The organism is Micromonospora sp. NPDC047467 (assembly GCF_040643095.1).
In the GTDB taxonomy this organism is placed as follows: Bacteria; Actinomycetota; Actinomycetes; order Mycobacteriales; family Micromonosporaceae; genus Micromonospora.
Map to the genome: position 1 here is coordinate 1 of NZ_JBEYTO010000009.1, position 56408 is coordinate 56408.

Annotated in this window: 59 protein-coding genes and 1 riboswitch (1 of these 60 running past the window's edge); of the genes, 12 read left to right on the plus strand and 47 right to left on the minus strand. The window is 72.5% G+C overall.

Annotation, left to right across the window (positions count from 1 at the left end; genetic code table 11):
- Window positions 1–648: 648 nt before the first annotated feature.
- Window positions 649–1941, minus strand: a complete 1293-nt coding sequence (gene tyrS / locus ABZ780_RS23750) for a tyrosine--tRNA ligase (protein WP_357487669.1) — start codon at window positions 1939–1941, stop codon at window positions 649–651.
- A 99-nt stretch (window positions 1942–2040) separates the two neighbouring features.
- Here tyrS and ABZ780_RS23755 point away from each other — a divergent pair, with 99 nt between their 5' ends.
- The gene (locus ABZ780_RS23755) at window positions 2041–2430 is read left to right on the plus strand and encodes a PaaI family thioesterase (protein ID WP_357006731.1); all 390 of its coding nucleotides are present in this window, start codon (window positions 2041–2043) and stop codon (window positions 2428–2430) included.
- A gap of 4 nt (window positions 2431–2434) precedes the next feature.
- Here the strand turns inward: ABZ780_RS23755 and ABZ780_RS23760 are convergent, their stop codons facing one another.
- From ABZ780_RS23760 to ABZ780_RS23770, 3 genes are all read right to left on the minus strand, one after another.
- Window positions 2435–3766, minus strand: coding sequence for a hemolysin family protein (locus ABZ780_RS23760; protein WP_357006728.1), 1332 nt, complete (start codon window positions 3764–3766; stop codon window positions 2435–2437).
- Between the two features lie 123 nt (window positions 3767–3889).
- Entirely contained in the window at window positions 3890–4531 is a 642-nt protein-coding gene (locus ABZ780_RS23765) for a hypothetical protein (protein WP_357487540.1), read from the minus strand.
- 9 nt (window positions 4532–4540) lie between these two features.
- On the minus strand, window positions 4541–5041 hold the full coding sequence (locus tag ABZ780_RS23770; protein ID WP_357006723.1) for a GNAT family N-acetyltransferase: 501 nt from the start codon (window positions 5039–5041) through the stop codon (window positions 4541–4543).
- A 207-nt stretch (window positions 5042–5248) separates the two neighbouring features.
- On the opposite strand from ABZ780_RS23770, the gene ABZ780_RS23775 reads away from it, so the two are divergent.
- From ABZ780_RS23775 to ABZ780_RS23785, 3 genes are all read left to right on the plus strand, one after another.
- Entirely contained in the window at window positions 5249–7951 is a 2703-nt protein-coding gene (locus ABZ780_RS23775) for a cation-transporting P-type ATPase (RefSeq protein ID WP_357487541.1), read from the plus strand.
- Between the two features lie 154 nt (window positions 7952–8105).
- Window positions 8106–8987, plus strand: a complete 882-nt coding sequence (locus ABZ780_RS23780) for a universal stress protein (RefSeq protein WP_357006717.1) — start codon at window positions 8106–8108, stop codon at window positions 8985–8987.
- A gap of 158 nt (window positions 8988–9145) precedes the next feature.
- Entirely contained in the window at window positions 9146–10018 is an 873-nt protein-coding gene (locus ABZ780_RS23785) for a universal stress protein (RefSeq protein ID WP_357487542.1), read from the plus strand.
- On the opposite strand, the gene ABZ780_RS23790 is transcribed toward ABZ780_RS23785, so the two are convergent.
- The 4 genes from ABZ780_RS23790 to ABZ780_RS23805 all read right to left on the minus strand — a co-directional run bounded on the left by ABZ780_RS23790 (window position 10011) and on the right by ABZ780_RS23805 (window position 13223).
- The gene (locus ABZ780_RS23790) at window positions 10011–10643 is read right to left on the minus strand and encodes an FMN reductase (protein WP_357006711.1); all 633 of its coding nucleotides are present in this window, start codon (window positions 10641–10643) and stop codon (window positions 10011–10013) included. The genes ABZ780_RS23785 and ABZ780_RS23790 overlap by 8 nt on opposite strands.
- The gene (locus tag ABZ780_RS23795) at window positions 10640–11779 is read right to left on the minus strand and encodes an LLM class flavin-dependent oxidoreductase (RefSeq protein ID WP_357006708.1); all 1140 of its coding nucleotides are present in this window, start codon (window positions 11777–11779) and stop codon (window positions 10640–10642) included. The genes ABZ780_RS23790 and ABZ780_RS23795 overlap by 4 nt, the downstream gene beginning before the upstream one ends.
- A gap of 82 nt (window positions 11780–11861) precedes the next feature.
- Window positions 11862–12137, minus strand: coding sequence for a ubiquitin-like small modifier protein 1 (locus tag ABZ780_RS23800; RefSeq protein WP_357487543.1), 276 nt, complete (start codon window positions 12135–12137; stop codon window positions 11862–11864).
- Window positions 12138–13223 carry an exo-alpha-sialidase gene (locus ABZ780_RS23805; protein ID WP_357487544.1) on the minus strand — a complete coding sequence of 362 codons (1086 nt, stop codon included), beginning with the start codon at window positions 13221–13223 and terminating at the stop codon, window positions 12138–12140.
- A 166-nt stretch (window positions 13224–13389) separates the two neighbouring features.
- On the opposite strand from ABZ780_RS23805, the gene ABZ780_RS23810 reads away from it, so the two are divergent.
- Entirely contained in the window at window positions 13390–14016 is a 627-nt protein-coding gene (locus ABZ780_RS23810; protein WP_357006700.1) for a DNA-3-methyladenine glycosylase, read from the plus strand.
- Between the two features lie 56 nt (window positions 14017–14072).
- On the opposite strand, the gene ABZ780_RS23815 is transcribed toward ABZ780_RS23810, so the two are convergent.
- From ABZ780_RS23815 to ABZ780_RS23830, 4 genes are read right to left on the minus strand one after another with little or no spacing between them, the layout of a single operon-like run.
- On the minus strand, window positions 14073–14444 hold the full coding sequence (locus tag ABZ780_RS23815; RefSeq protein ID WP_357487545.1) for a YbaB/EbfC family nucleoid-associated protein: 372 nt from the start codon (window positions 14442–14444) through the stop codon (window positions 14073–14075).
- A gap of 2 nt (window positions 14445–14446) precedes the next feature.
- On the minus strand, window positions 14447–14824 hold the full coding sequence (locus tag ABZ780_RS23820; RefSeq protein WP_357487546.1) for a YbaB/EbfC family nucleoid-associated protein: 378 nt from the start codon (window positions 14822–14824) through the stop codon (window positions 14447–14449).
- 6 nt (window positions 14825–14830) lie between these two features.
- Complete coding sequence (locus tag ABZ780_RS23825) at window positions 14831–15148, minus strand: hypothetical protein (protein WP_357487547.1); 318 nt, start codon at window positions 15146–15148, stop codon at window positions 14831–14833.
- A complete protein-coding gene (locus ABZ780_RS23830; RefSeq protein ID WP_357487548.1) occupies window positions 15145–16245 on the minus strand; it encodes a hypothetical protein in 1101 nt (366 codons plus the stop codon). The genes ABZ780_RS23825 and ABZ780_RS23830 overlap by 4 nt, the downstream gene beginning before the upstream one ends.
- 116 nt (window positions 16246–16361) lie before the next feature.
- Here ABZ780_RS23830 and ABZ780_RS23835 point away from each other — a divergent pair, with 116 nt between their 5' ends.
- Window positions 16362–16814, plus strand: a complete 453-nt coding sequence (locus ABZ780_RS23835; protein ID WP_357487549.1) for a DNA-binding protein — start codon at window positions 16362–16364, stop codon at window positions 16812–16814.
- Between the two features lie 112 nt (window positions 16815–16926).
- A complete protein-coding gene (locus tag ABZ780_RS23840) occupies window positions 16927–17280 on the plus strand; it encodes an MmcQ/YjbR family DNA-binding protein (protein ID WP_357006681.1) in 354 nt (117 codons plus the stop codon).
- 46 nt (window positions 17281–17326) lie between these two features.
- On the opposite strand, the gene argH is transcribed toward ABZ780_RS23840, so the two are convergent.
- The 17 genes from argH to ABZ780_RS23925 form a co-directional block, all read right to left on the minus strand.
- A complete protein-coding gene (gene argH, locus ABZ780_RS23845; protein WP_357006842.1) occupies window positions 17327–18790 on the minus strand; it encodes an argininosuccinate lyase in 1464 nt (487 codons plus the stop codon).
- A gap of 17 nt (window positions 18791–18807) precedes the next feature.
- Window positions 18808–20010: an argininosuccinate synthase gene (locus ABZ780_RS23850; protein ID WP_357487550.1), complete on the minus strand. Its 1203-nt coding sequence runs from the start codon at window positions 20008–20010 to the stop codon at window positions 18808–18810.
- Window positions 20007–20522: an arginine repressor gene (locus ABZ780_RS23855; RefSeq protein ID WP_357006674.1), complete on the minus strand. Its 516-nt coding sequence runs from the start codon at window positions 20520–20522 to the stop codon at window positions 20007–20009. The genes ABZ780_RS23850 and ABZ780_RS23855 overlap by 4 nt, the downstream gene beginning before the upstream one ends.
- Entirely contained in the window at window positions 20519–21472 is a 954-nt protein-coding gene (gene argF / locus ABZ780_RS23860) for an ornithine carbamoyltransferase (protein ID WP_357006671.1), read from the minus strand. The genes ABZ780_RS23855 and argF overlap by 4 nt, the downstream gene beginning before the upstream one ends.
- Window positions 21469–22728 (minus strand): acetylornithine transaminase, encoded by a 1260-nt coding sequence (locus ABZ780_RS23865; RefSeq protein ID WP_357487551.1) that lies wholly within the window; start codon window positions 22726–22728, stop codon window positions 21469–21471. The genes argF and ABZ780_RS23865 overlap by 4 nt, the downstream gene beginning before the upstream one ends.
- On the minus strand, window positions 22725–23630 hold the full coding sequence (gene argB, locus ABZ780_RS23870) for an acetylglutamate kinase (RefSeq protein ID WP_357006666.1): 906 nt from the start codon (window positions 23628–23630) through the stop codon (window positions 22725–22727). The genes ABZ780_RS23865 and argB overlap by 4 nt, the downstream gene beginning before the upstream one ends.
- Window positions 23631–23744: 114 nt before the next feature.
- Window positions 23745–24917, minus strand: coding sequence for a bifunctional glutamate N-acetyltransferase/amino-acid acetyltransferase ArgJ (gene argJ / locus ABZ780_RS23875; protein ID WP_357006663.1), 1173 nt, complete (start codon window positions 24915–24917; stop codon window positions 23745–23747).
- Between the two features lie 55 nt (window positions 24918–24972).
- Window positions 24973–25974 (minus strand): N-acetyl-gamma-glutamyl-phosphate reductase, encoded by a 1002-nt coding sequence (gene argC / locus ABZ780_RS23880; RefSeq protein ID WP_357487552.1) that lies wholly within the window; start codon window positions 25972–25974, stop codon window positions 24973–24975.
- 192 nt (window positions 25975–26166) lie between these two features.
- On the minus strand, window positions 26167–28746 hold the full coding sequence (gene pheT / locus ABZ780_RS23885) for a phenylalanine--tRNA ligase subunit beta (protein WP_357487553.1): 2580 nt from the start codon (window positions 28744–28746) through the stop codon (window positions 26167–26169).
- Window positions 28747–28786: 40 nt separating this feature from the next.
- Complete coding sequence (gene pheS, locus ABZ780_RS23890) at window positions 28787–29854, minus strand: phenylalanine--tRNA ligase subunit alpha (protein WP_357006654.1); 1068 nt, start codon at window positions 29852–29854, stop codon at window positions 28787–28789.
- A 219-nt stretch (window positions 29855–30073) separates the two neighbouring features.
- Entirely contained in the window at window positions 30074–30925 is an 852-nt protein-coding gene (locus ABZ780_RS23895) for an RNA methyltransferase (RefSeq protein ID WP_357487554.1), read from the minus strand.
- A 29-nt stretch (window positions 30926–30954) separates the two neighbouring features.
- Window positions 30955–31347: a 50S ribosomal protein L20 gene (gene rplT, locus ABZ780_RS23900; protein ID WP_091087503.1), complete on the minus strand. Its 393-nt coding sequence runs from the start codon at window positions 31345–31347 to the stop codon at window positions 30955–30957.
- Between the two features lie 32 nt (window positions 31348–31379).
- Window positions 31380–31574 carry a 50S ribosomal protein L35 gene (rpmI, locus tag ABZ780_RS23905; protein WP_007458415.1) on the minus strand — a complete coding sequence of 65 codons (195 nt, stop codon included), beginning with the start codon at window positions 31572–31574 and terminating at the stop codon, window positions 31380–31382.
- A 19-nt stretch (window positions 31575–31593) separates the two neighbouring features.
- The gene (infC, locus tag ABZ780_RS23910; RefSeq protein WP_357006648.1) at window positions 31594–32241 is read right to left on the minus strand and encodes a translation initiation factor IF-3; all 648 of its coding nucleotides are present in this window, start codon (window positions 32239–32241) and stop codon (window positions 31594–31596) included.
- Window positions 32242–32734: 493 nt separating this feature from the next.
- Window positions 32735–33205, minus strand: coding sequence for a PH domain-containing protein (locus tag ABZ780_RS23915; RefSeq protein ID WP_357006645.1), 471 nt, complete (start codon window positions 33203–33205; stop codon window positions 32735–32737).
- 361 nt (window positions 33206–33566) lie between these two features.
- Entirely contained in the window at window positions 33567–34412 is an 846-nt protein-coding gene (gene hisG, locus ABZ780_RS23920; protein WP_357006642.1) for an ATP phosphoribosyltransferase, read from the minus strand.
- A gap of 47 nt (window positions 34413–34459) precedes the next feature.
- The gene (locus tag ABZ780_RS23925; RefSeq protein WP_030335709.1) at window positions 34460–34723 is read right to left on the minus strand and encodes a phosphoribosyl-ATP diphosphatase; all 264 of its coding nucleotides are present in this window, start codon (window positions 34721–34723) and stop codon (window positions 34460–34462) included.
- A gap of 145 nt (window positions 34724–34868) precedes the next feature.
- Between ABZ780_RS23925 and ABZ780_RS23930 the strand changes: the two genes are divergently transcribed.
- From ABZ780_RS23930 to ABZ780_RS23940, 3 genes are read left to right on the plus strand one after another with little or no spacing between them, the layout of a single operon-like run.
- The gene (locus ABZ780_RS23930) at window positions 34869–35732 is read left to right on the plus strand and encodes an ABC transporter substrate-binding protein (protein ID WP_357006638.1); all 864 of its coding nucleotides are present in this window, start codon (window positions 34869–34871) and stop codon (window positions 35730–35732) included.
- Window positions 35729–36574, plus strand: a complete 846-nt coding sequence (locus ABZ780_RS23935) for an amino acid ABC transporter permease (protein ID WP_357006635.1) — start codon at window positions 35729–35731, stop codon at window positions 36572–36574. Before ABZ780_RS23930 ends, ABZ780_RS23935 begins: the two co-directional genes overlap by 4 nt.
- 2 nt (window positions 36575–36576) lie before the next feature.
- Window positions 36577–37320, plus strand: coding sequence for an amino acid ABC transporter ATP-binding protein (locus tag ABZ780_RS23940; RefSeq protein WP_357006632.1), 744 nt, complete (start codon window positions 36577–36579; stop codon window positions 37318–37320).
- A gap of 19 nt (window positions 37321–37339) precedes the next feature.
- On the opposite strand, the gene ribH is transcribed toward ABZ780_RS23940, so the two are convergent.
- The 7 genes from ribH to rpe all read right to left on the minus strand — a co-directional run bounded on the left by ribH (window position 37340) and on the right by rpe (window position 43547).
- Complete coding sequence (ribH, locus tag ABZ780_RS23945; RefSeq protein WP_357006839.1) at window positions 37340–37840, minus strand: 6,7-dimethyl-8-ribityllumazine synthase; 501 nt, start codon at window positions 37838–37840, stop codon at window positions 37340–37342.
- A gap of 2 nt (window positions 37841–37842) precedes the next feature.
- The gene (locus ABZ780_RS23950; protein ID WP_357006630.1) at window positions 37843–39108 is read right to left on the minus strand and encodes a bifunctional 3,4-dihydroxy-2-butanone-4-phosphate synthase/GTP cyclohydrolase II; all 1266 of its coding nucleotides are present in this window, start codon (window positions 39106–39108) and stop codon (window positions 37843–37845) included.
- Window positions 39105–39794: a nicotinamide riboside transporter PnuC gene (gene pnuC / locus ABZ780_RS23955; protein WP_357006627.1), complete on the minus strand. Its 690-nt coding sequence runs from the start codon at window positions 39792–39794 to the stop codon at window positions 39105–39107. The genes ABZ780_RS23950 and pnuC overlap by 4 nt, the downstream gene beginning before the upstream one ends.
- The gene (locus ABZ780_RS23960; protein ID WP_357006624.1) at window positions 39794–40435 is read right to left on the minus strand and encodes a riboflavin synthase; all 642 of its coding nucleotides are present in this window, start codon (window positions 40433–40435) and stop codon (window positions 39794–39796) included. The genes pnuC and ABZ780_RS23960 overlap by 1 nt, the downstream gene beginning before the upstream one ends.
- A gap of 1 nt (window position 40436) precedes the next feature.
- On the minus strand, window positions 40437–41498 hold the full coding sequence (gene ribD / locus ABZ780_RS23965; RefSeq protein WP_357006621.1) for a bifunctional diaminohydroxyphosphoribosylaminopyrimidine deaminase/5-amino-6-(5-phosphoribosylamino)uracil reductase RibD: 1062 nt from the start codon (window positions 41496–41498) through the stop codon (window positions 40437–40439).
- Between the two features lie 161 nt (window positions 41499–41659).
- A riboswitch (FMN riboswitch) is annotated at window positions 41660–41830 on the minus strand.
- 78 nt (window positions 41831–41908) lie between these two features.
- Window positions 41909–42865, minus strand: coding sequence for a response regulator (locus ABZ780_RS23970; protein ID WP_357006616.1), 957 nt, complete (start codon window positions 42863–42865; stop codon window positions 41909–41911).
- A gap of 1 nt (window position 42866) precedes the next feature.
- Window positions 42867–43547: a ribulose-phosphate 3-epimerase gene (gene rpe / locus ABZ780_RS23975; RefSeq protein WP_357006613.1), complete on the minus strand. Its 681-nt coding sequence runs from the start codon at window positions 43545–43547 to the stop codon at window positions 42867–42869.
- 253 nt (window positions 43548–43800) lie between these two features.
- Here rpe and ABZ780_RS23980 point away from each other — a divergent pair, with 253 nt between their 5' ends.
- Complete coding sequence (locus tag ABZ780_RS23980; RefSeq protein ID WP_357006610.1) at window positions 43801–44691, plus strand: septum formation family protein; 891 nt, start codon at window positions 43801–43803, stop codon at window positions 44689–44691.
- 83 nt (window positions 44692–44774) lie between these two features.
- On the plus strand, window positions 44775–45665 hold the full coding sequence (locus ABZ780_RS23985) for a septum formation family protein (RefSeq protein ID WP_357006836.1): 891 nt from the start codon (window positions 44775–44777) through the stop codon (window positions 45663–45665).
- A 66-nt stretch (window positions 45666–45731) separates the two neighbouring features.
- Here the strand turns inward: ABZ780_RS23985 and ABZ780_RS23990 are convergent, their stop codons facing one another.
- The 11 genes from ABZ780_RS23990 to pyrF all read right to left on the minus strand — a co-directional run.
- A complete protein-coding gene (locus ABZ780_RS23990) occupies window positions 45732–47210 on the minus strand; it encodes a transcription antitermination factor NusB (RefSeq protein ID WP_357006833.1) in 1479 nt (492 codons plus the stop codon).
- Window positions 47165–48091, minus strand: coding sequence for a methionyl-tRNA formyltransferase (gene fmt / locus ABZ780_RS23995; protein ID WP_357006606.1), 927 nt, complete (start codon window positions 48089–48091; stop codon window positions 47165–47167). The genes ABZ780_RS23990 and fmt overlap by 46 nt, the downstream gene beginning before the upstream one ends.
- 5 nt (window positions 48092–48096) lie before the next feature.
- Window positions 48097–48654 carry a peptide deformylase gene (gene def, locus ABZ780_RS24000; protein WP_053655520.1) on the minus strand — a complete coding sequence of 186 codons (558 nt, stop codon included), beginning with the start codon at window positions 48652–48654 and terminating at the stop codon, window positions 48097–48099.
- A gap of 129 nt (window positions 48655–48783) precedes the next feature.
- The gene (locus ABZ780_RS24005) at window positions 48784–49767 is read right to left on the minus strand and encodes an AAA family ATPase (RefSeq protein WP_357006603.1); all 984 of its coding nucleotides are present in this window, start codon (window positions 49765–49767) and stop codon (window positions 48784–48786) included.
- A gap of 242 nt (window positions 49768–50009) precedes the next feature.
- Window positions 50010–52043, minus strand: coding sequence for a primosomal protein N' (locus tag ABZ780_RS24010; RefSeq protein WP_357487555.1), 2034 nt, complete (start codon window positions 52041–52043; stop codon window positions 50010–50012).
- Between the two features lie 59 nt (window positions 52044–52102).
- Window positions 52103–53296 carry a methionine adenosyltransferase gene (metK, locus tag ABZ780_RS24015; RefSeq protein ID WP_357006596.1) on the minus strand — a complete coding sequence of 398 codons (1194 nt, stop codon included), beginning with the start codon at window positions 53294–53296 and terminating at the stop codon, window positions 52103–52105.
- Between the two features lie 87 nt (window positions 53297–53383).
- The gene (gene coaBC, locus ABZ780_RS24020) at window positions 53384–54592 is read right to left on the minus strand and encodes a bifunctional phosphopantothenoylcysteine decarboxylase/phosphopantothenate--cysteine ligase CoaBC (RefSeq protein ID WP_357006593.1); all 1209 of its coding nucleotides are present in this window, start codon (window positions 54590–54592) and stop codon (window positions 53384–53386) included.
- Window positions 54593–54606: 14 nt separating this feature from the next.
- Window positions 54607–54870: a DNA-directed RNA polymerase subunit omega gene (gene rpoZ / locus ABZ780_RS24025; RefSeq protein WP_030335666.1), complete on the minus strand. Its 264-nt coding sequence runs from the start codon at window positions 54868–54870 to the stop codon at window positions 54607–54609.
- A 63-nt stretch (window positions 54871–54933) separates the two neighbouring features.
- On the minus strand, window positions 54934–55467 hold the full coding sequence (locus ABZ780_RS24030; protein WP_357006590.1) for a guanylate kinase: 534 nt from the start codon (window positions 55465–55467) through the stop codon (window positions 54934–54936).
- Between the two features lie 25 nt (window positions 55468–55492).
- Window positions 55493–55810, minus strand: coding sequence for an integration host factor, actinobacterial type (gene mihF, locus ABZ780_RS24035; RefSeq protein WP_053655462.1), 318 nt, complete (start codon window positions 55808–55810; stop codon window positions 55493–55495).
- 178 nt (window positions 55811–55988) lie between these two features.
- Window positions 55989–56408, minus strand: the 3' portion of a protein-coding gene (pyrF, locus tag ABZ780_RS24040; RefSeq protein ID WP_357006587.1) for an orotidine-5'-phosphate decarboxylase. Its footprint extends 417 nt past the window's final position; only the last 420 of its 837 coding nucleotides appear in the window; its start codon lies off the right edge, out of view — the gene reads right to left on this strand; it ends in the stop codon at window positions 55989–55991.

The window sequence follows — 56408 nt, forward strand, 5'->3', positions numbered from 1 at the left end:
AACAAAAAATTAGTTGAACAGCATCCTGACAACAAACAAATGTTGCCAAAGGAATCCCAACCAGCCAAACCATAAAGGCCCGACCAGTCCGGGGTATAAATCATAATTGGCACTGGCTTTACAAGCACCCTGTTGAGTTCTCAAAGAACAACCACACACCGATCAGAAAGCCCCAACCCGGGGCCCCATCACGGGGCTTTTCGTTCGCGTCCCCGGCGCTGTCCAGCGCCAGGCACTTTTACTACGTTACCCGCTGGTTTCCGCCGTGTCAAACCGGTGTTTCGCGGTTCGTCGTGCTTCGTACCGTATTGCGGGCACCATGTCTCGACCGGCTTGCGCCGCTCTCGTCACGGTGTTGGCAGGCCGGCCGTCGCGGTTTCCCGCTCACTCGCCCGTTTCCCTGCCGACTGCCTACCTTACCCGGTCGGTTTCGCCGCGCCAAATCCGCCTCGCGGCGTTTCGTGGGCACCACCCGGTCCGGGGATTCGGTCGGCGTAACCGCCCGACCCCGAGGTCGTCGCCGCGCTCCGGCCTTGCAGACTTTCGCCTGTTTCGTCCGTTCCGCGCTGGCAGAGAGAAAGTTACGCGTCCGGCGGGATGATCGTCAAATCCGCCGGACGCGTCCCCCGTCACACCGTCGACGGCCGACTATCCGCCCAGCTCAACGCCCGCGAAGGAACGCTTGCCGCGGCGCAGCACCAGGTATCGGCCGTGCAGCAGGTCAGCCGGCGACACCGCGGCGTCCACCTCGGTCACCCGGTTGTTGTTGACGTAGGCGCCGCCCTCGGCGATCACCCGCCGGGCCTCCTTGAGGCCGCTGACGAGGCCGGACTCCCGCAACAGACCCGCGACGTCCGGCAGATCGCCGGAGAGCCGCACCAGGCCCGCCTCGGTCAGCGCCGCGTGCAGCGTCTCCGGAGCCAGGTCGTCGAGCGAACCACGGCCGAACAGCGCCTGACTCGCGGCGACCGCCTGTCGGGTCTCCTCGGCGCCGTGCACCAGCATGGTCAACTCCTCGGCGAGCGCCCGCTGGGCCAACCGGGCGGCAGGGCGCTCGGCCGTCGCCTTCGCCAGCTCCTCCAGCTCGTCGCGCGAGCGGAAGCTGAAGTACCGCAGATAGCGGTCCACCTCGCGGTCCTCGACGTTGAGCCAGAACTGGTAGAACGCGTACGGGCTGGTCATCGTGGGGTCGAGCCAGACGGCGCCACCCTCGGTCTTGCCGAACTTCGTGCCGTCGGACTTGGTCACCAACGGCGTCGTGAACGCCTGCACCGGCCCCGCGCCGCGTCGGCGTACGTAGTCGACGCCGGCGGTGATGTTGCCCCACTGGTCGGAGCCACCGAACTGGAGCTGACAGCCGTGCCGGCGGTGCAGCTCGAAGAAGTCGTTGGCCTGCAACAGCTGGTAGCTGAACTCGGTGAAGCTGATGCCGGTCTCCAACCGGGCGCGCACCACCTCCCGCGCCAGCATCTTGTTGACCGGGAAGTGCTTGCCCACGTCGCGGAGGAACTCGACCACCGACATCTCGCCGGTCCAGCCCAGGTTGTTGACCAGCTGCGCCGCGTTGTCCCCCTCGTACGACACGAAGGGTGCGAGCTGCGCACGGATGCGCTCGACCCAGGCGGTGATCACCTCGGGCGGGTTGAGCGTGCGCTCGGCGGTCTCCTTCGGGTCACCGATCTGCCCGGTCGCCCCGCCGACCAGCAGCAACGGGCGGTGCCCGGCGAGTTGCAGCCGGCGGGCCATGGTGACCTGCATGAGGTGGCCGACGTGCAGGCTCGGCGCGGTGGGGTCGAAGCCCACGTAATAGGTGGCGGCGCTCCCACCGTCGAGCAGCTCGCGCAGCTCGTCGAGGCCGGTCGAGTCCTGGATCAGGCCACGCCAGAGCAGGTCATCGGTCAGGGAGGCCCGCCCGGAGGGCGGGAGGCTGCTGTCGGTCACGGTCACCGATTCTCCCCCATCGCCGGCGCCGACCCGTACCGGGTTTCGCGCAACCCGGCGCGGTTACGCTTGCCCCTTGTTGATCGAGGAGGGGTTTCCGTGGAGATACCGGACGTCACGGGTGGGCTCGTCGCCCTGCTCGGCCTGAAGTTCGAGGAGGCGACCGCCGATCAGGTGGTGATCAGTTGGCGGGTCCGGCCGGAGCTGCACCAGCCGTTCGGCATCCAGCACGGCGGCGTGTACTGCTCGGTGGTGGAGACCGCGGCCAGTGTCGGCGGCGCGCTCTGGCTGGCCGACCGGGGCACGGTCGTGGGGGTGTCGAACCAGACCGACTTCCTGCGGGCCGTCCGCGACGGCGAGCTGCGGGCGGTCGGCACTCCGGTGCACCGGGGCCGCAGCCAGCAGCTCTGGCAGGTGGAGATCACCGACGCCGACGAGCGGCTGGTCGCCCGTGGTCAGGTCCGGCTACAGAACCTCTCCAACGACTGAGCAGTCAGCTGCGGGCCTCGTCCAGCACCGGCTCGGCGTCGGTGTCGACGTCGGTGTCGGCCTCGTCGGGGAGCCTGCTCACGCGTACCTCGGTGATGGCCCGGTGGTCGATGCCGGCCACCATGAGCACCCAGCCGTCCAGGGTGACGTCCTCGCCGGCCACGGTGGGGATGTGCCCGAGGCGGGCCAGGACCAGCCCGGCGACCGTGGTGTAGTCGCCGGCCGGCCGCGACGGCAGCTCGACGCCGATGTCCGGCAGGTCGTGCACCGGGAAGGTGCCCGGCAGCAGCAGCGCGCCGTCCGCGTCGCGGCGCACCGAGTAGCCGTCCCGGTCGGTCTCGTCGTAGATCTCCCCGACGATCTCCTCCAGGATGTCCTCCAGCGTCACGATCCCGTCGACGGCGCCGCGCTCGTCCACGACCAGCGCGATGTGCTGCCGCTCGGCCTTGAACTGACGCAGCGCATCCACCACGGGCAGCGAGTCCGGCAACAGCATCGGGGGCCGGGCGATCTCGTCGACCGGGCGGTCGTCGGGCACTCCCACCAGGTCACGCAGGTGGATCACGCCGACCGTGTCGTCCAGGCCGCCGTGGCGCACCACCGGCGCCCGGGAGTGTCCGGTGGCGGCCAGCACCAGCCGCGCGGCCTCCGCGGTGGTCCCGCTGTCGAGCGTGAAGACCTGCAACCGGGGTACGAGGACAGCCCGCAACCGCCGGTCGGCGATCTCCACGGCGCCGGCGATGATGGTGCGCTGCTCCTTGGTGAAGCCGTGGTTGCCGGCGACGATGTCGCGCAGCTCGTCCGGGCCGATCTCCTCCGGCTCGTGCTTCGGGTTGAGCCCGACCAGCCGGACCACCAGGTCGCTGGTCGCGCCGAGCGCCCAGACGGCCGGCCGGGTGAACGTGGCGAGCAGGTCGAGCGGGCGGGCCACCAGCAGCGCCCAGCGCTCGGCGGACTGCATGGCGATCCGCTTGGGGGCCAGCTCGCCGAAGACCAGGGTGACGAAGGTCAGCGCGAGGGTGACCACCACGATCGCCACCGTCTCGGCCGCGCTCCCGAACGCCCCGAGCAGCGGTACGAGGGGCTTGGCCAGCGAGACCGCCGCCGCGGCGGAGGCCAGGAAGCCGGCCAGCGTGATGCCGATCTGGATGGTGGCCAGGAAACGGTTCGGGTCCTTCGCCAGCCGGGCCAGCACCCGCCCGCCCCGGCTGGTGCGTTCCAACCGCTGGATCTGGCTGTCCCGCAGCGACACCAACGCCATCTCACTGCCGGCGAAGAGCGCGTTGATGACGATCAGAATTCCGACCAGGGCCAGTTGGCTCCCGTAGCTCTGCACGCCCGGTTCGCTCCCTCTCCGGTGGTGGCACCGGCCGGTTCGCGCGGTGCCCGCCGGGCGGCCCCGCCCGGCGTACGCGTGTCTGTGCCCCGTCGGACGGCGGACGAATCCTGTTGGGTGGCGCTACGCGGAGCCGGAGGCGGGTGCGGCGGGCAGATCCAGAACGTACGAGTCGCCCTCGCGGCGGAAGCCGAGCCGGTGGTAGTAGGGGGCGAGCATGCCGGGCGGACTGACCACCCGGTGGAAACCCCGTTCGGTGAAGAGGCGGCTGCGCCGGTAGACGAACTCGCCGGGGGTGAAGTCACGGAACTTCGGGGTGACGTAGTCCAGGTCGATCTGGGCGACTCCGTGCGCCTCGGCGTGTGACAGCACCACGCCGACCACCTCGTCGGCGGTGACCACGAGGAAGGCGGAGCGGTTCGCGGCGGTCGGGTCCCAGTGGAAGTCGGGGTTGAAGCGGGCGATGTCCGGCCCGTGCACCCGCAGCGTGTGGGCCAGGAACTGGTCGTCGACGCCGACCTCCACCACCTGGTAGGTCTGCTCGTCGTGGCGGGTGGCGAGCATCGTCCGCAGGTACCAGATGTTGATCACCGCGAGGACGATGTTGAGCCCGACCATGGGCCAGACCTCGATGGCGGCGTTGTAGCCGATCAGCACGAGGCAGCCGACGAGATTGAGCGCCCGCAGCCGCAGGACACGGGACTGCAGCAGCGACCAGACCAGCACCGCGGAGCCGGCCCAGCCGACCAGATCCAACCAGTTCACCCCGCGAGACTAGTGCCCGCCCAGGTCAGGCCCATCGGTGGGCAGTTCGAGCAGCCATTCCTCGACGTCGACGCCGCGGCCGTTGGCGTACCCCGAGTCCTCGCCGACCACGACGAAGCCGCACTTGCGCAGCACCGCGAGGGAGGCGGCGTTGTCCTTGGCGGCGCGGGCGTGCACCGGCCGGGGCAACTCGGGCAGCAGGGCGGCCAGGGCCGCCGTGGCGTGACCCCGGCCCCAACGCGCCGGGTCGATCCAGTAGCTGACCTCGGTGCGGTCGCCCACCGGGAAGGCGGTGACGTGGCCGACGACCTCGCCGTCGACCTCGACGGTGCGGACCAGGTTCGCCGGGTCGGTGAGCACCCGCGCCCAGTGTCGGGCGAACTCGCGGTGGTCGGCCGGGTCGGCCGGGCCGAACGCGGCCATCCGGTTGGCCTCCGGATCCTGCTGGTGCAGGAAGAACTCCACGAGGTCGTCCGCGCCAACCGGGCGCAGCCGCAGGTCGGAAATCATCCGACGAGGGTACGCGGGACCCGTCCCCGGCGTCGCTACCGCGCGGTGACCGGCCTCACCTTCGCCGGCAGGTCCGTTCCACCGTCATAGGGGCCGTTGGTCCCGGGCTGGGCGGGCGCAACGCCCCTGCCGGGTGGGCCCACACGGCGGGAGGGTGGAGAGAGATGGCGTGCCCGAGACACGCCGCGCGAGGTAGGGGAGCTCACGGTGGCGAATACCGGCGTGCAGGGCCGGACGCTGGAGGACACCGTCGACGTGCCCGTCCCGGTCGGGCTTGACTCGGCGGAGGCCGCCGCCCGGTTGCGGGCGAACGGGCCCAACTCGGTGGCGCCGCCACCGCGCCGGCATGTGGCCGTACGGGTCCTGCGTCAGCTGACCGACCCGCTGGTGGCGTTGCTGCTCGCCGCGGCCGTGGTCACGACCGTGCTCGGCGACTACCCGGACACCGCGGTGATCCTCCTGGTCGTGCTGGTGAACACGGTCATCGGGTTGGTGCAGGAGATCCGCGCGGACCGGGCCATCGCGGCGCTGGGCCAACTCGCCGCCCCCGCCGCCCGGGTGGTGCGTGACGGCCGGGATCTGGCCGTTCCGGCCGCCGACCTGGTGCACGGCGATCTGGTCCGGATCGAGGCCGGTGACATCGTGCCGGCCGACCTGCTGCTGGTCGAGGCCAACCGTCTGCAACTGGACGAATCCGCGTTGAGCGGCGAGTCGGTGCCGGTGGGGCGGACCGTCGGCCAGGAGGCGCTGGCCGGGACGGTGGTCACCACCGGACGCGCGGACGGCACCGTGCTCCGGACGGGGCCGGCGAGCGCGTTGGGCCGGATCAGCACGCTGGTGGCGGGCACCCGTCCCTCGGCCACACCGTTGCAGCGCCGGCTCTCCGCTCTGGGCCGCACGCTCGGGCTGGTCGCGGTCGCGCTGTCCGGGCTGGTCTTCGCGATCGGGGTGATCAGCGGCCGACCGGTCGTGGAGATGGCCGTCACAGCGGTGAGCCTGGTCGTCGCGGCCGTGCCCGAGTCGCTGCCGGCGGTGGTGACCCTGGCGTTGGCGCTTGGCGCACGCCGGATGGCCGCATCGAAGGCCATCCCGCGCCGGCTGCACGCGGTGGAAACCCTCGGCTCGGTGACGGTGATCGCCTCCGACAAGACCGGCACCCTCACCGAGGGCCGGATGGCGGTGCAGCAGGTCGTCACCACCGACGGGGCGCGGTACCAGGTCACCGGCAGTGGGTACGCCCCACACGGCGCCGTACATCGGGATGGCGCCGCGGTGGCCGTACCGGAGGAGCTGCGCCGACTGGCGCGGGCCGGGCTGCTCTGCAACGACGCCGCCCTGTCACCCCCGGACGACGAGCGACCCGACTGGGGCGCCGTGGGCGACCCCCTCGAAGCGGCGCTCGTCGCCTTCGCCGCCCGGTCCGGCCTCGACCCGCAGACCACCCGCGGCGCCTGGCCGCGGGTCGCCGAACACCCCTTCGACCAGGCCCAACGCCGGATGGTCACCGCGCACCGGTCCTGCGACCAGCGCTACCTCGTGGTCTGCAAGGGCGCCCCGGAGAGTGTCCTCAACTCGACCCTGCTCGACGCCACCGACGACGAGATCGCCGCGCTGACCCGCAGCGCCCACCAGCTCGCCGCCGAAGGGCTGCGGGTGCTCGCCGTCGCCGCCGCCCTGGTGGAGACACTGCCGGACCTCGCCGCACCGACCGGCCTGCGCCCGCTGGGGCTGACCGCCGTCGGCGACCCGCTGCGCGCCGGCGCCCCCGAGATCGCCGACAGCCTCGACACCGCCGGGGTACGGCTGCTGCTGATCACCGGGGATCACCCGGCCACCGCCGCCGCGATCGGCTCGCAGCTCGGCCTGTGGCGAGACGGTGACCCCCTCGCCCGGGGCGACGACGGATCGACGCCGGCGCACCCCGACACCCGGGTGTTCGCCCGGACCCAGCCGGAACAGAAGCTCGACATCATCGCCGACCTGCAGTCCCGTGGACACGTGGTGGCGATGACCGGTGACGGGGTCAACGACGCGCCAGCGCTGCGCCGCGCCGACATCGGGGTGGCGATGGGCGGCGGCACCGAGGTCGCCCGGCAGGCCGCCGACCTGGTGCTGGTCGACGACGACCTGTCCACCGTCACCGCCGCCATCGGCGAGGGCCGGCGCATCTACGACAACATCCGCCGGTTCCTGCGGTACGCCCTCGCCGGCGGAGTGGCCGAGATCCTGGTGATGCTGGTCGGCCCGCTATTCGGGTTGGCCGTGCCGCTGCAACCCGCGCAGATCCTCTGGGTGAACCTGCTGACCCACGGGGTGCCCGGGGTGGCCCTTGGCGCGGAGCCGGCCGAACCCGGCACGCTGCGTCGAGCACCCCGCTCGCCGCAGGAGTCGGTGCTCGGCGCCGGGCTGGGCCGGGACGTCCTGGTCACCGGCGCGCTGATCGCCGCCGTGGTGCTCGGTGCCGGCGTGGTCGCCGCCGCCCAGGACCTGCCCTGGCAGTCAGTGGTCTTCGTGGTGCTGGGGCTGGCCCAGCTCGGCGTCGCGCTGGCGGTGCGGGCACCCCGCCCCGCCGGTACGCGACGCGGCAACCCCGGCCTCCTCGTCGCCGTCGCGGTGTCGGCGCTGCTCCAGGTCGGCGGGGTGCTGCTCGCCCCGCTGCGCGACCTGCTCGACACCGAACCGCTGACGCCGACCGTGCTGCTGGCCTGCGCGGCCGCCAGCGCCCTGCCCGGCCTGGTGCTGCGGCTGACCCGCCGCCGCCCGACGCCGCCGTCGGCACCGTCCGACGATGCTGTGGACGGCACCGCCGGGCTGCAGTCGCAACGCTCGGACGCCGCCGAAGGGCAGCTGCGGCACGCGGATGCCGGGCCGCAGTCGCGGCGCTCGGACGCCACCGACGGGTCGCGCTAGACGGACACCGGGCCGCCGTCGTCGGCACGCGGACGCCTTCTGGCGGCGGTCGCGGGCCGGCGACGGGACCAATGGCCCCCCGCCTTCTACCCTCCTGCCCTGATCATCGGGCCGACGCCGTAGGAGAATGGAGTTCGAACGAAGGAGGAACGTGATGACCAAGCGATCCGGTGCCCCCGTGGTGGTGGCTGTTGACGGTTCGACATCAGCGCTGGAGGCGGTGCGGGTCGCCGCCCGGGAGGCCTCAACGCGAGGCCGGGCGCTGCGCGTGGTGCACGCGTTCATCTGGCCGCTCTACGAGGTGCCGCTGACCCCGGCACCGGGCGCTCCCGCCGACGCCGGGTTCCGCGCCCAGGCCGAGAAGCTCGTCGCCGAAGCGGTGACCGAGGCCAGCAAGGTCGCTCCGGACCTCACCGTCACCGGCGCCGTGGTCGACGGCGCGGCCACGCCGGTGCTGCTGGCCGAGGCCAGGGACGCGAAGCTGCTGGTGCTCGGCAGCCGGGGCCTGGGCGGGTTCGGCGGGCTGCTGCTCGGCTCGGTGGCGGTGCAGGTCTCCGCCCGCGCCGACTGCCCGGTGCTCGTCGTCAAGGGTGAGGCCCGCGCCGACGGGCCGGTCGTGGTCGGGGTCGACGGCTCGACGCTGTCCGCCGAGGCGCTGGGCTTCGCGTACGAGGCCGCCTCGTTGCGGGGCACCAACCTGGTGGCCGTGCACGGCTGGACCATCCCCGTCCCGCCGAGCGACCTCCTGCCGCTGGGCTACGACGTGCAGGCGCTCGCCGGCGAAGAGGAGCGCGTCCTCGCCCAGGCGCTCGCCGGCTGGTCCGAGCAGTACCCGGACGTGCACGTACGGCAGCGGGTGGCGTACGGCGCGCCCGCCCGGCTGCTTGTGGAGGAGTCGGCCGCGGCGCAGCTCACCGTCGTCGGGGCACGCGGCCGGGGCGCGCTGGCCGGCGTACTGCTCGGCTCGGTGAGCCACGCGGTGCTGCACCACTCGGCGAGCCCGGTGGCGGTCGTCCGGCAGAGCCGCAAGAGCTGACCCCGTCGTTTCGTCCGCGCCGGCCGCTCTCCGGTCGGCGCGGACCCGTGTTCGGTGCTCGCGCCGGCCGGAGCCGTTGGGTTGGTCCGTGCCGGCGCGTTCGGCGGCGCGGCAGCGGCGCGCCCCCGACAATGAGCTGACCGACCCTGGGAGAGCTGATGAATCGACCTGTCGTGGTGGGTGTGGACGGATCGCCGTCCAGCCTCGTCGCCGCGGAGCACGCCGCCCACGCCGCGCAGCTCCGGTCCCGGCCGCTGCTGCTGGTGCACGGCTACCTGCACCCGCTCGGCTACGGCGTGCCGCTCAACCCGTACGACCTCGGGGTTCCGGCGCCCTCCGAGGAGGCGCAGAAGATGTTGGAGCGTACGGCGGCGGACCTCGCCGACCGGTGGCCGGGCCTCACCGTCGAGGTGCGCCAGGTCGCGGGTGGGCCCGGTGCCACCATGGTCGAGGAGTCTCGCCGGGCCGATCTCGTCGTGGTGGGCAGTCGAGGGTTGGGCGGGTTCGTCGGGCTGCTGCTCGGTTCGGTGGGTGCGCAGGTGGCCGCGCACGCGCACTGCCCGGTGCTGGTGGTCCGCCCGGACGAGCAGGCGATCGGTGTGGACGCGCCGGTGCTGGTCGGCGTGGACGGGTCCGAGGCGTCCCGGCTCGCCGTCGGCTACGGCGCCGTCGAGGCGACGCTACGGAAGGTCCCGCTGGTGCTGGTGCACATCAGCCCGCTGGAGGAGGACCGCCCGGTGCCGGAGGAGATCGAGGAGTCGCTGGCCGCGCACCAGGCCGAGGCGGTGCGGCTGCTGGCCGACGCCTCGGCCACGGTGCGCGCCGAGCATCCCGACCTGGTGGTGCGGGAACATCCGGTCCGGGCGGCCGACGCGACCCAGGGGCTCGTCGAGGCCAGCGGCACGGCGTCGCTGCTGGTCGTGGGCACCCGGGGCCGGCACGGGTTGACCGGTCTGCTGCTCGGCTCGGTCAGCCAGGCGGTGATCCAGCACGCACACTGCCCGGTGCTTGTCGCCCACCCGGTCAGTTGACCGGGCCGTCTCCCCGACCGAGCATCTGGAGGAAGTCGGTGGTGAGGGCGAACGGGTCGGCTGGGCCGCTGGCGGGTGGCCGGCGCTCGACCTGGTCGGCCAACTCGCCGCCGGCACGCTGGATCCTGCCCCGCAGGGCGCCGTCCGCGGTGCCACCGGACCAGTCCTCCGGTGCGGCGAAGACCGAGGTGGGGACCACCACCGCCCGCAGGTAGCTGAACATCGGGCGGATGGCGTGCTCCAGGGCCAGCGAGTGCCGGGCGGTGCCGCCGGTGGCGCCGATGAGCACCGGCCGGTCGACCAGTGACTCGCCCTCCAACACGTCGAAGAAGGACTTGAACAGCCCGTTGTACGAGGCGTTGAAGATCGGCGTCACGGCGATGATCCCGTCGGCCCCGGTCACCGCCTCGGTGGCCTCGCGCAGCGCCGCCGGCGGGAACCCGGTGAGCATGTTGTTCACCACGTCGTGGGCGTACTCCCGCAGGTCGACGACGCGTAGTTGCACGGTGGAGCCGCGCCGGACCAGCTCGTCGCGGGTCGCCGCGGCGAGCTGGTCGGCGAGCAGCCGGGTGGACGAGGGCTGGCTCAGCCCCGCCGAGACCACGGCCAGGGTGCGCTGGCTCATCGGGACACCTCGGGCGCCTTGCCCGTGACGTCGTCGACGGCGTGCACGGTGCTGTCCGTGCCGCCGCCCGCCGCGGCGACAAGCGAGGCGTGCGTGGGCGCCTCCGGCACGTGCGCCGGGCGCAGCGAGTCGAACTCCTTGCGCAGCACCGGCACGACCTCCTCGCCGAGCAGGTCGAGCTGCTCCAGCACCGTCTTCAGCGGCAGCCCCGCGTGGTCCATCAGGAACAGCTGGCGCTGGTAGTCACCGACGTACTCGCGGAAGCCCAGTGTGCGGTCGATGACCTGCTGCGGGCTGCCCACGGTCAGCGGGGTCTCCCTGGTGAACTCCTCCATCGACGGCCCGTGGCCGTAGACCGGGGCGTTGTCGAAGTACGGCCGGAACTCCCGGACCGCGTCCTGCGAGTTGCGGCGCATGAACACCTGCCCGCCGAGGCCGACGATGGCCTGGTCGGCGGAGCCGTGGCCGTAGTGCGCAAACCGCTCGCGGTAGAGCCCGACCATCCGCTGGGTGTGCTCCTTGGGCCAGAAGATGTGGTTGGCGAAGAACCCGTCGCCGTAGTAGGCGGCCTGCTCGGCGATCTCCGGGCTGCGGATCGATCCGTGCCAGACGAACGGCGGCACGCCGTCGAGCGGGCGCGGCGTCGAGGTGAACGACTGCAGCGGCGTGCGGTGGCGGCCCTTCCAGTCGACCACGTCCTCGCGCCACAGCCGGCGCAGCAGGTCGTAGTTCTCGATCGCGAGGGGGATGCCGGCGCGGATGTCCTTGCCGAACCACGGGTAGACCGGGCCGGTGTTGCCGCGACCCATCATCAGGTCGACCCGGCCGTCGGCCAGGTGCTGGAGCATCGCGTAGTCCTCGGCGATCTTCACCGGGTCGTTGGTGGTGATCAGCGTGGTCGCGGTGGACAGCAGCAGCCGCTCGGTGCGCGCCGCGATGTGGCCGAGCATGGTGGTCGGTGACGACGGGACGAACGGCGGGTTGTGGTGCTCGCCGGTGGCGAACACGTCCAGCCCGACCTCTTCGGCCTTGAGCGCGATGGCGACCATCGCCTTGATCCGCTCATGCTCGGTCGGCTCCCGACCGGTGGTCGGATCGACCGTGACATCCCCGACGGTGAAGACTCCGAACTGCATGACCAGCTCCTCGCGTGTCGACCGGGCCCTGGTGGATTACCCGGACGCTCCGGTCAACATACTTGACGAGTCAACTATTCCGTCAACCGCCCGCCACCGACGGCAGCACCTGCACCTGGGCGCCCGCACCGACCGGCGTGGCCAGCCCGCCGGAGTGCCGGCAATCTTCCCCGTCGACGTAGACGTTGACGTATCGACGCAGCTCGCCACGCTCGTCGCGGATCCGCCGGGCCAACCGGGGGTGGGCGGCGGCCAACTCGTCGAGGACCGCCCGCAGCGTGCCACAGGCGTCGACGTCGAGCCGGCTGGCGCCGCCGGCCTCGCCGCGCAGCGGACCGGGCAGCAGCACGGTGACCACTCAGATCACCGCGGCCCGGACGCAGAGCACGTCGGGCAGGTGCGCCGCCACCTGTGACCAGGAGTCGCCCTCGTCGCGACTGGCATAGACCTCGCCGGAGCGGGTGCCGAAGTAGACCCCGCCCGGGGTGGAGTCGTCGGCGCACATCGCGTCGCGCAGCACCGCCGGATAGAACGGCCCATCCGGCAACCCCACCGACAGTGGCTCCCACTTGCCCCCGGCGTCGACCGAGCGGTACACCCGGCAGCGGTGGTCGGCCGGGAACCGCACGCTGTCGGCCACCAGCGGGAACGTCCACACCACGCCGGCCCGACCCGGGTGGGCCACCATCGGGAAACCGAAGTCGCTGGGCAGCCCGTCAGCGATGGACGACCAGGTGCGGCCGTCGTCGTCGGAGCGGTAGACGCCGTGGTGATTCTGCGCGTAGAGCCGGTCGGGGTCGCCGGCGTCCCGGGCGACCTTGTGCACGCACTGGCCGAACTCCGGCCACTCGTCGGGCAGGAAGTAGGCGCGGATGCCGGTGTTGGCCGGAGCCCAAGTCGCCCCCGCGTCCTGCGAGCGGTAGACCCCGCCGGTGGACATGGCGACCAGCAGGCGAGCCGGGTCACGCGGGTGGGGCAGCACGGTGTGCACGGCCTGGCCGCCGAACCCTTCGTCCCACTGCGGCCGGTGCGGATGGTCCCAGAGCGAGCGGACCAACTCGAAGCTGCGACCGCCGTCGGCGGAGCGGAACAGCGCCGAGGGCTCGGTGCCTGCCCAGACCACGTCCGGCTCGTCGGGACCGGCCGGCATCAGCTGCCAGACCCGCCCCAGGGCCGCGCCCGTGTCGGACGGGAACGCGATGGGCGCCTGGTCGGGCTCGGCCCAGGAGGCGCCGAGGTCGTCGCTCGTGGCGACGCTGGGGCCGAAGTGTGAGCTGGTCATCCCGACGAGCAGCCGGGGGGCGGAACGCCGGGTGTCGACCGCCACCGCGTAGACACCCGTCATCGGAAAGTGCGGGCCGGTGATCTCCCAACTGTGCCGGTCGTCGGCGCTGGTGGCGAGAAACAGCCCCTTGGCCGTGCCGATCGCGAGCAGCGTTGCCATGACGTCCTCCGAACCGTCCTCGGGTAGGTGCGGTGATTATGGCCACACCCCCCGACACATCCGGTCAGGCACACGCCGACAGTCACGCTCGGCGGCAGGCCCGGCCACACGCCGTCAGCACCGCCGCCGGTTTGCCGATCTCCGCCACCCGGCGTTTCCTTGACCGGTGGACTACTCGTGGCTGCACGCCCCCGCCGCCGAGGTGCCCGAGACGGCGCGGGCGCTGCTGGGATGGGAGATCTCGACCGGCGGCGTCCGGGTCCGGCTGACCGAGGTCGAGGCGTACGCGGGGACCGGCGAGGACCCCGCCTCGCACGCTCACCGGGGGCCAACTCCCCGGACCACTGTCATGTTCGGGCCGGCGGGGCACGCGTACACCTACTTCGTGTTCGGGGTTCACTGGTGCCTGAACATCGTCTGCGGCCGTACGGGAGAGGCGGCGGCGGTCCTGCTGCGGGCGGGTGAGGTCGTCGACGGATTCGACCTCGCCCGCAAACGTCGAGGGGAGGTCGCCGACCGCGACCTGGCGCGTGGGCCAGCCCGGCTGGTGGTCGCGCTGGGAGTCACCGCGGAGGCGAACGGAACCTCCGTGCTCGACGGCAGCGGTCCGCTTCTGTTGCTCCCGCCGACACGCCCGGTTGCCCCGTCGGCGATCTCTGCCGGGCCCCGGGTGGGAGTAGCCGCCGCCCACGACGTCCCCTGGCGCTTCTGGATCACCGACGACCCGACGGTCAGCGCCTACCGCCGTCACGCACCCCGAAACCGCAGGGGTGGCGGACCCGCCCGTCGCTAGAACGGCCACCACGAGCAAACGGCTGACCAGCAGCGCTGCCACGGCACCTGGTCGGGCTACTCGGGGAAGAAGCGGCGGAGGCGGGCCTCGTCGAGGAGAACGCCGAAACGCTGGTGCATGGCGTCCCCGACAACGCGGCTGACCAGGGTGGCGCGGGCGTTGTGCTCGGCGGCAGCGACCGCCTCGGTGACGGCGTCGCCGAGGGTCAGGTTGTCGGTGGCGCGCTTCGCCACGGTGCTGATCTCGATCGACTGGAGGGCGCCGAGGCCGTTGACGGTGGCGGTGACGCCGCCGTCGAGGGCGGTGCCGGTGAAGGTCTCGCCCTGGACGTCGCTGACGAGGCCCTGGACGCGGCGTTGGAGGCCCTCGGGATCGGCCACCAGGTCGCGCAGCGCCTCGACGGTCTCGTACGGGTCCCTCGTCGTCACGTCTACACCCTGCCACTGCGGATGAGCTCGGCCGGATCGAGGTGCGTGAGCCGGTCGGGGAAGTCGCCCACCTGGGCCGTGAACTGTTCGGCGGCGACCAGCCGAGCCGCGGCGATCGCCTCCACACAGACCTCGCCGAGCTCCCCCGCGTCGAGGTCGCGCATGGCGTGCGGGCTGATGTACGTCTTGACGACCGTGCGGCCGAGGGAGACCGTCGCCTCCACGTAGCCGCGCTGGTCCGTCGCCGACGCCGTCTGGCTCATCAGTTCGGTCAGGCCGGCCTGGAAGTCACGCGCCGCGTCGGTGAGCTTCTGCGGTGCGCTGTCGCTGCGGTAGTGGCGCTCACTGGTGTCGAGGAACCGTTCGACGAACTCGTTCACGGGGGATCAGCTCCGGTCCAGGAGGAGGGTCAGCGCGATGAAGGCCGGCCCCTGCGACAGTGCCGCCAGCCACCAGAGGCCGACCCGCGCGAGGCCGAGCTGGCCCGGCGGGTACCGCTTGCGGGTCTCGGCGTCCGGGAAACGGTGAAACAGCACGATCGCGGTGACCGCGATCGCCAGGCCGAGCGCGGCGACGAGCCAGCCGGCGACCTCGGACGGGCCGAGCAGCAGATAGGCCGCGATGCCGGAGACGACGAACGCCAGGGCGAGCAGCGGCAGCACCCGGGCCAGGGCGCGGTTGCGCTGGGCGCGGAGGTCGGTCATGACGGCTGCCGCACCGGGTCGGGGACCTTGGTGTTCGTCCAACCGCCGCCCTCCCAGGTCTGGATCTCGGTCATCCGCTGCGGGGTGAGCGCGGCGGAGTTGACGGTCATCTCGGTGCTCTGCTGCCCGAAGTATCCGTTGAGCTTCTGTGTCTCGGTGACGACCGCGCCGTTGGTCACCGCCACGGCGGCGGCGACGCCGGCGACCTCGACGATCAGGGCACCGACCTCCAGCACGTACTGCGCGGAGAGCGTCCAGCCGAGCGCCTCGCGCGTGATCGGCTCCGGGTCGAGGGCTGCGGCGACGAGCCCGCCGGTGATGATGGCGGTGCCGACGAGGTAGCTCGCGTCGGCGAACGACATCACCACCCCCATCGTCAGGCACTGGTTCTTGAGTTCGCTGACCAGCGTGGAGAGCTGGTTGACGGCCGGATCGAACTGGTTGGCGACGTAGTTGAGGAACGCGTTGGCGCCCTCGCCCTCCCATTTCGCCTCGTTGACGACCCGCTCGGCGAGCGGAAGGACCTGCGCGGCGGCGAGCGACAGGTGCTGCTCCAGCTCACCCCACCCGCCGGCCGCGTCGAAGTAGGGGAACGGGTCCTTGAGCAGGGCCAGCGCGGCGATACCGGCGAAGTGGACAAAGAGCGCCGGGATCGCGGCGGCGGCGACCATCAGGCCGACTGTCGCGGTTTCCAGGGCGATGATGATGCCGGTCTCCGCGGCGACGAACCGGGCCATCTCGCCGACGCTGGGCGACGTCGACATCTCGCGCGGCACGGGGAAGGCCGGCGCCGGGATCGCCGTGCCGCCGAACAGCTTGGCGTTCTCGGCTTCCTGGCCCTCGTAGTGGTTGGCCACCCGGAGCAGGGCACTGCCGATCGCGGTGAACACGTCGGCGCACGCGCGTGCGCCGAGGTCGGCGGCGGTGTAGGCGGCCGAGTACGTCTCGGTGGACCCGCAGTCAGGGGTCGGGATCGCCGTGCTCGGGATCGAGCACCTGGGCAGGGCCCTGCCCACATCGTCGTGCAGCTGCCTGCCGTACTCCAGGTAGGCCTTGGCCGCGCCGCGCAGGGCCTGCGTCTCCACCGACGTCGTCAATCTGCTCTCCCCCGCAGGTCAGCAGTCGGTCGGACGCTACCACCGCGACCGGTCACCCAGGGGCAGGCTTTGAACGTTCTGTTGACAAGGTTACGTTCATAGGGTGTGCTCGGGACATGACGACCACGGATGACCCGTTCACCGCGCCCGACCCGGCGCGGCTCCGCGCCCACCGCACCCACGAGGCGCTACAGCGCATCAGCGAGCGACACGCCGGCACCGGCGCGCGGCGAGGGCGCTGGGCCCACCCGTACGTGCTGGACCCGTGGGAGGCGGTCGCCCTGGTCACCGCACTGGCCGCCGGCGGGGCCGAACGGGAGCCGACGGAGGAACCGGTCGACGCCGCCGACCTCACCGCCGCGCTGACCCTGCTGCCGCACGTCCGCGCCGAACTCGACGCGCTGGAGGCGGGGCTGCTGACCCTGGCCCGCGACCGGGGGCTCACCTGGCAGTCCATCGCGTACGGGCTGGGGCTGGGCAGCGCGCAGGCCGCCCGGCAGCGCTACGAGCGGGTCGCCGCCCGCTCCGCCGAGCAGACCGCCGATCCCGCACCGCGACAGGAGGGCTGACCGGCGCACCGGGCCGGTGAGGGGGCACGCCCCGGGGTCAGGTCGGCTTGTCGCGCGCCGGGTGACGCTCGGGCGGGCACACTGTGCCCACGACGATTCCGGGAGGAGATCCATGGACCGCGCGGAGATGCTGACGTACTGCCTGGCCAAGCCGGGGGCGTGGCTGGACCGGCCGTGGGAGAACGACGAGGTGGTGAAGGTCGGCAGCCGGATCTTCGCCTTCCTCGGCAACGGCGACGGTCAGCCGACGGTCGGCGTGAAGTGCGGCGCGACCCGCGAGATCGCCGACGAGTGGCTGCACCGCCACCCCGACGACGCCCGCCCGATGGCCTACATCGGCCGGTCCGGGTGGAACACGCTGCGCCTCGACGGCGGAATCGACCCCGACGAGCTGACCGAGGCGGTCGACTCGTCGTACGACATGGTGGTGGCCAAGCTCCCGAAGCGCGAGCGCCCGACGGCCTGAACCGGCCGTGGCGCCGGAAGCGGGCAGCTCCGGCGCCACGGTGAGGTCAGCGCGGGACGACCCGCTCGGTGGCCCAGTCCCGCCAGCCGGCCACCCGGTCCGCCGCGGCGGCGAGCTGGTCGGCGACCGGGCCGGGGCCGGTCGAGCCGGGAGTGGTCCGGGCCGCGAGCGCCGAGCGGACCGACAGCACGTCACGCACCGACGGGTCGAGGTGCTCGCTGACCGCGGCCAGGTCGGCGTCGGAGACCTCCTCCAGCTCGCACTCGCGGACCGCGCAGAGCGCCACCAGGCGGCCGGTGATCTCGTGCGCGTCGCGGAACGGCACGTTGCGCCGGACCAGCCAGTCGGCGACCTCCGTGGCGAGCGAGAAACCGACCGGCGCGGCGGCGACGAGGCGGTCCACCCGGACCGTCATCGTCGAGATCATTCCCGCCAGGGCCGGCAGCAGCAGCTCCAGGGTGTCGACCGCGTCGAACGCCGGCTCCTTGTCCTCCTGCATGTCCCGGTCGTAGGTCATCGGCAGACCCTTGAGCATGGTCAGCACCGTCACCAGACCGCCGACCAGCCGACCGGACTTGCCCCGGGCCAGCTCGGCGATGTCCGCGTTCTTCTTCTGCGGCATGATCGACGAACCGGTCGCGAAGGCGTCGTCCAGCTCCACCCACCCGAACTCGTGCGAGGTCCAGAGCACCACCTCCTCGCCGAGACGGGACAGGTGCACCCCGATCATGGCCGTGGTGAAGAGGAACTCCGCGACGAAGTCCCGGTCGGCCACCGCGTCCATCGAGTTGGCGAACGACGTGCGGAACCCCAACTCCTTGGCCACGGCCACCGGGTCCAGCGGAAGCCCGGAACCGGCCAACGCGCCCGCGCCGAGCGGGCTGATCGCCGCCCGGTGGTCCCAGTCGTGCAGCCGCTCCAGGTCACGCAGCAGCGGCTGCACGTGGGCGAGCAGCCAGTGCCCGAACGTGACCGGCTGGGCGTGCTGCAGATGCGTCATGCCCGGCGCGGCCGTGTCGATGTGCCGCTCGGCCTGCTCGATGAGCGCCTCGGCCAGCTCGACCAGCCGACTCGCCACGCCCCGGGCGTGATCACGCAGATAGAGCCGCAGGTCCGTGGCCACCTGGTCGTTGCGGGACCGACCCGCCCGCAGCTTGCCGCCGAGACTGCCCAGCCGCTCCAGCAAGCCCCGCTCCAGCGCGGTGTGCACGTCCTCGTCGTCGACCGTCGGACGGAACGCCCCGGAGGCGCAGGCCGCCTCCAGGTCGTCCAGGGCCGCCAGGATCCGGCCCAACTCCTCCGGGTCGAGCAGGCCGGCGCCGGCCAGCACCCGGGCGTGCGCCCGGGAACCGGCGATGTCGTACGGGGCCAGGCGCCAGTCGAACTGCACGCTCACCGACAGTCGGGCGAGCGCCTCGGCGGGGCCACCGGCGAACCGGCCACCCCACAGGCTTGTCCGGTTGGTGGCGGCGCTGTTCTCGGTCAGGCTCTTGTCGTCCACCCGGCCCATTGTGGTCTCCATGCTCCTCAGCCGCCCAGCCGGGCGTCACGCGCGGCGGCCAGCCCACTCGGCAGGCCCCACAGCTGTACGAAACCCTTCGCCAGGGACTGGTCGAAGGTGTCACCGGTGTCGTAGGTTGCCAGCCCGAAGTCGTAGAGGCTCGCCTCGGAGCGCCGACCGGTGACGGTGGCGCGACCGCCGTGCAGGGTCAACCGCACCTCGCCGCTCACGTGCCGCTGCGCGTCGTCGATGAACGCGTCCAGCGAGTCCTTCAACGGCGAGAACCACAGGCCGTCGTAGACCAGCTCACCCCAGCGCTGGTCGACGCCCTTCTTGAACCGGGCCAGGTCCCGTTCCACGGTGACCGCCTCCAACTCCTGGTGGGCGGTGATCAGCGCGATCGCGCCGGGCGCCTCGTACACCTCACGGCTCTTGATGCCGACGAGGCGGTCCTCGACCATGTCGAGCCGGCCCACGCCCTGGGCGCCGGCGCGGCGGTTCAGCTCCCGGATCGCCTGGTACGGGGTGACGGTCTCACCGTCGATAGCCACCGGCACGCCGCGGTCGAAGGTGATCACGACCTCGTCGGCGTCGCGGGCCTGCGCCGGGTCGTCGGTGTACGAGTAGAGGTCCTCGACGGGGGCGTTCCAGATGTCCTCCAGGAAGCCGGTCTCCACGGCGCGGCCCCACAGGTTCTGGTCGATCGAGTACGGGGACTTGGCCGACACGTCGATCGGCAGCCCCTTCTCCTCGGCGAACGCGATGGCCTTGTCCCGCGTCCAGGCGAAGTCCCGGGCCGGGGCGATGATCTTCAGGTCGGGGGCGAGCGCGTTCAGGCCCACCTCGAACCGGACCTGGTCGTTGCCCTTGCCGGTGCAGCCGTGCGAGACGATCGTGCCGCCGTGCTGGCGTGCCGCCGCCACCAGGTGCTTGACGATCAGTGGCCGGGACAGCGCCGACACCAGCGGGTAGCGGTCCATGTAGAGGGCGTTGGCCCGGATGGCCGGCAGGCAGTAGTCGGCGGCGAACTCGTCGCGCGCGTCGACCACCTCGGCCTCGGCTGCGCCGCAGTCCAGGGCGCGCTGCCGGATGGCGTCGAGGTCCTCGCCGCCCTGCCCGACGTCGACCGCCACCGCGATCACCTCGGCGCCGGTCTGCTCGGCCAGGTAGGGAATGGCGACGGAGGTGTCCAACCCGCCGGAGTACGCGAGAACAACCCGCTCGGTCATGCTGTGGTGTTCCCTTCAACGGTGTCATCCCGACGGGCCCAACCGGAGAGCTTGTCACCGAGTGCGGCTCCGCCGACGGCCTCGCGGGCCACGACGAGAATGGTGTCGTCGCCGGCGATGGTGCCGACGATCTCGGGCAGGCCCGCTCGGTCCAACGCGCTGGCCAGGTACTGGGCCGCGCCCGGCGGCGTACGCAACACGGCGATGTTGCCGCTGGAGTCGACGCCGTTGAGCAGTTCGCGCAGCAGCCGCACCAGCCGGGCCGGCGCGGCCTCGGCGTCGCGCAGCGGTCGGTGGCCGTCCTCGGGGATCAGGTAGACCGCCGGCCCGTCGCCGCCGCGCACCTTGACCGCGCCCAGCTCCTCCAGGTCCCGCGAGAGGGTGGCCTGGGTGACGCCGACCCCGTCGGCGGCGAGCAGGTCGGCCAGCTCGGTCTGCGAGCGGACGGCCCGGTCGCGGATCAGCTCCACGATCCGGGCGTGCCGGGCGGCGCGGGTCAGCGGGGTGGTCACCGCGCCTCCCCCGTCGCCCCGCTCACGGCGTCGGCGTCCAGCAGGAACGTCAGGAGGGCCTTCTGGGCGTGCAGCCTGTTCTCCGCCTGGTCGAAGACCGCGCTCTGCGGCCCGTCGAGCACCTCGTCGGTGATCTCCTCGCCGCGGTGCGCCGGCAGGCAGTGCAGCACGATGGCGTCCGGCGCGGCCTGGCCGAGCAGCTCCTTGTTGACCTGGTAGGGCAGGAACGGGGTGATCCGGTCCAGCCCGTCGGACTCCTGCCCCATCGACGTCCACGTGTCGGTGGCCAGCACGTCGGCGTCGCGTACCGCCTGAACCGGGTCGGTCAGGACCCGTACCGACCCGCCGGTGCCGGCGGCGATCTCCGCCGCCCGCGCCACGACCTCCGGAGCCGGCGCGAAACCCTCCGGCCCGGCGATCCGCACGTGCATCCCGGCCATCGCCCCCGCCAGCAGGTACGACTGCGCCATGTTGTTCGCGCTGTCCCCCACGTAGGTCAGGGTGCGTCCGGCCGTGCCACCGAGCCGTTCGCGGATGGTGAGCAGGTCGGCCAGCAGCTGGCAGGGGTGGAAGCCGTCGGTGAGCGCGTTGATCACCGGTACGCTCGCCCCCGCCGCGACCTCGGCGATCCGGTCGTCGCCGTGGGTACGCAGCACGATGGCCACGACGTAGCGGGACAGCACCCGCCCGGCGTCGGCGAGGGTCTCGCCCCGGCCGAAGTGGGTGACCTGGGTGTCCACGACGAGCGGATGCCCGCCCAACTCGGCGATGCCGACGTCGAACGAGATCCGCGTCCGCAGGCTCTGCTTGTCGAAGAGCACCGCCACCGAACGCGGGCCGGCCAGCGGCCGGTGGCCGAACCGGTCCGTCTTCATCCGCGCCGCCAGGTCCAGCACCGTGGACTGCTCGGCGGGCGAGAGGTCGTCGTCGCGCAGGAAGTGCCGGATCATGCGGTCGTCCCCGTACTGGTGGTGGTGGGCGAGGTCAGCGGTGTCGGGATCCTCTGCGGTGCCGCTCTTCCGTCCGGCTCCGTGCTGGTGGGAGTTGCCTCGGTCAGGGCGGCAGGCAGCGCGGCCAGGAAGGCGTCGGCCTGGGCGGCGGTGAGGATCAGCGGCGGTACGAGCCGGAGCACGCCCGGCTGCACCGGGTTGGTCAGGAAGCCGGCCTCCCGCAGTGACGCGGCGAGCGCCGCCGCCACCGGCGCGGTGAGCACCACGCCGAGCAGCAGCCCAGCGCCGCGTACATCGGAGACCAGCGGGTGGCCCAACGCCTCGATCCCCCGGCGCAGCCGCTCGCCCACCCGCTTGACGTGGTCGAGCAGCCCTTCGTGGGCGATGGTCGACACCACGGCGAGCGCGGCGGCGCAGCTGACCGGGTTGCCGCCGAAGGTGGTGCCGTGCGAGCCGGGGGTGAGCAGGTCGGCGGCCCGCCCGAAGGCCAGCGTGGCGCCGAGCGGCAGCCCACCGCCGAGCCCCTTGGCCAGGGTGATCACGTCCGGCTCCACGCCCTCGGCCTGGTGGGCGAACCAGTGGCCGGTACGGCCGATGCCGGTCTGCACCTCGTCGAGAACCAGCAGCGCGCCGTGCCGGTCGGTGATCCGCCGCGCCGCGGCGAGGTAGCCGGCCGGCGGGACCACCACACCGTTCTCGCCCTGGATCGGCTCCAGGATCACCATGGCGGTGGCGTCGGTGACCGCCGCCTCGAGCGCGGCCACGTCGCCGTAGTCGACGTGGGTCACGTCGCCGGGCAGCGGGCGGAACGGGTCGGCCTTGGCCGGCTGCCCGGTCAACGCGAGGGCGCCCATGGTGCGGCCGTGGAAACCGCCGTTGGTGGCCACCACGTGACTGCGGCCGGTGCGCCGGGACAGCTTGAACGCGGCCTCGTTCGCCTCCGCGCCGGAGTTGGCGAAGAAGACCCGGCCGGGCCGGCCGGCGAGCGCCAGCAGCAGCTCCGCGAGGGCCACCGGCGGCTCGGCGATGTAGAGGTTGGAGACGTGCCCGAGGGTGGCGACCTGCTTCGACACGGCGGCCACCACCGCCGGGTGGGCGTGGCCGAGAGCGTTCACCGCGATCCCGCCGACCAGGTCCAGATACTCCCTGCCCGCGTCGTCGACCACGACGGCGCCTGAGCCGGAGACCAGCGCCAGCGGCGGCGTGCCGTAGTTGTCCATCATCGACTGCGTCCAGCGTTGCGCCAGGCTGCTCATGCTCCGACCGTCCCGTCTCCCGGCACCACCATCGTTCCGAACCCTTCCGAGGTGAAGACCTCCAGCAGCGTGGAGTGCGCCACCCGGCCGTCGACGACGTGCGCCGCGGGCACTCCCCCGCGGACCGCCCGCAGGCAGGCCTCCATCTTCGGCACCATCCCCGACTCCAGGCTGGGCAGCAGCTTGGCCAGGTCGTCCGCGACAATCTCGGAGACCAGACTGGTCGTGTCCGGCCAGTCGGCGTACAGGCCGGCCACGTCGGTGAGCACGACCAGCTTGCGGGCCCGCAGCGCGATCGCGAGGGCCGCGGCGGCGGTGTCCGCGTTGAGGTTGTGCAGCACCCCGTCGACGTCCGGCGCCACCGTGGAGATCACCGGGATCCGACCGGCCTCGATGAGGTCGGTGACCGCCGACACGTCGACCGACTCGACGTCGCCGACCTGACCCACGTCGACCGGCAACCCGTCCACGTACGCCGGGCGGCGAACCGCGGTGAACAGCCTGGCGTCCTCACCGGAGAGGCCGACGGCGAACGGGCCGTGCGAGTTGATCAGCCCGACCAGCTCACGGCCGACCTGCCCGACGAGCACCATCCGGACCACGTCCATCGCCTCGGCGGTGGTCACCCGCAGACCGCCGCGGAACTCGCTGGCGATGCCGAGCCGACCCAGCATGGCGGAGATCTGCGGACCACCGCCGTGCACCACCACCGGCTTGAGGCCGGCGTAGCGCAGGAAGACCATGTCCGCGGCGAACGCCTGCTGCAGAGCCGGGTCGGTCATGGCGTTGCCGCCGTACTTGATGACCACCGTGGAGCCGGAGAGGCGCGCCAGCCAGGGCAGCGCCTCGATCAGCGTCTCCGCCTTGACCTGGGCGCGGGTGAGGTCGGTGCTGAGACTCACCGGGCCAGCCTTTCGTTCGCGACTGCGGGACTCCGCTGCGCTGCGTTCCTCGCGCTCACCGGGCCAGCCTTTCGTTCGCGACTGCGGGACTCCGCTGCGCTGCGTTCCTCGCGCTCACGTGGAGTACGCCGAGTTCTCGTGCACGTACGCGTGGGACAGGTCGTTGGTCCAGATCGTCGCCGCCGACGTCCCGGCGTGCAGGTCGATCCGGATGGTCACGTCCCGACCGGCGAGGTCGACCTTCGAGCGGTCCTCGGCGGCGGCGCCGCCCCGGCACACCCACACACCGTTGACCGCCACGTCCAGCTCGTCCGGCTCGAACGCGGCGGCGGTCGTGCCGACGGCGGCGAGGATCCGGCCCCAGTTCGGGTCGTTGCCGAACAGCGCGGTCTTGACCAGGTTGTTGCGCGCCACCGCGCGACCCACCTCGACCGCCTCGTCCTCGTCGGCGGCGCCGACCACGTCGATGGCGATCTGCTTGGTGGCGCCCTCGGCGTCGGCGACCAGTTGCTGGGCCAGGTCGTGACAGGCCGCGGTGACCGCGGCGGCCAACTCGGCCGGGGTCGGCTCGATGCCGCTCGCGCCGCTGGCCAGCAGCAACACCGTGTCGTTGGTGGACATGCAGCCGTCGGAGTCGACCCGGTCGAAGCTGACCCGGGTGGCCGCCCGCAGCGCCTCGTCCAACACGGCCGGCCCGGCCACCGCGTCGGTGGTCAGCACGCAGAGCATGGTGGCCATGCCCGGTGCGAGCATCCCCGCGCCCTTGGCCATCCCGCCGACCGTCCAGCCGCTGCCCCGAGCCACCGTGGTCTTCGCCCGGGTGTCCGTGGTCATGATGGCCTCGGCGGCGGCCGGGCCGCCGTCGCGGGACAGCCCGCGGATCGCCGAGCGGACGCCGGGCAGCAGCTTCGGCATCGGCAGCCGCTCACCGATCAGGCCGGTGGAGCAGACCGCCACCTCACCCGCGCCGAGGATCAGCCGAGGGCTGACCGAGGTCAGCGCGGCGGCAGTGTGCTCGGCGGTGGCATGGGTGTCCTGGAAGCCGGCCGAGCCGGTGCAGGCGTTGGCGCCACCGGAGTTGAGCACCACCGCGCGGACCACACCGCCCTGCACGACCTGCTGGGTCCAGAGCACCGGCGCGGCCTTGACCCGGTTGGTGGTGAAGACCCCGGCGACCCCGGCGTCCGGGCCGTCGTTGACGACCAGCGCGACGTCCGGGCCGCCGCTGGCCTTCAACCCGGCGGCCACCCCGGCCGCCCGAAACCCACGAGGGGTGGTGACCGTCACGATGCCTGCCTTTCGTTCGCGACTGCGGGGCTCCGCTGCGCTGCACTCCTCGCGCTCACGGGCTGACCCCCCAGACGGACAGGCCCGTCGTCTCCGGCAGGCCGAGCATCAGGTTGGCGTTCTGCACGGCCTGGCCGGCGGCACCCTTGCCCAGGTTGTCCAGGGCGCTGAGCACGATCAGCCGACCCGAGTCGACATCGACGGTGGCCTGCAGGTGGCAGGAGTTGGAGCCCAGCGTGGCGGCGGTGTGCGGCCACCTGCCCTCCGGCAGCACGTGCACGAACGGCGCGTCGGCGTACGCCTGCGCCAGCACCTGCTGCGGGTCGACGCCCCGCGCCGGCACCGCGGTGACCGTGGCCAGGATGCCGCGCGGCATCGGTGCCAGGACCGGGGTGAACGACAAGCTCGTCGCCCCGGTGGCCTGCTTGATCTCCGGCACGTGCTGGTGGGTGCCCACCCGGTACGGCGACAGGTCGCCCATCACCTCGCTGGCCAGCAGGTGCGGCTTCGTCGCCCGGCCCGCCCCGGAGGTGCCGGAGGCGGCGACCACCACCACGTCGGCGGGGTTGGCCGCGCCGTCGGCGATCAGCGGCGCGAGCGCCAGGGTGATCGCGGCGGCGTAGCAGCCGGTATTGGCGACCCGGTTGGAGTTCGCGATCAGCTCCCGTTGGCCGGGCAGCTCGGGCAGGCCGTAGGTCCACTGCCCGGCGTGGGTGCCGCCGTAGTACTGCGCCCAGGCGTACGGGTCGGCGAGCCGGTGGTCAGCGCCCAGGTCGACGATCCGCGCCTCGGGCGGGAGCTGGGCCGCGATGGCCGCCGACTCCCCGTGCGGCAGAGCCAGGAAGACCAGGTCCGCGTCGGCGAGGGTCGTCGGATCGGTCGTGCCGAGCACCAGGTCGAGCCCGGTGAGCTGCGGGTGCACCACGTCGACGCGGTGCCCGGCCTGGCTGTGGGCGGTGGCGGCGACCAGGTCGAACTCCGGGTGCCCGGCGATCAGGCGCAGCAGCTCACCCCCGGCGTAACCACTCGCCCCGGCGACCGCGACTCGAATCCCCATACCCACCTCCGCATGACTATGCACCGAAGGCTAGCAGCGGCGCAGGTCAGCTGCAACTTAATACAGCAGCCTGCATAGTGATATGCAACTAATCAACCCCCCACCCCCGCGATCTTGCAGTTGGTGTCCCCGCATAGCCGACGAAAGGCGCGGATCGGCGACACAAACTGCAAGATCGCGAGGGGTCAGGGCTTAGGCGCCGCGCAGGGTCGCGCCGAAGCGCTCTGCCGCTACGGCGACCGCCGCGTCGCGGGCTGTCAGGGCCTCTTCGACGGTCAGCGTCCGGTCCGGCGCGCGGAACGTGAGCTTGTACGCCAGTGACCGGCGACCCTCGCCGAGCTGCGCGCCCGCGTACACGTCGAACAGCCGGACGTCCTCCAGCAGCTCGCCGGCGCCGGCCTCCAGCGCCCGGCGCACCTGCTCCGCCGGCACCGACTCGTCCACCACCAGGGCCACGTCGATCAGCGCCGGCGGGAAGCCGGAGACCGCCGGGGCGGGCATGACCGGGGCGGGCGGCAGCACGTCCAGGCTCACCTCCATGGCGCAGGTCCGCCGGGGCAGCTCCAGCGCCGCCACCACCGCCGGGTGCAGCTCACCGGCGTGCCCGACGACCGTGCCGTCGACCCGCAGCTCGGCGCAGCGGCCGGGGTGCCACGGGGCGTACTCGGCGGCACGCACCTCGACCCGCTCGTCCGGGATCCCGGCGGCGGCCAGCACGTCGCGGGCCGCCTCGATCGCGTCCGCCCAGCCGGCCGGCCGACCCGGACCCCACCAGCCGGCCGGATCCACGTCACCGGCCAGCACCGCCGCCACGTGCACCGGCTGTGCCGGCACCACCGCGTCGGCGGCCGCGAACTCGGCGTCGGTGGGGCGCCGGTCGACGCCCATCGCCGGCGGGCTCACGGCGTCCAGGCGCGGGTGGAACACCGCACCGATCTCGTAGAGCGCCAGGTCACGGTGGCCCCGGCCGAGGTTGCGCTTGAGGATGCCGAGCAGCGGGCCGAGCAGCGTGGTGCGCAGCAGCGGCTCCTCGTCCGACAGCGGGTTGGCCAGCCGCACCGCCGGCCGGCGCGGGTCGTCGGCCGGCAGGCCGAGCAGGTCCGCCAGCTGCGGCGACACGAACGGGTGCGCGAGCACCTCGACGTACCCCCGCTCGGCCAGCGACCCGGCGACCGCCCGCCGCCGACGCTGCCGCGGGGTCAGGCCGCGACCGGGCGGCGCGGTCGGCAACACCGACGGCACCTTGTCGTACCCGTCGAGGCGGACCACCTCCTCGACCAGGTCGGCCGGGTCGGTCAGGTCGGGCCGCCACGTCGGCGGGGTGACGCTGAGCGCCACCCCGGCCCCGCTGGCCACGCCGACCGCACCCGGGTCCTCGGCCAACCGGTCCGCGCCCTGCGCGACAGTGCAACCGACCCGCTCCAGCAGGGCGATCACCCGCGCTGGCGGGTACTCGACGCCGATCCGCCGGGTCGGCAGGTCCGCCGGCAGGCTGATCGGGGTACGCGGCCGGACGTGGTCGATGTCCAGGATCTCCGCGCTCGGGGTGCCGCCGCCGTGCTCGGTGAGCAGCCGCACGGCCCGCTCCAGCGCGACAAGCGCCACGGCCGGGTCGACGCCCCGCTCCCAGCGCTTCGCGGCCTCGCTGAACAGCTTGTGCCGGCGGGCCGTCCGCCCGACCATCGCCGGGTCCCAGTGCGCCGCCTCGAAGAGCACGGTGGTGGTGCCGGCGACGACCTCGCTGGTCTCACCGCCCATCACCGCCGCCAGGGAGATCGGGACGCCGGCGCCCTCGCCCGCGACGGGGTTGTCCAGCCCAGCGTCGCAGATGACCATGTCGTCGGCGGTGAGCACGCGGTCGACACCGTCGAGGGTGGTCAGCTTCTCCCCCGCCTCGGCGCGGCGGACCACCAGCGACCCGGCGATCCGATCGGCGTCGAAGGCGTGCATCGGCTGGCCCAGCTCCAACATCACGTAGTTGGTGATGTCGACCGGCAGCGAGATGCTGCGGATGCCGGCGGTGACGAGCCGCTGCTGCATCCAGGACGGCGTGGGCGCGGTCGGGTCGACACCGCGGACCAGGCGGGCGGTGAACCGGTCGCAGCCGACCGGGTCGCGCACCTCCACCGGGTACGCCGGTGTCTCGGTGCCACGCGGCGCCGGCACCAGGGCCGGGTCGCGCAGCGGCACGTCGAACGCGTGTGACAACTCCCGGGCCAGGCCGCGCAGGCTCAGCGCGTACCCCCGGTCCGGGGTGATCTCCAGCTCGAGCACGACGTCGTCGAGACCCACGACGGGCCGCGCGTCGTCGCCCGGCTTGGCCGTCACGTCCGGCGGCAGCACGATGATGCCGGAATGGTCCTCGCCCAGGCCCAACTCCTTCGCCGAGCAGATCATGCCGGCGGAGTTGTGCCCGTACGTCTTGCGGGCGCCGATCGCGAAGCCGCCGGGCAGCACGCCGCCGGGCAGGATCACCACCACCCGGTCACCGGGGGCGAAGTTGCGCGCCCCGCAGACGATCTCCTGCGGCTCGCCGGTGCCGTTGGCGTGGCCCACGTCGACGCGGCAGAACCGGATGGGCTTCTTGAAGCCGGTGAGCTCCTCGATCTCGCGCACCTCGCCGACGACGAGTTGACCGCTGACGGTCTCGCGCAGGTCCACCACGGAGTCGACCTCGATGCCGAGGTCGACCAGGGCCTGCTCCAGGTCACCGGTGGGCAGGTCGGCGGGGAGGTCGACGTACTCCCGCAGCCAGCTGACAGAAACTCGCATGACTTCAGACCACCGTTCCCGTGTCTCGTACCCGCATCGCCTACGCCCCGGTCCCGAGCGCGCGGCTGAACCGCACGTCGCCCTCGAAGAGATGGCGGATGTCGCTGACCCCGTGCCGGATCATCAGCGTCCGGTCGATGCCCATGCCGAAGGCGAACCCGGAGTAGACCTCCGGGTCGACGCCGCAGGCGCGCAGCACCCGCGGGTTGACCATCCCGCAACCGCCCCACTCGACCCACTGCGGGCCGTCGCGGTGCTCGGGGAACCACACGTCGAACTCCGCCGACGGCTCGGTGAACGGGAAGTAGTGCGGCCGCCACCGGGTCTTCGCCTCGGGGCCGAACATCGCGCGGGCGAAGTGGTCCAGCGTGCCCCGCAGGTGCGCCATCGTGATGCCCTTGTCGACCACCAGACCCTCGGCCTGGTGGAACACCGGGCTGTGGGTGGCGTCGATCTCGTCGGTGCGGTAGACGCGGCCGGGCACGATCACGTAGATCGGCGGCTTGCGGCTGAGCATCGTACGGGTCTGCACGGTCGACGTGTGCGTACGAAGAACGAGACCGGAACCCTGCGGTGCGATGTGGAAGGTGTCCATCAACCCACGCGACGGATGGTCGGCGGGGATGTTCAGCGCGTCGAAGTTGACCCACTCCAGGTCGACCTCGGGGCCCTCGGCCACCTCGTAGCCCATCCCGACGAAGAGATCACTGATCGACTCCATCAGGGTGCTCAGCGGGTGCCGGGCACCACGCGGGCGCCGGTCGTACGGCAGGGTGACGTCCACCCGCTCCTCGACCAGCACCCGCTCGGCCTGCTCGCGCTCCACCACCTCGGAGCGCTCGGCATACGCGGCCTCGATCGCCCGGCGGGCCTCGTTGACCCGCTTACCGGCGTCGGACTTCGCGGCCGGCGGCAGCGCGCCGATCTCCCGGCGGGCCAGCGACACCGGGGACCGGTCACCGAGATGCGCGGAACGCAGCGCGGTCAACGCGTCCGGGTCGGCGGCGGCCTCGAACGCCTTCGTGGCGTCGGCGACAGCCTCGGCCAGGGCGGCCGGGTCGAGCAGGGCGACCTGCTTCGGGTCGTACGGATCGTTGCGGTAGCTCATGGCGTACGGGCACTCCCTCACGGCGGCGCCAGCCCTCATCGGGGCGGCTAGGCGAGTCTACGGACGCGCGGCTGTGCCGCAGCCCGCCGGTAGGAGTTGTGCAGGGAGCAGGTCAGGCCCGCCGCCCGCCGACACCGGCGGGCTGGCTAAACGAACGCCGTTGCGCGCTCATCGACGGACGCTCTCCCCTGCGGTCAGTCGCGCCGGGTGTGGTCACCATCAGCGCTGTGCTCTCGCTGAAGCGTACAGGCAGACCGCGGCGGCGGCAGCCAGGTTGAGGCTCTCCGCGCGCCCGTACAGCGGCACCCGCACCCGGGCGTCGGCGGCGGCGGTCAACTCCTCGGACAGGCCGTGCGCCTCCGAGCCGAACAGCCAGGCGGTGGGCCCGACGAGCCGACCGTAGTCGGTCAGGTCGTCCAGGTCGCTGTCGCCGTACCCCGTGGTGGCGAAGATCGACAGCCCGGCGGCCCGCAGCGCGTCGACCACCTGGGCCGGGTCGGGGGCGCGCACCACGTCGACGTGGAAGAGGCTGCCGGCCGAGGCCCGCACACACTTGCCGTTGTACGGGTCGACGGCGTCGCCGGCGAAGACCACCGCACCCGCCCCGGCCGCGTCGGCGGTGCGCAGCACCGTGCCGGCGTTGCCCGGATCGCGGATCTCGGCGAGCACCGCCACCAGCCGGGGCGCGCCCGCGAGGGCCTGCTCCAACGACACGTCCAGGTGCCGGCAGACGGCGACCAGCCCCTGCGGGGCGACCGTCTCGGCCAGCGCGGCGAGGGCGTCGTCGGTCACCTCGGAGACCGGCACGTCGGCCCGCGCCGCCGTCGCGGCCAACTCCGGGTAACGGTCGAGGGCGGCGGGCGTACCGAACAGTTCGGTGACCAACCCCGGCCGCGCGAGGGCCTCGCGGACCGCCTGCGGCCCCTCGGCCAGGAAACGCCCGGTGGCGTCGCGGTCCCGGCGGCGCTGCAACCGGCGGGCGGCGACAACCCTGGGTGTACGCGGTGTGAAGGCCATGGTGTGCGCTCCTCCGGCACGATTGAGGCGCCCCCCGGACGGCGGTGCCGACACGGGAGACGCCTCGCTCTGGTGCGTGGGGATCAGGCGGCCTGAGCCGCCGCGCCGCCGGTGCCCTCGGCCGCGACCGCGGCCCGGGCCAGCTCGACGATCGCCGCGAACGAAGCGGCGTCGTTGACAGCCATGTCGGCCAGGATCTTGCGGTCGACCTCGATGCCGGCCAGACGCAGGCCCTGGATCAGGCGGTTGTAGGTCATCCCGTTCGCCCGGGCACCCGCGTTGATCCGCTGAATCCACAGCTGCCGGAAGTCGCCCTTGCGGTCACGACGGTCCCGGTAGGCGTACTGCATCGAGTGCAGCACCTGCTCCTTGGCCTTGCGGTACAGCCGGGAGCGCTGACCGCGGTAACCGCTCGCGGTCTCCAGCAGGGTACGACGCTTCTTCTGGGCGTTCACAGCCCGCTTGACGCGTGCCATCTCAACTCCTTATTACGTAAAGGTGGCGCGCGTCAGCGGCCGAGCAGCTTCTTGATGCGCTTGACGTCGGCCTTGGCCAGCACGACCGTGCCGGTCAGCCGGCGGGTCTGGGTGGAGGGCTTCTTCTCCAGGTTGTGACGGAGGCCGGCCTGCTGGGCAACGATCTTGCCCTTGCCGGTCACCTTGACCCGCTTACCCATACCCGTGTGGCTCTTCATCTTCGGCATGTGGAACGTCTCTCCCCTGTTACTCGCCGCTGGTGTCGGCGGCGATGCCGCTGTCCACGGCTGCTGCGGTCTCGCCGGCCGCTGCGGTCTCATCGGCTGCCGGGGCGGATTCGTCCCCTGCCCGCTCCCGAGGTGCACCACGGGACGCCGTAGCGGCGACCGCGGAGGCCTTGACGGCCCGATGCGGAGCGAGAACCATGATCATGTTTCGGCCGTCCTGCTTCGGAGCGGCCTCGACGTATCCCAGTTCCGTGATCTCGGATTCGAGCCGACGCAGGAGCCGGTAACCCAGCTCCGGGCGGCTCTGCTCGCGACCGCGGAACATGATCGTCACCTTGACCTTGTCGCCCGCCTTGAGGAACCGCACCACGTGACCCTTCTTGGTCTCGTAGTCGTGCGGGTCGATCTTCGGCCGGAGCTTCATTTCCTTGATGACGGTCTGCTGCTGGTTACGCCGCGCTTCGCGCGCCTTGAGTGCGCTCTCGTACTTGAACTTGCCGAAGTCCATGAGCTTGCACACCGGCGGGCGCGCCATCGGCGCAACCTCGACCAGGTCCAGATCGACGTCCGCGGCCAGCTGAAGGGCGCGCTCCAGCGGGACGATGCCCACCTGCTCACCCTCGGGGCCGACCAGTCGGACCTCACGTGCCCGGATCTGCTCGTTCACGCGTGGTTCGACGCTGATGGGGCCTCCTCGAGTCGTTTCTGCTCAGTTGCCGACCCCTGCGGCCCCCGGGTGGGGGTCATCCTGGAAAGCAGAAGGCCCCGGCAGATGCCAGGGCCCGCTCGACCGGTCGGCACGATCACAGGATCGCGCATCCGACGCCGGGACATGCCCGGAATCGGGGACCGGACCCGGCCACCGTAGCGGCGACTCGGGTGGGAGCAGGCGCTCCGCTTTCGTGGCTGCCTGCTCGCATGCGGAGACAGCCTGGTCGACTCGACAACACTACACCGCCGCCCTGGTCACCCTCAAACCGGGCACGCCGTCCCGCTGGTTCCCCCGTCCCGCTGGCGCTGAAGGCGGTCAATGGCGGCGGGCTGGTGGCCGCTAGGGGTGCTGGCTGCCAAGTGCGTGGCCAGCGGCCGGCCAGGCGGCGGGTGGGGGTGCTGGCTGGCGAGTGCGTGGCCAGCGGCCGGCCAGGCGGCGGGCGGGCTGGCTAGCGGTTGGCGCGCTCGGCGAGGCGGGACTGGTGCGCCTCGTGCAGCCGGCGCAGAGCGCGGACCCCATCGACGGCCAACTCCTTGTCGGCGGCCTGCAGGGCGATCAGTGGCAGCAGGTCGTCGTCGTGCAGCTCCAGGCTGGCCCAGGGCGCACCGCGGTCGAAGCGGACACCCCGGATGACCTCCCAGGGCAGCTGGTACGAGCTCATGACGTTGCGCACCCGGACGCCGTGCGTGTCGGCCTCCACCCTCGGGCGGGTGAAGAGCAGGAAGCCGAGCGCGCCGAACACGCCCAGGCCAGCCATGGCGAGCTGGTCGCCACGTTGGAAGGTGCCGTAGCCGCTGCCTGTCGGGCCGCTCAGCGAGGTGGCGATCACGCCGAACACCACCACCAGGGCAATCGCCGCAGACCAGCAGACCACCCGGATGCGGCGCGGCTTCAGGCGGACCAGCTCGGTTTCACTCACCCCACCAGTCTGCCACCCACCCCGGCGCGACAACCGCACCACCCGCCGACCACGACAGCACCGGGGACGGGATCCGCGCAGGATCCTGGAAGTAGTGGCCTCCCGGCGCGACCGAAGCCCCTACTTCCAGGATCCTGCGCGATCTTCCGACGTCAGGGCGTGGTCGTCGCGCGGCCGCTGTCCACGGCAGGCGCTACCGGGGGTAGATCCACACGAGGTCGCCGATATGGGGGTGTCCCACGCGGGCGATACCCCCATATCGGCGACATGGAGTCGATCAAGCCGGCCGCCGACCTCGCCAGCCCGGCGGGCGCGCGCCACTGCGACGGACGCGCCCACGGCGGCGGACGCGCCCACTTCGTCAGAGCCGACAGGCGTGGATGTTGGTGACGAGGATGGCGCGCGCGCCCAACTCGTACAGCTCGTCCATGATCCGGTGGACGTCGTCGCGGAGCACCATCGCCTGCACCGCCACCCAGCCCTCGCGGTGCAGCGGCGAGACGGTGGGTGACTCGATGCCCGGGGTGAGCCCGCTGGCGCGGTCCAGCAGGCCGGCCGGCACGTCGTAGGCGAGCATCACGTATCGGCGGGCCACCAGCACACCGTGCAGGCGTCGCAGCAACTGCTCGGCCTGTGCGTGCGCGGGCGCGCCGGCACGACGGACCAGCACCGCCGAGGAGCGCAGCAGCGGCTCGCCGAACACGACCAGGCCCGCCTGGCGCAGGGTCGCGCCGGTCTCCACGACGTCCGCGATCACGTCGGCGACACCGAGGCGTACGGCGTTCTCCACCGCGCCGTCGAGGCGGATGACGTCGGCCTTGATCCCCACCTCGGCGAGGTGCCGCTCGACCAGCCCCGGGTACGCGGTGGCGATCCGGTGCCCGCCCAGGTCCTGCACGGAGGCGATGTCGTCGGGGCGGGCGGCGAAGCGGAAGGTGGCCCGGCCGAAGGCGAGGTCGACGACCTCTTCCGCCGGCGCCGCCGAGTCGATCAGCAGGTCCCGGCCGGTGATCCCGAGGTCGAGGTCACCGGAGCCGACGTAGGTGGCGATGTCCTTGGGACGCAGGTAGAAGAATTCGACGTCGTTGGCCTCGTCCCGGCAGACGAGGTCCTTGGGGTCGGTGCGCTGGCGGTAGCCCGCCTCGCGCAGCATCTGGGCGGCCGGCTCGGCCAGGGTGCCCTTGTTGGGAATGGCGACACGCAACATGACGGAGTGCTCCTTCGATCCGGATGGCGATCAACGGGTGGGGGCACTCACAGATGTCGGTAGACGTCCTTGAGTTCGAGACCGCTGGCGAGCATCAGCACCTGAACCTGGTAGAGCAGTTGGGAGATCTCCTCGGCGGTGCGCTCCGGCCCCTCGTGCTCGGCGGCCATCCACGACTCGGCCGCCTCCTCGACGACCTTCTTGCCGATGAAATGCACCCCCTTGTCCAGGGCGGCAACGGTGCCCGAGCCCGGGGTGCCGGCGGCGGCCTTGGCCTGCAGCTCGGCGAACAACTCCTCGAACGTCTTCACGGGGAACGATTCTTCCAGCCGGTCGACTCGCACCGCGCGTCCGGGTCCGCCGACACCCAGTCAGCGGGACATCGAGGCGGCAATTCCCTATCGGCATGGTGGGACAATCTTCGATCGATGTCCATGGAGCTCTACGCTGTCGGCCATGGCCAGCAGTTCACGTCTCCTCGCGCTCACCCTCGCCGGTGCCGTCGTCGTCGCCACCGCCGGATGCGCGCCACAGAAGGAGCTTCCCACCCCCACTGTCACCGCGGCGCTGTCCTGCGCCAGGGACAGCCTGCCCACCCGTACGCCGGGCAAGCTGACCATCGCCACCGACCAGCCCGCGTACGAGCCGTGGTTCTCGAAGGACAAGCCGGAGAGCGGCGAGGGCTTCGAGTCCGCGGTCGCGTACGCGGTGGCGGAGAAGCTCGGCTACGCCCGCGGCGACGTCACCTGGACCCGGGTCAAGTTCGACACCGCGATCGCGCCCGGGCCGAAGGACTTCGACTTCGACATCAACCAGTTCTCCATCACCGAGGAGCGCAAGCAGGCTGTCGACTTCTCCGCGCCGTACTACCTGGTGCGGCAGACCGTCGTCGCGTTGAAGTCCTCGAAGATCGCCGGCAGGACGTCGCTGGCCGATCTGCGCGACGCCCGGCTCGGCGCCCAGGTCGGCACCACCAGCTACCAGGCGATCACCGATGTGATCAAGCCCTCCGCCAAACCGCAGGTCTACAACAGCAACGACGACGCCAAGAAGGCCCTGCAGAACGGGCAGCTGGACGGTCTCGTGGTGGACCTGCCGACCGCCTTCTACATCACCGGAGCGGAGATCACCGACGCGACGATCGTCGGGCAGGTGCCGCAGGTCGGTACGCCCGAGGCGTTCGGTTTGCTGCTGGACAAGAACTCCCCGCTGACCAAATGCGTGACCGGCGCGATCGGTCAGCTCACCGCGGCCGGCACGCTCAAGCAGTTGGAGCAGAAGTGGCTCGCGCAGGTGGCGGGGGCGGCCGAGCTGCGGTGACGCTCCTGGATCACGTTCCCTCCGAGGCACAGCGGCGGCGGTCCGCGTACCGGCATCGGCAGACCGTCCGGAGCGTGGTGGTCGCGGCCTGCTCCACGGCGGCGCTCGGCACGCTGCTGGTCGTCGCGGTGACCGGTGCGCCCGGCTGGGACCGGGTGCGGCGGTCGTTCCTGGACCGGGAGATCGCCCGGGACGCGCTGCCGGCGGTGCTGAGCGGGCTCTGGCTCAACGTCCGACTGCTGGTCTGCTGTGCGGTCGGCGCGCTGCTGCTCGGGCTGGTGATCGCGGTGCTGCGGACGTTGCGCGGCCCGGTCTTCTTCCCGGTCCGGGCGCTGGCCGCCGGCTACACCTACACCTTTCGCGGCCTGCCGCTGATCATCGTGCTCTACCTGCTCACCCTCGGCGTGCCCGGCCTGCGATTGCAGGGCATGCCGCCGGTGCTGGTGCTCGGTGGGGCCGCGCTGGTCCTCACCTACGGCGGTTATCTCGCCGAGGTGTTCCGGGCCGGCATCGAGTCGGTGCACCCCAGCCAGCTCGCGGCGGCCCGCTCGCTGGGTCTGACCTACCGGCAGACGATGCGGCACGTGGTGCTGCCACAGGCCGTCCGCCGGGTGGCGCCGCCGCTGCTCAACGACGTGGTGGCCCTGCAGAAGGACGTCGGGCTGGTCTCGCTGGCCGGGCCGATCGACGCGGTGCGGGCCGCCCAGATCGCCACCGCCCAGTCGTTCAACTACACGCCGTACGTCGTGGCCGGGGTGCTCTTCGTGCTGCTGGCGATCCCGCTGATCGCGGTCACCGACTGGGTGACGCTGCGCTCGGCCCGTCGACAGTCGGGAGGCTGACCATGGCTCTGCTGCGCTGCCGGGGCCTGCGCAAGGAGTTCGCCGGCCACGTCGTGCTGGACCGGCTCGACCTGACGGTCGCCGAGCACCGGGTGGTGGCCCTGATCGGCGCCTCCGGTTCGGGCAAGTCGACCCTGCTGCGGTGTGTGAACCTGCTGGAGGAACTCGACGACGGCACCATCGAGCTGGACGGGGAGGACATCTCCGACCCACGGGTGGACCCGGACCGGGTCCGGCGGCGGATCGGCATGGTGTTCCAGGCGTACAACCTCTTCCCGCACCTGAGCGTGCTGGAGAACATCACCCTCGCGCCCCGCCGCGTACACCGGCGGGAACGGGCCGAGGCGGAGGCCCAGGCCCGGGATCTGCTCGACCGGGTGGGGCTGGGCGACAAGGCGGACGCCTACCCGGACCGGCTCTCCGGCGGGCAGCAGCAGCGGGTGGCGATCGTGCGGGCGCTGGCCAACTCGCCCCGGCTGATGCTGCTCGACGAGGTGACCTCGGCGTTGGACCCGGAACTCGTCGGTGAGGTCCTGTCGATGATCCGGGACCTGAAGGCCGACGGGATGACCATGGTGCTGGCCACCCACGAGATGGGCTTCGCCCGGGAGGTCGCCGACGAGGTCTGTTTCCTCGACGCGGGACGGGTCGTGGAGAGCGGCCCGCCGGAGCAGGTGTTCGGGGAGCCGACCCAGCCCCGTACCCGGCAGTTCCTGCACCGGATCATCGAGGCCGGCCGCCTGTGACGGCACCGCGCCCGGCGGGTCAGCCGCCGAAGCCGACGCGCTGGGCGTTGCCCGTGGCCACGTTCCGCACGGCCAGCGCCGCGTCGAGCGCCGCCACGGTCGCCGCCCAGCCCTTGTCCTCCGCCGAGCCGGGCAGCCCGGCCCGGTCCCGGGCCTGCTCGATGGTCTCCACGGTGAGCACACCGTGCGCGACAGGCTTGCCCTCGTCGAGCGCCACCCGGGTCAGACCGTCGGTCACCGAACGGCAGACGTAGTCGAAGTGGGCGGTGGCGCCGCGCACCACCACGCCGAGCGCGACCACCACGTCACAGCGGCGCGCCAGGGCCTGCGCGACGACCGGCAGCTCGACGGAGCCGGCGACCCGGGCCACCACGGACCGCGCCCCGCACGCCTCGGCGGCGGCCACCGCGCGCTCCAGCATGTGGTCGGTCAGCTCGCCGTGCCACCGGGCGGCCACCACCCCGACGGTCAGCCCTGCGGCGTCCACCGCGTCGACTCCCGGCTCACCGAAACCCGCCATCGTCATACTCCGATCTCGTCGTCGGCGACCGGACGCCCCAGCGGCGCCTCGGACACCTCATCCAACTCGTCCAGCAGGTGCCCCATCCGGTCCCGCTTGGTGCGCAGGTAGCGCAGGTTCTCCGGGTGCGCACCGGCCGGCAGCCCCTCCCGCCCGGTGATGGCCAGCCCGTAGCCCTCCAACCCGGCCCGCTTGGCCGGGTTGTTGGTCAGCAGCCGCATCGAGCGCACGCCCAGGTCGTAGAGGATCTGCGCGCCGGTGCCGTAGTCGCGGGCGTCGGCCGGCAGGCCCAGGTCGAGGTTCGCGTCCACCGTGTCACGGCCCTGGTCCTGCAACTGGTACGCCTGCAACTTGTGCAGCAACCCGATGCCGCGCCCCTCGTGCCCGCGCACGTACAGCACCACGCCCCGGCCCTCGCGCGCGACCCGGGCCAGCGCGGCGTCCAACTGCGGGCCGCAGTCGCAGCGCAGCGAGCCGAACACGTCCCCGGTCAGGCACTCGGAGTGGACCCGGACCAGCACGTCCTGGCCGTCGCCGAGGTCACCGAGCACCATCGCGATGTGTTCGGCCGGGTCGTGCTCGGCGCGGTAGCCGAGCGCCCGGAACACCCCGTGCCGCGTCGGCATCCGGGCGTCCGCGACCAGTTCGACCTGCTTTTCGGTACGCCGCCGATGGGCGACCAGGTCGGCGATGGTGATCAGGGTGAGGCCGTGCTCGGCGCAGAACTTCTCCAGGTCCGGCAGGCGCATCATGGTGCCGTCGTCGTTGACCAGCTCGCAGAGCACGCCCGCCGGGCGCAGACCGGCCAGCCGGGTCAGGTCCACCGCCGCCTCGGTGTGCCCCGGCCTGCGCAGCACCCCGCCCTCGCGGGCCCGCAGCGGCACGACGTGCCCGGGTCGGGCCAGGTCGGTCGGGTCGGTGGCGGCGTCGGCCAGCAGCCGGATGGTGTGCGCGCGGTCGGCCGCCGAGATGCCGGTGCTGACACCCTCCCGGGCGTCCACGGTCACCGTGTAGGCGGTGCCGCGCCGGTCCTGGTTGGTGTGGTGCATCGGCGGCAGGTCGAGCCGGTCGGCTTCGCTCTCGGTCAGCGGCACGCAGACGTACCCGGAGGTGTAGCGCACCATGAACGCCATGAGGTCCTGCGTGGCCAACTCGGCCGCGAAGATCAGGTCGCCCTCGTTCTCCCGGTCGGCGTCGTCGACCACGACGACCGGCCGCCCGGCCGCGATGTCGGCGACCGCCTGCTCGATACTTCCGAAGCTGGTCATGCGACGGCCTCCGTGTAGGTGGACGGGATCGAGGTGACGGGACGAATGGCGCGCGACGTGCGCCACCAGGCGGCGAAACCCCAGGCGCAGAAGGCGCCGTAGACCAGGTACATGACCGCCGACGGGTAGAACCCGCCGCGCAGCAGCAGCGGCACGCCGACCGCGTCGACCGCGATCCAGAGCAGCCAGAACTCCACCCAGCCCCGGGCCATGCCGTACGTGGCCAGCAGGCTGCCGGTGAGGATCCAGGCGTCCGGCAGCGGACCCCAGGAGCCCAGCGCGGCGAGCACCGGGTACGCGAGCGCGGTGCCCACCCCGGCGGCCAGCAGCATCGCCAGGCGCTCCCGCCCGGTGGCCCAGCGCGGCAGCACCGCGGCCTGCCCGGCGTTGGCACGGCGGTTGCGCCGCCACCGCCACCAGCCGTAGACGCTGACCGCGAAGAAGAACACCTGCCGGCCGGCCTGCCCGTACAGGTCGTGCGCCTGCGGGGTGGCGAACACCCCGCCGAGGAAGACGGTGAACAGCAGCGCGTTGCCGATCATGCCGACCGGCCAGGCCCAGACCACCCGGCGCAACCCGAGCAGCGCGGAGATCAACCCGAAGCCGTTGCCGACGATCTCCCGGGCCAGCACCGGCGAGCCGGCCACCTGCACCTGGGCGTCGAGCAACCAGCCGAGCGGGCCCATCAGGCCACCCCGCCCGTGCCGCCGGTCGCCCCGGCGGCGGTGTCGGTGAGCCGGGCGCCGAGCAGCCGCTCGACGTACTTGGCCACCACGTCGACCTCAAGGTTGACCGGGTCGCCGACGCCCTTCGCGCCGAGCGTGGTCAGCTTCAGGGTGGTCGGGATCAGCCCGACGGCGAACTGGTCCGCACCGACCTCGGCCACGGTCAGCGAGACGCCGTCGATGGTGATCGAGCCCTTCTCCACCACGTACCGGGCCAGGGCGGCGGGCAGCCGGAACCGGACCGTCTCCCACTGCTCGGCCGGTTCCCGGGAGATCAGCTCACCGACGCCGTCGACGTGGCCCTGCACGAGGTGCCCGCCGAGCCGGCTGCCGAGCGCGGCGGCCCGCTCCAGGTTGACCGGGTCACCGGGGCGCAGCGCGCCCAGCGCGGAGCGGCGCAGCGTCTCGCCCATCACGTCGGCGGTGAAGACGCCGTCGGCTGCCTCCACGACGGTCAGGCAGACGCCGTTGACGGCGATGGAGTCGCCGTGCCGGGCGTCGGAGGTGACCAGCGGGCCGCGTACGGCGACCAGCGCCGAATCGTCCGCCGTGGGCGTCACCCGGACGATTTCGCCCAGCTCCTCGACAATGCCGGTGAACATGTCAGCCCTCCCTTTTGCGGGGCAATGCGGTGATCCGGAGATCCGGACCGATCTGCGTAACGTCGACGAACTCCAGATCGATGGCCTCAGCGATGGTGGTCACTCCCGCGTCGACCAGGGCGGTCGGGCCGGCGCCGAGCAGCCGGGGCGCGACGTACCCGACGATCTTGTCGACCAGGCCGGCTCGCAGGAACGCGCCGGCCAGCCGGGGGCCACCCTCCAGCAGGACCGCGCGGACGCCACGCTGGTGCAGCGCCGCGAGCAGCGCCGGCAGGTCGACCCGGCCGTCCGGGTCGGCGCCCACCTCGGCGGCGGTCGCGATCCACGTCCGCGCGGCGCCGTCGCGGACCCGGGCGTCGACGGGTGTACGCCCCGAGCTGTCCACCACCACCCGCAGCGGCTGCCGGATGGCCAGGCTGCCGTCGCGCAGGTTGCGGGCGGTCAGCCGGGGATCGTCGGCGAGCACGGTGCCGACCCCGGCGACGACCGCGTCGACCGTGCCGCGCAGCGCGTGCACGTCGATCCGGGCCGCCTCCGAGGTGATCCACATGCTGGTGCCGTCCGCCGCCGCGGACCGGCCGTCCACCGTCGCGGCGTACTTCCAGATGACGTACGGCCAGCCCCGGCGCATCGAGGTCAGCCACGCGACGTTGCCGGCCTGGGCCTCGTCGCCGCGTACCCCCAGATCCACCCGGACCCCGGCGGAGCGCAACGTGGCGGCGCCGCCGGACGCCACCGGGTTCGGATCGGGTACGGCGATCACCACCCGGGCCACGCCGGCCTGGACGAGCGCGCTGCTACAGGGGCCCGTGCGGCCGGTGTGGTCGCAGGGTTCCAGAGTGACGACGGCGGTGCCGCCCTCGGCCCGTGGGCCGGCCTGGGCCAGCGCGACGATCTCGGCGTGCGGCCCGCCGGCGTAGGCGTGGAAGCCCTCCCCGACGACCTCGCCGTCCGCGTCGAGCAGCACACAGCCGACCACCGGGTTGGGGCTGGTGGTGCCCAGCCCGCGCGCCGCCAGCTCGATCGCACGCCGCATCGCCTCATCGACGGAGACGCTGGCCATCGCCCTGCCCCTGCCCTCTCACTCGCCGGTCCGCGCGCGGGCGGTCAGGGAGGCGGCATGGGGCCGCGGGCAGGCGGCGGCGGAGTCCGGGTACGGCACAGCCGCCCCGGGGGGTCGACCGGCACGCTGAAGCCAGCGGCCGGCTCGGACCCGTCCGTCCCGCGCGCTGTCTCCCATCCGGACTGTCTGGGAGCAGACGAGCCGCTCCCAACCGTCGGCCCCGGATTTACACCAGGTCCACCGGGCGGCAGAGCCGTCCGGGTCGCGGGCTGACCACGGTTGGACCGTGGATCACCGCCGGTTCGGAATTTCACCGAGTCCCGCCAGCGCGTGGTGGGTACCCCGAAGTCTTACACGCCGACGGGGATACGTCGCCACTCCAGGCGAGCTACTTCACAGCGGCGTCACGCTCACGGGACGCCGCGGCGGCGGTCCACCGCGACATACGACCCGGGTTGGCTCTTGGCCACCGTCTTCATCTCCGAGGCCACCGCGATGGCCTCAAGGGGGTCGGTGAATCGCTTGCCGGCGTCGGAGAGGGAGACGCCGATGGAGAGGGTGACCAGGGCAGCCCTGCGGATGGTGCCCCGGCGGTCCTTCAGCTCGACGAAACCGCGCTCGCGGTCGGTCGGGTCGTAGAGCATGTCGGCGGAGTTCTCGAAGTCGACCACCGCCCGGGAGGTCAGCGGGCGCACCTGGCCCGGGGTGCAGACGATGACGAAGTCGTCGCCGCCGACGTGGCCGAGGAAGGCCGGCGGCAACCCGACCGCCACCACCGCCCGGTGCAGGCTGCGAGCCAGCGTGGAGATGAAGTCGTCGCCGCGGACGAAGCCGTACCGGTCGTTGACGCTCTTGAACCGGTCGATGTCGACGTAGCCGACCGCGTAGTCCACCCCCTGCCGGACCCGGTCGCTGATCTCCCGACGGATCCGGCTGTTGCCGGGCAGCCCGGTCAGCGGGGAGACCTCCCGGAACTCCTTGTTGCGGCGCAGCGTCGAGGAGACCCGGGCCACCAGCTCCGCGGTGTCGAAGGGCTTGACGAGATAGTCGTCGGCGCCGGCGCTGAGCCCGTGGACCTTGTCCACGGTCATCCCCTTCGCCGTCAGCATGATCACCGGCAGGGCGGAGGTCATCGGGTCGGCGCGCAGCCGACGGGTCAGCTCCAGGCCGTCGATCCGGGGCATCATCAGGTCGACCACGGCCAGGTCCGGCCGCTCCCGCTCGATCATGTCGAGCGCCTCCTGGCCGTCGCTGGCGTGGATCACCTCGAAGCCGTGCAGGCGCAGGTTGAACTCGACGAACCGAGCGATGTCCTCGTCGTCGTCGACGACGAGAATGACGTCCTTGCGGTCGCCGTCGGGTTCCACCTCAGGCGCCGGAAGCGGCGCGTTCCGCCAGCGCCCGCAGGTGCCGGATCGCCTCCGCCGGGTCGGCGGCGCCGTAGACGGCGGTGCCGGCCACGAACGCGTCGGCCCCGGCGGCGGCCGCCTGCTCGATGGTGTCGGCGGCGATCCCGCCGTCCACCTCGATGCGCAGCTCCAGGTGCCCGGCGTCGACGTGCCGGCGGACGGCGCGGACCTTGTCCAGCATCTGCGGGATGAACCGCTGCCCACCGAAGCCGGCCTTGATCGTCATGATCAGCAGGGTGTCGAAGCTGGGCAGCAGGTCCAGGTACGGCTCGATCGGCGTGTCCCGGTCGATGGCCAGCCCGGCCTTGGCGCCGGCCGCGCGCAGGTCCTTCGCCAGCGCCACCGGGTCGTCGGCCGCCTCCGCGTGGAAGGTGACGTTGTACGCCCCGGCGTCGGCGTAGCCGGGAGCCCACCGACGCGGGTCCTCGATCATCAGGTGGACGTCGAACGGCATCGTGGTGGCGGCCCGCAGGCTCTGCACCACGGGCAGCCCGATGGTCAGGTTCGGCACGAAATGGTTGTCCATCACGTCCACGTGCAACCAGTCCGCGGCGTCCTCGACGGCACGGACCTCTTCGGCGAGGCGGGCGAAATCGGCGGCCAGGATGCTCGGCGCGACGATCGGCGGCGGTACGGTCACGGGGCCAGTGTACGAACGCGGCCATCCGCTGCCCGCATCGCGGCACCATGTGGAACGCGATGTGATGCGACAGTGACCCGTCGTGCAGAATTGGCCGATCCGGATCGGCAAATCCGGACGAACAGACATCAGCGGCTAGCCGATCGACGGAAACGCGACAACACTCCAACGGGGACGGTGCCGTAGGCTGCACGCCCGCCGGAGTCTTGCCGCGGGGCGCGGTGACCGGCCGCCAGCTCCGGAAGGGCGGACGATGCGACGGTGGCTTCCAGCGCTGGCGCTGGCCGGCGTCACGGCGATGCTGCTGACAGGCTGTGGGCACGCGCGAGGCCCGGACGGCGACCTCACCGACGACTGGCCGGCGCTGCGGGCTCCGACTCCGTTCACCCCCGCCACCGACACCTGCCTGCCCCGGATCACCTCGATCGTGCAGGCCAGCACGTACGAGACGGTGGACTGTGCCCGCAGCCACCTCTCCGAGGCGATCCACGTCGGCACCTTCACCGGCCCCGCCGCCCTGGCTGGCACCCGTCCGGGGCCCGGCTCGACGACACTGCGCGCGGCCCGCGCCGAGTGCGACCAGCGGGCCCGGGAGATGCTCGGCGGCGACTGGCACACGGCGCGGCTCACCCTGTCGGTCTCGCTGCCCTCCGCGCCGGCCTGGTCCGGCGGGGCTCGCTGGTTCCGCTGCGAGCTCAGCGAGACCGACAGCATCGACAACACCCGGCCGGTCAACCGCGTCGGCAGCCTGCGCGGCGCGTTGATCGGCGACGCCCCGCTGTTCCACCGCTGCTTCGATCCCAAGCTGATCGGTGACAACCTCAACTACATGGCGCCGGTGCTCTGCGCCGAGCCGCACCGCGCGGAGTTCGTCGGCGTCTACGAGGAACAGGACATGACCTGGGCGGAGTTCACCCGCTCCGGCGACCAGGCGCACCGGCGCTGCATGGCGCTGATCGCCGCGTACGCCGCCGTGCCGAACAACAGCGACCTGCCGTACCGGGCCGGGTCCATCTACTACCCACCGTCGCAGCGGGAGTGGGAGGAGGGTGACCGTGGGGTGCGCTGTTTCCTGTGGAGCGACGACCGCAAACTCACCCGTTCGATGCGCGGCGCCGGCCCCGAGGGACTACCCGCAATCTGACCTACGGTGCCGTATGCTCCTGCGCCGTGGCGCTACCGACTGGCTGGGGTCAGCCGGACGCCACCGGCGGCGGGAGGTCGGAGATGCGACGGTGGTTGACGGCGGTGGTCGGGGGCGCGGCGGTGGCCATGGTGCTCGCCGGTTGTGGCGCACCCGCCGGAGTCGACCGTGACCTCACCGACGACTGGCCGTCACCCGTCGCCGCGCAGCAGTTCGTGCCCACCGCCGGTGTCTGCCACCACTCCTCGCAGCAGGTGGGCTTCCTGAGCGGTTACAACCCGATGGACTGCGGCGAGTCGCACCGGGTGGAGACCATGCACGTCGGCACGCTCACCGGTCCGGGCGCCGACCGCGCCACGCCCCCGCTGCCCGGCTCGGTGGGCATGCGGGCCGCGCAGGACGCCTGCGAGACCGAGGTCAGCAAGGCGGTCGGCGCCGACCGGCGCACCGGGCGACTCACCCTGACCGTCGTGCTGCCGTCCGCACCCGCCTGGGCCGGTGGCGCCCGCTGGTACCGCTGCGACGTCGCGGAGATCGCCAGCATCGACGACACCGCCGTCGACCTGCGCACCGGCAGCCTCCGGGGGGCGCTCACCGGTGCGGCGCCACTGGCGTACCGCTGCTTCAACCCGAAGCTGGTCAAGGACGAGGTCGAGGAGATGGTGCCGGTCTCCTGCACCGCCAAGCACCACGCCGAGTTCGTCGGGATCTGGCAGGCCCCGGACATCAGCTACACGGAGTTCAACCGCGCCACCAAGCGGACCCACCGGGCCTGCCAGTCGTTGACCGCCAAGTACGCCAAGGTGCCGGACAACTCCCAACTCGACTTCCGCGTCGGATCGATCTACTACCAGCCGTACGAGGAGGAGTGGAAGAACGGCAACCGGGGCGTGCAGTGCTTCCTCTGGATCAGCGACCGGGACCTGACCCGCTCGATGAAGAACGCCGGCACCAAGGGCCTCCCGGTCACCTGACCGGCCCGGCTCGACGAAGGGGGCCTCTGTCGTCGACAGGGGCCCCCTTCGTCGGCGCGGTGCGACTCAGCCTCGGCGCAGGACGGCCATGAACATCGCGTCGGTGCCATGCCGGTGCGGCCACAGCTGCACGGTGGGGCCGTCACCCAGGCCGGGCATGCCCGCCGGCAGCAACGGCCGGGCGTCGACGAAGTCCACCGACACCCCGCTGCGACGCGCCGCCTCGGTCACCGTCACGTGCGTCTCCACCGTGTGTGGCGAGCAGGTGACGTAGGCGACGAGGCCACCCGGGCGGACCGCCCGCAACGCCGCACCCAGCAACTCCCGCTGCAGCCGGGTCAGCTGCGGCAGATCGGACGGCTGGCGGCGCCAACGCGACTCCGGCCTGCGGCGCAGAGACCCCAGCCCGGTGCACGGAGCGTCCACCAGCACCCGGTCGAAGTGCCCCTCCGGCAGCTTCGGGTCCGCGCCGACCTCACGGCCGTCCATGGTCAGCACGGTCACCGGCAGACCTCGGGTCGCCTGGGACACCAGCCGAGCACGGTGCTCGGCCACCTCCACAGCGGTCAGGCGGGCGCCGCGCTGCGCGGCCAGCGCGCCGAGCAGGCCAGCCTTGCCGCCCGGACCGGCGCACAGGTCCAGCCAGCGCCCGTCCGGGCCGTCCAACGGCGCGTCGGCGAGCGCCGCGGCCACGAGCTGCGAGCCCTCGTCCTGGACGTGGGCGCGGCCGTCGACCACCGCCGGAACGTCGCCCGGCGCGCCACCGGGCAGATAGACGGCGTACGGCGAGAAGGCGCCTGGCGCACCGCCGACCTGATCGGCCAGCTCGACCGGGTCGATCAGGCCGGGACGGGCGCACAGGTGCACCGGAGGCCGCTCATTGTCCTCGATCAGGAGCCGGGCCGTCTCGCCCAAGTCACCGCCGAGCGCCTCGGAGAAGGCCCGCACGATCCACTGTGGATGGCTGTACGCCAGCGCCAGGTGCCCGACCGGGTCGGTCTCCATCGGTGGGGCCAGCTTCGCCACCCAGCCGTCGGAGTCGAGGGTGGACACCTCGCGCAGCACCGCGTTGGCGAACCCGGTGGCGCCCGGCGCGACCGAGCGGACCAGATCGACGGTCGACGAGACCGCCGCGTGCGGGGGTACCCGGGTGTGCAGCAGCTGGTACGCCCCGATCCGCAGCGCGTCGCGGACCGGCGGGTCGATCCGGGCCACGTCCCGGCCGGCCGCGTCGCTGAGGATCGCGTCCAGCGTGCCCACGTGGCGCAGGGTGCCGTAGGTCAGCTCGGTGGCGAAGGCCGCGTCCCGACCGAACAACCCCTCGTCGCGCAGGATGATGGGCAGCACCAGGTTGGCGAACGCGTCGTCGCGGTGCACGGCGGCCACCGCCTCGTACGCCGCGCGTCGCGGCCGGTCCAGCGGAGGCCGAACGGGCCGGCGGTCCGCACCGCGTTCGGCCGACGGGCCACCACGGCTCGGGCGGGTCCCCTCCGGGGCCGTCACGCGAACGCCTCGCCGGTGCCGACCCGGACGCCGCGCGCCCAGTCGGTCGCCGACATGGCCCGCTTGCCCGCGGCTCGAACCTCGCCGAGGCGTACCGGCACGGTGGCCGTACCGGCCAGCACCCGGGACTTCTCCACCAACAGCTCCCCTGGTTTCAGGTCCGGGCCGTCGGCCACCGGCGTGACCGGGCCGAGTTTCACCCGCTCGTCCCGGAAGGTCGTCCACGGGCCCGGGGCCGGAGTGCAGGCGCGGATCCGCCGGTCCACGGCGAAGGCCGGGTCAGCCCAGCGCACCCGGGCGTCCTCCACGGTCAGCTTCGGCGCCAGCGACACGCCGTCGGCGGGCTGCGGCTCGGCCCGGGCGGTGCCGTCGGCGATCGCGTCGAGCACCGCCACCAGCAGCCCGGCGCCGGAGTCGGCGAGCCGCTCCAGCAGGTCGCCGGAGGTGTCGGCGGGACGGATCTCGTCGGTCAGGGTGCCGTAGACCGGGCCTGTGTCCAGACCCTGCTCCAGTTGGAAGACGCTGGCACCGGTCAGCTCGTCGCCGTGCAGCACCGCGTGCTGCACGGGCGCGGCGCCGCGCCAGGCGGGCAGCAGGGAGAAGTGCAGGTTGATCCAGCCGTACCGGGGGATCTCCAGGGCCGCTGGCGGCACCAGCGCGCCGTAGGCGACCACCGGCACGCAGTCCGGTGCCAGCTCGCGCAGCCGGTCGAGGAACTCCGGGTCGCGGGGGCGGGCCGGGGTGAGCACCTCGACGCCGTGCTCGTCGGCCCACGCGCCGACCGGGGAGCGGGACAGGCCGCGCCCCCGCCCGGCGGGCGCGTCGGGCCGGGTGACCACGGCCACCAGCTCGTGCGGGGAGGCCGCGACGGCGGCCAGCGCGGGAACGGCCACGGCCGGCGTACCGGCGAAGATCACACGCATCCGGGTCACCGACCCAGACCGAAGGGGTCGCTGAGGTGCGGGCTCAACTTGACCGTCGGCGGGGCTGCCGCGTCGTACCACTCGGCCTGACGGATCGCCTTCATGGCTTCCTTACGCCCCTCCGGATCAAGCCGGTCGAGGAAGAGCACCCCGTCGAGGTGGTCGGTCTCGTGCTGCACACAGCGGGCCATCAGGCCGGTACCGACGATCTGCATCGGGTCGCCGAACGAACTGAAGCCCTTGGCGATGACGTTCTGCCGACGCTTGGTGTCGAAGTAGAGCCCGGGGATCGACAGGCAGCCCTCCGGGCCGTCCTGCTCCTCCTCGTCGGGAAACTCCAGCACCGGGTTGATCAGGTGCCCGAGCACGTCGTCGACGTCGAAGGTGAAGACACGCAGGCTCACACCGAGCTGCGGCGCGGCCAGGCCGGCGCCGCCCTGCTCACGCATCGTGTCGGTCAGGTCGGCCACAAGCCGACGCAGCTCGGCGTCGAAGTCGACCACCGGATCGGCCGGCGTGCGCAGCACCGGATCCCCAAACAGACGGATGGGCTGGACGGTCACGCGGGACGGCTCCTTCATGGGTGGGACGTGCGGTGCCGTACCAGTCTACGGAGTGCGCGGTCGGGCACCGGCCGGCGTACCTCGATCGACCACCGCCGGTGTGCCAAGCGTCACGGGCTCAGCCCTGCTTCAGGCGCTGACGCCCGTGTCGCCCGCGAGGACCGCGTCGCCGCCGAGCAGCGCGGGCTCCGGCAGCGGCAGCTGGATCTTGTGGGCGGACTCCCAGTCGTAGACCAGGCCGGGGCGCACCTGCGCGGCGAAGTAGTCGATGGCGCTCATGCCGCCCACCACCGGCTCGTCGACCTCGGCGACCAGTTGGGCGGGCACCAGGGAGAAGCTGTTCTGCAGAGCGGCGCTGAGCCGGCGGTGACCGTCGACGACGAAGAAGTACTCGCCGGTGAAGCCGATCTTCAGCGGCTCCAGCGACTCGTCACCGGCCTCGGCCACATCGCCGACGAACTCGGTGTCCCACAGACCGCGCAGGGTCGCGATGTCCTCGGTCGGGTAGACCCGGGCCGGGTCCAGCAGCAGCAGCGGCGGACCCTCCCGCAGCACGTCGGCGCCGAGCGTGCCCTCGTACGCGGCGATGATGTGCTCGACCACCTCGGCGGCGGACGCCCGGGTCGTGTCGCAGATCAGGTCATAGTTACGCAGGCGGGCCTTGTCCACCCCGTAGCGGACGATGAACCGGCTGCGCTCACTCTCGCTGCGCTCGCGGAGCTTGGCCTTGGCCTCCTCCAGCGAGGCGTAGCTCTCCGCCGGCCCGGACGGGCGGGCCAGCACCCGCCGGGCCGCCTCCCCCGGCTCGGTGATCATGTGCACCTTGAGCGCGTCCGTGAAGAAGTGCCACGCCAGGCGGGAGTCCATGACGAGGTGCTCGCCGGAGGCGGCGATGTCCCGCTGGAGCTGGTCGACGTAGCCGTCGACGGCTTGGTCGAGCTCGGCGTGCAGGTTGAGCTGCAGGGCGGTCATCTGCCGCTGCTGCGCCATCTCCCGGTAGAGGTCACCCACGCTGACCCGGCGCATCCCGAGCCGTTTGGCGATCTCCACCGAAACCGTGCTCTTGCCGCTGCCGAGGTCGCCGTTGAAGACGATCGATTGTCGAACGGTCACGACTGGTCCACCCCTGATCACCGGCTCATTGACATCATCGACATCGCGCCCGACCGACGCGTTCCCGCCATCCTGCGAGGACCCAGCTCGGCGCGTCTGACGCCCCGTCGCGACCTGGAGCCGTCGTACGCCATGGCATGACGGGCGATGCTACCACTTGGGCGCCACCGCTTTGCCGGACGCGGTGTGCGAGCGCCACCGTCCCGGACCAGGCCGGGAGCCGTCGGTGCGGACCGGAACGGTCAGAAGAGGCTCAACGGATCGACCTGGAGACGGACCGGGTCGGCGGCCTTGCGGGCGGCCCGCACGCCGGCGGCCGAGTGCAGCGCCTCGGCGAGCGCGGCGGCCCGGGCGCGGGGCACCCGGACCAGCATCCGCTCCCGGCCCTCGTCGGCCGGCACCGGGCCGAGCACCTCGGCGTCGCCGGGCAGCCGGGCCGCGGCGAGCAGGTCGGCCACCGCCTCGGCCGGGCCTGTGACGCTTGCCATCCGTACCGCCGGCGGGAAACCCAACTCCCGGCGCTCGGCCAACTCCCGGCCGGCGAACCAGGCGGCGTCCCACCGCAGCAGAGCCTGCACCGGGGCGAGCGCGCCGTCGGCGACCACCACCACCCGGCCGGCCGGGGCTGGCCGGGCCAGGGCCGCGGCGGCCATCCAGCGACGCAGCGCCTCCTCACCGGCGCGCAGGTCGGCCCGGGTCAGCAGGGCCCACGAGTCAAGCAGCAGCACCGCGCCGTAGCCGCCCTCGGCGACCGGCTCGGCACCGGGCGTGGCCACCACCAGGGCCGCGCCGCCCGGCACGTCGGTCAGCACCTCCTCCCGGCCCGAGGTCCGCACCGGCACGCCGGGAAAAGCCCGGCCCAACTCCTCGGCGGTACGTCGGGCACCGGTCACCGCCGCCCGCAGGCGCCGCCCACCGCACTCCGGGCAGGCGTACGCGGCGGCCACCCGGGCGCACCAGCGGCAGGCCGGGGTGCCACCGGCCGACGGCAACGCGAGCGGGCCGGCGCAGTGCGCGCAGCGGGCCGGGGTCCGGCAGTCGGCGCAGGAGATCGAGGGCAGATAGCCGCGGCGGGGCACCTGCACCAGCACCGGCAGGTCCGCCCGGACGGCGTCCCGGGCGGCCGTCCAGGCCAGGCTGGGCAGCCGCGCGGTGGCCGCCCCCGGGTCACGGGCCAACTGCGGGTCGTCACCGGTCGGCGCGATGGCCGGGATCCGGGCCCGCACCGTCGCCCGATCGGCGACCACCTCCCGGGCCCACCCGGTCTCCAGCAGCAGTTGCGCCTCGGCCGTGCGGGAGTACCCGCCGACCAGCGCGCCGGCCTCGGCGAGTTGGGCGCGGGTGAGCAGCACGTCGCGGGCGTGCGGATAGGGCGCCCGGGGTTCGGAGTGCAGGTCGTCGCCGTCGTCCCAGACCGCGACCAGGCCGAGTCGGTCCACCGGGGCGAACATGGCCGCGCGGGTACCGATCACCACCGGCACCTCCCCGCGCCGGGCGGCGAGGAACGCCCGGTAGCGCCGGGCCGGCCCGAGCGCGGCGGAGAGACTGACGTGCCGTCCCGACCCGAGCACGCTGGTCAGCGCAGCGTCGAGCCGATCGAGGTCACGGGCGTCGGCCACCACGACCACCGCGCCGCGCCCTCCGGCGACGGTGGCAGCCACCGCGTCGGCGTAGCGGGCCGCCCAGTCCTCGCCGGGCAGCGCCGACCAGACCGCGCGGGGCGCCCGGCCGTCGGTGAGCGCCGTCAGGAGGGCCGGCCCGGTCGGGTAGTCGCGCCACCCGCGCGGATCCACCGGCGCGGATCCAGCCGCCGGGTCGGCGTCGACACCGGCCGTGGACGCCTGCGGGTCGGCGACCGCACCCCGTCCGGCCGCCTCGGTCGCGTCGACGGTGTGATCGCCGCCCTCGTCGACAGGGCGAGCGGCGGCCTCGGTGGGGGCGGGCTGGTCGGCGCGGGCTTCCTTCTCCACGCGGGCGTGCCGGGGCGGCACGGCGAGCCGGAGCACGTCGGCGAGGTTGCCCGCGTACCGGTCGGCGACCGCTCGGGCCAGCCGGGCCACCTCGGGCGACAGCACCGGCTCCGGCGAGACCACCTTCTCCAGGTAGGCGAGCCGGCCGGTGTGCCCGGAGTCGTCGGCGCGGGCCAGCAGCCAGCCGTCGACGAGCTGCCCCGCGAAGCGCACCTTCACCCGGGTGCCGGGCACGGCCACGTCGTCCAGGTCGGCCGGCACCAGGTAGTCGAACGGCCGGTCCAGGTGCGCCAACGGGACATCCACGCAGACGCGCGCGACCGGCGACCCCGCTGCGGGTCGCCGGTCGCTACGCCTGGTGGCGGTCAGGCTCCCGCGGCCGACTTGAGGTCGGCGGCCCGGTCGGTGCTCTCCCACGTCAGGTCCGGCAGCTCCCGGCCGAAGTGGCCGTACGCGGCGGTCTGCTGGTAGATCGGGCGGAGCAGGTTGAGGTCCCGGATGATCGCGGCCGGGCGCAGGTCGAACACCTCGGTCACGGCCTTCTCGATCGAGGAGACCGGCACCGTCTCGGTGCCGAACGTCTCGATGAACAGGCTCACCGGGTGCGCCTTGCCGATGGCGTAGGCGACCTGCGCCTCGCACCGCTCGGCCAGGCCGGCGGCGACCACGTTCTTGGCCACCCAACGCATCGCGTACGCCGCCGAGCGGTCCACCTTGGACGGATCCTTGCCGGAGAACGCGCCGCCGCCGTGCCGGGCGTACCCGCCGTAGGTGTCAACGATGATCTTGCGGCCGGTCAGGCCGGCGTCACCCATCGGGCCGCCGATCTCGAACCGGCCGGTCGGGTTGACCAGCAGGCGGTAGCCGTCCGTGTCCAGACCGAGGCTCTCCAGCTCCGGGGCGATGACGTGGTCGCGGACGTCCGGGGTGAGCAGCGACTCCAGCGAGATGTCCGCGGCGTGCTGACTGGACACGACCACGGTGTTCAACCGGACCGGGCGCAGCCCCTCGTACTCGATGGTGACCTGGGTCTTGCCGTCCGGGCGCAGGTACGGGATGACCCCGTCCTTGCGCACCGCGGCGAGGCGGCGGGCCAGCCGGTGGGCGAGGGCGATCGGCAGCGGCATCAGCTCCGGTGTCTCCGAGCAGGCGAAGCCGAACATCATGCCCTGGTCGCCGGCGCCCTGCGCGTCAAGCGCGCTCTCCGACGCGCCGGTGCGCAACTCGAAGGCGTTGTCCACGCCCTGCGCGATGTCCTCGGACTGCGCGCCGATGGAGACGCTGACGCCGCAGGACGCGCCGTCGAAGCCCTTCTTCGACGAGTCGTAGCCGATGTCGAGGATCGTCCGACGCACGATCGTCGGGATGTCGGCGTACGCCTTGGTGGTGACCTCACCGGCGATGTGCACCTGGCCGGTGGTGATCATGGTCTCCACCGCAACCCGGCTGTGTGGATCCTCGGTGAGCAGCGCGTCGAGAATACCGTCGCTGATCTGGTCGGCGATCTTGTCCGGGTGGCCTTCCGTGACCGATTCGGACGTGAAGAGGCGGCGTGTCACGGCACTCCTAAGCGTGTGAAGTCGTTCCGCGGCAGTCTAGTCACCACTGCGGCCGGTGTCGGGATCGGTCGCTTCCTGTTCCACCCGTCAGGAGCGGTCGGCCAGCCGCGCCACGACGAGATCCCACACGGTGTCGGCCACGGCCTCCTTGGCCTGCTCCGGCAGCCGGCTCACCGAGCCGTCCGCTCCGATGACCGTCACGGTGTTGGTGTCGGCGCCGAAGACCTTGTCGGGCCCGACCTCGTTGACCACGATCAGGTCGGCCCGCTTGCGGGCGAGTTTCGCCCGACCGTTGGCCTCCGCGTCGCCGGTCTCGGCGGCGAACACCACCAGCACCTGCTCCGGCCGCTTGCGCTGGCCGAGCTCCGCCGCGATGTCCGGGTTCGTGACGAGCTCGATGGTCGGCGCGACACCGTCGTCCGACTTCTTGATTTTGCCAGCCGCGTACGTCGCCGGCCGGAAATCGGCCGGAGCCGCCGCCATCACGACCGCGTCGGCCTCGACGGCGGCCTTCAGCGTGGCCTCTCGCAGCTCGGCGGTGGAGCCCACCCGGACCAGGTCGACCCCCGCGGGGTCGGCGAGGGAGACGTTCGCGGCGATAAGCGTGACCCGGGCGCCCCGGGCGACGGCCGCGCGGGCGAACGCGTAGCCCTGCTTGCCCGACGAACGGTTGCCGAGGAAGCGGACCGGGTCCAGGGGTTCGCGGGTGCCGCCCGCGGTGACCACCAGCCGGCGACCGGTCAGGTCGGCCGGCGCCGGCCCGCCGCGGGCCAGGATCTGACGGGCGACCGCGAAGATCTCCGACGGATCGGGCAGCCGACCCTTGCCGGTGTCGGCGCCGGTGAGTCGACCGACGGCCGGCTCGATGACCCGCACACCTCGGGCGCGCAGTGTGGCGACGTTGGCGACGGTGGCCGGGTGCTCCCACATCTCGGTGTGCATGGCCGGGGCCAGCACCACCGGGCAGCGCGCGGTCAGCAGCGTGTTGGTCAGCAGGTCGTCGGCGAGCCCGTGCGCGGCCTTGGCGAGCAGGTCCGCGGTGGTCGGCGCGACAACCACCAGGTCGGCCTGCTTACCGAGCCGGACGTGCGGCACCTCGTGCACGTCGGACCAGACGTCGTCGGCGATCGGCTGGCCGGAGAGCGCCGCCCAGGTCGGCGCCCCGACGAACCGGAGCGCCGACGCGGTCGGCACGACACGGACCTGATGACCTGACTCGGTGAAGAGCCGCAGGAGCTCACATGCCTTGTAGGCGGCGATGCCGCCACCGACCCCGAGGACGATCCGAGCGGACATCGGCGTGCCGACGCTTATGGCTGGTCGGTCGGCTCGGCGGTGAGCAGGCCCGAGTTGATCTCGCGCATGGCGATGGAGAGGGGCTTCTCCTGCGGGGTGGTCTCGACGAGCGGGCCGACGTACTCCAGGAGGCCCTCACCGAGCTGGCTGTAGTAGGCGTTGACCTGGCGCGCACGCTTGGCGGCGAAGATGACCAGCGCGTACTTCGACGTCGTCTTCTCGAGGAGCTCGTCGATCGGCGGGTTGGTGATGCCTTCGGGGTTGGCGATGGATCCCACGAATTAACCTCTGCGTCTTTCGAGCCGCGCGGACGCGGTGCTGAGTCTCAACGGCGGCCGGCGTCAGCCACGCACGCGCGACCAGGCCGGATCCGGATAAGAAGAACCGAGTAAGCCTACCAGCTCGGTAGCCACCCGATCGGTGAGGTCGTGGGTCAGCGCGTACGCGAAGGCCGCCACCACGGCGGCGTCGGGCCGGTGCCCGGGTGGGCTCAGCAGCACCAGCCGGGCGTCGGGCAGTCGCGCCCGGACCAGCTGGGCGCCGGCCAGGTCGAGCGGGAGCAGGACCGGCTGCCCGGCGTCGAGCCGGGCGCGCAGCGGGGGGTACGGGGTGCCCCGGCGGTACGGGCCGATCCGGGACCACTCGAGCAGGTCACCGGCGGCCACCCGGCGCTCGAACTCCGCGGCGGCGAGGAAGACACGGTCCTCCCCGTCCACCTCCGGCTCCCGGCGCGGCCTGGTAGTTGCCGGCACCGGGATCCACACGGACGGAGAACGCGCCCGGACAAGCTCGACGACACTCTCCCTGCCGGAACCCGAAGGTCCAGCCAGGACAGTGAGCCGAGCCGCCGGGCGCGCCTCGTCATCCGTGCTCACTGCTTGTTTCTACACGCTGCCAGGTTCAGTTGGCGGCGAACTCTCCAAGCAGTGCCTTGCGCTGCTGCTCGCCGAGGCCGCGCAGGCGACGGCTGTCGGCGATCTTGAGCTTCTCCATGATCTGGGTAGCCCGGATCTTGCCAATGCCCGGCATCGCCTGCAGGACGGCCGAGACCTTGAGCTTGCCGACGACATCGTCGCCCTCGGCCCGCTCAAGGACGGCACCGAGGGTGGTCTTGCCCTGCTTGAGCTGCTCCTTCAGCTCGGCGCGGGCCTTGCGGATCTCCGCGGCCTTCTCGAGCGCGGCAGCGCGCTGTTCGGGGGTCAGTGACGGGAGCGGCACCAGTTCTCCTCAGGTCCCTATCGCGGCGGGCGGGGCGCACCGCCGCATCTGTGAAACGTGGTGTCGCTGTGAACCAAGGGGTCCGTGGTTCCCAGCGCGGGGAAAACTAGCGGTCAGCGGAGCTTTCGGCAACGTGGGCGCGCGATGATCATCGCAGAGTGACCGAGCCGTCAGTCAGTCACCGGGCAGCCAGAACGGCCCTGCACTCGGCCAGCACCCGGTCGGCGGCGGCCCGCAGGGCGGTGCCATCCGGGCCGGCCGAGAGCACCTCGCGGGAGTACGACGGGAGCACCGAGGTGAGGCTCGAACCGAACACGGTCCGCAGATCGGCAGCGCCGGCACCCTGCGCTCCGAGCCCCGGCGCGAGCAGCGGACCCCCCACCCCGGATAGGTCGTGACCGGTGTCCCCAATGGTCGCGCCGACCACCAGACCGAAGCTTCCGAGCGGGGTCGCACCCCTGTTGAGCTGGGAAATCTCGTCAATCACGGTCTGCGCGACGGTGCGCCCGTCGGCGGTGCGAGCCCGCTGGACGGCGGCTCCCTCGGGGTTCGAGGTGAGGGCCAGCACAAAGACACCGCCGCCGTGCTCGGCGGCCAA

Excerpts from the sequence above, each read along its gene's own strand:
- ribD (WP_357006621.1), bottom strand. The coding sequence starts at position 41,498 with ATGGCCAGCGTCTCCGTCGATGAGGCGATGCGGCGTGCGATCGAGCTG.
- ABZ780_RS23835 (WP_357487549.1), top strand. The coding sequence starts at position 16,362 with ATGACGACCACGGATGACCCGTTCACCGCGCCCGACCCGGCGCGGCTC.
- ABZ780_RS23790 (WP_357006711.1), bottom strand. The coding sequence starts at position 10,643 with ATGAGCCAGCGCACCCTGGCCGTGGTCTCGGCGGGGCTGAGCCAGCCC.
- ABZ780_RS23840 (WP_357006681.1), top strand. The coding sequence starts at position 16,927 with ATGGACCGCGCGGAGATGCTGACGTACTGCCTGGCCAAGCCGGGGGCG.
- argF (WP_357006671.1), bottom strand. The coding sequence starts at position 21,472 with ATGATCCGGCACTTCCTGCGCGACGACGACCTCTCGCCCGCCGAGCAG.
- ABZ780_RS23850 (WP_357487550.1), bottom strand. The coding sequence starts at position 20,010 with ATGACCGAGCGGGTTGTTCTCGCGTACTCCGGCGGGTTGGACACCTCC.
- pnuC (WP_357006627.1), bottom strand. The coding sequence starts at position 39,794 with ATGGGCCCGCTCGGCTGGTTGCTCGACGCCCAGGTGCAGGTGGCCGGC.
- ABZ780_RS23950 (WP_357006630.1), bottom strand. The coding sequence starts at position 39,108 with ATGACCAGCTTCGGAAGTATCGAGCAGGCGGTCGCCGACATCGCGGCC.
- ABZ780_RS23960 (WP_357006624.1), bottom strand. The coding sequence starts at position 40,435 with ATGTTCACCGGCATTGTCGAGGAGCTGGGCGAAATCGTCCGGGTGACG.
- ABZ780_RS23780 (WP_357006717.1), top strand. The coding sequence starts at position 8,106 with ATGACCAAGCGATCCGGTGCCCCCGTGGTGGTGGCTGTTGACGGTTCG.
- ABZ780_RS23980 (WP_357006610.1), top strand. The coding sequence starts at position 43,801 with ATGCGACGGTGGCTTCCAGCGCTGGCGCTGGCCGGCGTCACGGCGATG.
- fmt (WP_357006606.1), bottom strand. The coding sequence starts at position 48,091 with ATGCGTGTGATCTTCGCCGGTACGCCGGCCGTGGCCGTTCCCGCGCTG.
- ABZ780_RS23770 (WP_357006723.1), bottom strand. The coding sequence starts at position 5,041 with ATGATTTCCGACCTGCGGCTGCGCCCGGTTGGCGCGGACGACCTCGTG.
- rplT (WP_091087503.1), bottom strand. The coding sequence starts at position 31,347 with ATGGCACGCGTCAAGCGGGCTGTGAACGCCCAGAAGAAGCGTCGTACC.
- ABZ780_RS23795 (WP_357006708.1), bottom strand. The coding sequence starts at position 11,779 with ATGCAGTTCGGAGTCTTCACCGTCGGGGATGTCACGGTCGATCCGACC.
- ribH (WP_357006839.1), bottom strand. The coding sequence starts at position 37,840 with ATGGCGGGTTTCGGTGAGCCGGGAGTCGACGCGGTGGACGCCGCAGGG.
- ABZ780_RS23805 (WP_357487544.1), bottom strand. The coding sequence starts at position 13,223 with ATGGCAACGCTGCTCGCGATCGGCACGGCCAAGGGGCTGTTTCTCGCC.
- ABZ780_RS23985 (WP_357006836.1), top strand. The coding sequence starts at position 44,775 with ATGCGACGGTGGTTGACGGCGGTGGTCGGGGGCGCGGCGGTGGCCATG.
- pheT (WP_357487553.1), bottom strand. The coding sequence starts at position 28,746 with ATGCGAGTTTCTGTCAGCTGGCTGCGGGAGTACGTCGACCTCCCCGCC.
- argC (WP_357487552.1), bottom strand. The coding sequence starts at position 25,974 with ATGGGGATTCGAGTCGCGGTCGCCGGGGCGAGTGGTTACGCCGGGGGT.
- ABZ780_RS23825 (WP_357487547.1), bottom strand. The coding sequence starts at position 15,148 with ATGACCGACCTCCGCGCCCAGCGCAACCGCGCCCTGGCCCGGGTGCTG.
- ABZ780_RS23865 (WP_357487551.1), bottom strand. The coding sequence starts at position 22,728 with ATGAGCAGCCTGGCGCAACGCTGGACGCAGTCGATGATGGACAACTAC.
- rpmI (WP_007458415.1), bottom strand. The coding sequence starts at position 31,574 with ATGCCGAAGATGAAGAGCCACACGGGTATGGGTAAGCGGGTCAAGGTG.
- ABZ780_RS23940 (WP_357006632.1), top strand. The coding sequence starts at position 36,577 with ATGGCTCTGCTGCGCTGCCGGGGCCTGCGCAAGGAGTTCGCCGGCCAC.
- argH (WP_357006842.1), bottom strand. The coding sequence starts at position 18,790 with ATGGGCCGGGTGGACGACAAGAGCCTGACCGAGAACAGCGCCGCCACC.
- hisG (WP_357006642.1), bottom strand. The coding sequence starts at position 34,412 with ATGTTGCGTGTCGCCATTCCCAACAAGGGCACCCTGGCCGAGCCGGCC.
- ABZ780_RS23930 (WP_357006638.1), top strand. The coding sequence starts at position 34,869 with ATGGCCAGCAGTTCACGTCTCCTCGCGCTCACCCTCGCCGGTGCCGTC.
- ABZ780_RS23785 (WP_357487542.1), top strand. The coding sequence starts at position 9,146 with ATGAATCGACCTGTCGTGGTGGGTGTGGACGGATCGCCGTCCAGCCTC.
- coaBC (WP_357006593.1), bottom strand. The coding sequence starts at position 54,592 with ATGTCCGCTCGGATCGTCCTCGGGGTCGGTGGCGGCATCGCCGCCTAC.
- pheS (WP_357006654.1), bottom strand. The coding sequence starts at position 29,854 with ATGAGCTACCGCAACGATCCGTACGACCCGAAGCAGGTCGCCCTGCTC.